This is a genomic window from Marichromatium purpuratum 984, assembly GCF_000224005.2.
Taxonomy (GTDB): Bacteria; Pseudomonadota; Gammaproteobacteria; order Chromatiales; family Chromatiaceae; genus Marichromatium; species Marichromatium purpuratum.
This window is the reverse complement of the sequence record NZ_CP007031.1, coordinates 1,148,637-1,206,307: the sequence shown is the minus strand read 5'-3', so window position 1 is coordinate 1,206,307 and position 57,671 is coordinate 1,148,637. Positions and strand designations below refer to the sequence as shown.

The window sequence follows — 57,671 nt, the reverse complement described above, 5'->3', positions numbered from 1 at the left end:
GGGGCGGAAACGCAGCTCCAGATCGCGCTCGAAGAAGTTGCGTAGGAAATCGTAGAGCACGCCCTTGAGGTCGGCGAAGCTCATCTGCTCGTCGACCACCAGACCCTCGACCTGATGGAACATCGGGGTGTGGGTCAGGTCCGAGTCGCAGCGATAGACGCGCCCCGGGGCGATGAGCTTGAGCGGCGGCGCCTGCTCCTCCATCACCCGCACCTGCACCGGCGAGGTGTGGGTGCGCAGCAGCAGCTCGGCGTTGAAATAGAAGGTGTCGTGCATCGCCCGGGCGGGGTGGTGCGCGGGGATGTTGAGCGCCTCGAAGTTGTGATAGGCGTCCTCGACCTCGGGGCCCTGCTCGACGGCGAAGCCGGCGTCGGCAAACAGCCGCTCGATGCGGCGCAGCGCGCGGGTGACCGGGTGCAGACCGCCGGCGGGGGTGCCGCGTCCGGGGAGGGTGACGTCGATGCGCTCGGCGGCGAGGCGGGCCTCGAGCGCGGCCTGTTCCAGCGTCTCGCGACGTGCGTCGAGCGCGCTCTGGACCTGGCCCTTGGCCTGGTTGATGCGCTGCCCGGCGACGGGACGCTCGGCCGGCGGCAGGGTGCCGAGCCGTTTCAGCAACGCGGTCAGCTCGCCGCTCTTGCCAAGATAGCGCACCCGCGCCTGATCGAGCGTGGCGAGATCGGGGGCGGCGGCGATGGCCGCGAGCGCCGTCTCGCAGAGGGTGTCGATATCGAGTCCGATTTCTTCTGCCATACCTGGATCTTCCGACAGGGGTGTCTGTTGAACGGCCTGCCAGCCCCATGACGCAAAAAGAGGGAAAGACCGGGGCCTTTCCCTCTTCCGTTCGGCGGCTACGCAGGCGGGATGGCGGCGAGCGCGGGGCGGGTCGCGATCTCGGCGACGCACCCCTGGCGTTGTCGAGCGACCCGATCCCTGGGAAGGTGTTGCAGGCAGACGCTCGTCACGCGCCCATACCGACCGCCGTCACCGGCGTGGTCAGCCGAGGCGGACCACGCCGCGCGCCTCAAGCCAGCGCTTCCTTCGCCTGAGCGGCGAGCGCGGCGAAGGCGACGCTGTCGTGGTAGGCGATGTCGGCCAGCACCTTGCGGTCGACCTCGACGCCGGCCATCTTCAGACCGGCGATCAGGCGGCTGTAGGACAGACCGTTGGCACGCGCAGCGGCGTTGATACGGGCGATCCACAGGGCGCGGAACTGACGCTTCTTCTGGCGACGGTCGCGATAGGCGTACTGGCCGGCCTTGATGACGGCCTGCTTGGCGACGCGATAGACCTTGCGGCGGGCACCGTAATAACCCTTGGCCTCGTTCAGAACCTTCTTGTGGCGGGCGCGAGCGGTAACACCGCGTTTCACTCGTGGCATGTGGAGTCTCCGGTTGGAATCAGCGGGTTAGCAGTAAGGGATCATGCGCAGCGCTGCACGCACATCCGACTTGTGGATGCGCTGCGGCGCACGCAGCTGACGCTTACGCTTGGTGCTCTTCTTGGTCAGGATGTGACGCCGGTGGGAGGCGTTGCACTTGACCGAACCGGATGCGGTGCGCTTGAAGCGCTTCGCGGCTCCGCGGTTGGATTTCAGCTTGGGCATTCGATACTCCGCTATTTGCTGATCTTTTGTTTTTACAGCGACGGCAACGAACCGACGACGCCACATCGCCCGACCGTCGTGTCGACGACGATCGGGCGGCGGCCACGCCGGGGCGTGCTCTTCGGGGAAGAGGATCGACGATCCGTTCGGTGTCGCTATTTCTTCTTGGGGCCCAGCACCATCACCATCTGCCGCCCTTCCATCTGCGGCTGCTGCTCGACGGTGCTGATCTCGGCCAGGTCGCTCTCCACGCGCCGCAGCAGCTCGAGCCCGAGTTCACGGTGAGCATGCTCGCGACCACGAAAACGCATGGTGACCTTGGCCTTGTCCCCTTCCTGCAGGAAACGCGTCAGGTTGCGTAGTTTGACCTGATAGTCTCCCTGATCCGTTCCAGGACGGAACTTGACTTCCTTGACCTGAACCTGCTTTTGCTTCTTCTTGGCTTCGTTCTTCTTTTTCTTCTGATCGAAGAGAAAACGACCGAAGTCCATGAGCCGACACACCGGCGGATCGGCATTAGGAACGATCTCGACCAGATCGAGCGACGCTTCCTGGGCGAGGGTGAGAGCCTCTCGCGTACTGATGACGCCGACCTGGTTACCGTCCGCGCCGATCAGACGTACCTCCTGTACGTTGATTTCCTTGTTGACGCGGTTTCTCTTTGGTGCAGCGATAGCAGGTTCCTCCAAAAGCACAGATCACGATCGATCGGGCATCAGGCAACGTCGATCGTCGTCCGCGCAGCCCGACCGGGTTAGGCGATTCGGTTTGTCATCTCCTCGCCTACACGCTCGACAAAGGCGTCGAGCTCGAGCGTTCCGAGATCTTGGCCCTTGCGATCACGCACGGCGACGGAGCGGGTTTCTACCTCGCGGTCACCGATGACGAGCAGATAGGGCACCCTCTGCAGGGTGTGCTCGCGGATTTTAAAGCCGATCTTCTCGTTTCTCAAGTCGGTCTCGACGCGCAAGCCCTTTGCACGCAAGGTCTTAGCGATCTCGCCGACATAATCGGCCTGGCGATCGGTGATATTGAGCACCACGACCTGCACCGGCGCCAGCCACAACGGCAGCAGACCGGCGTAGTGCTCGATCAGGATACCGATGAAACGCTCGACCGAGCCGAGCACCGCGCGGTGGATCATCACCGGGGTCTGCTTGCTGTTGTCCTCGGCGATGTAGTGCGCGCCGAGCCGGCCCGGCATCGAGAAGTCGACCTGGATGGTACCGCACTGCCAGGCGCGACCGATGCTGTCGTGCAGGGTGAACTCGATCTTGGGACCGTAGAAGGCGCCCTCGCCCGGCTGCACGCGATACTCGAGCCCCTTGGCGTCGAGCGAGTGGGCGAGCGCCGCCTCGGCCTTGTCCCAGAGTTCGTCGCTGCCGACCCGCTTCTCGGGGCGCAGCGAGAGCGCCAGCTCGATGTTGTCGAAGCCGAAGTCGCGATAGGTCTCGAAGACCATGTCGATGAGCGTGGCGACCTCGGGCTGGAGCTGCTCCTCGGTGCAGAAGACGTGGGCGTCGTCCTGGGTGAAGCGACGCGCGCGCATCAGCCCGTGGAGGGTACCGGAGGGCTCGTTGCGATGGACCACGCCGAACTCAGCCATGCGCAGCGGCAGGTCGCGGTAGCTCTTCAGCCCCTGGTTGTAGAGCTGGATGTGGCCGGGGCAGTTCATCGGCTTGATCGCGAAGTCGCGATCGTCGAGCTGGGTGGTGAACATGCTCTCGGCGAACTTCTCCCAGTGCCCGGAGCGCTCCCACAGCGAGCGGTCGAGCACCTGCGGGGTCTCGACCTCCTGGTAGCCGTACTCTTCCAGCTTCTCGCGCATGTACTGCTCGGCGAGGCGGTAGACCACCCGGCCCTTGGCGTGCCAGAAGGCCATGCCCGGGGCCTCGTCCTGGAAGTGGAAGAGATCGAGCTGCTTGCCGAGCTTGCGGTGATCGCGCTTCTCGGCCTCTTCCAGACGACGCAGATAGGCCTTGAGTTCCTTCTTGTCGCGCCAGGCGGTGCCATAGATGCGCTGCAGCATGGCGTTGGCCGCGTCACCGCGCCAGTAGGCACCGGCGAGCTTGGTCAGCTTGAAGCCGTTGCCGAGCTTGCCGGTGCTCGGCAGGTGCGGCCCGCGACAGACGTCGAACCACTCACCCTGGCGATAAAGGGTGATGGTCTCGCCTTCGGGGATGGCGTCGATGATCTCGACCTTGTAGTGCTCGCCCAGCTCGGCAAACACGCGCTTGGCCTCCTCGCGCGGCAGCTCCTCGCGCACGATCGGCAGGTTGCGCTTGACGATCTCGTGCATCCGCGCCTCGATCCGCTCGAGGTCGTCGGGGGTGAAGGGCTCGTCGCGGGCGAAGTCGTAGTAGAAGCCGTTCTCGATCGCCGGGCCGATGGTGACCTGGGTGCCGGGGTAGAGTTCCTGGACGGCCTGGGCCATCACGTGCGCGGCGTCGTGACGGATCAGCTCGAGGGCGGTCTCCTCGTCCTTGCTGGTGACGATGGCGAGTTCGACATCGCGATCGATGCGATAGGAAGTATCGACCAGCTCGCCATCGACGCGACCGGCGAGCGCCGCCTTGGCGAGACCGGGACCGATGGATGCGGCGACGTCGTGAACACTGACCGGCGCGTCGAACTGACGCGTCGAGCCGTCGGGAAGGGTAATCTGAGGCATGCGCGGACCTTGGGTGTTCAGTGGTGATCGATACGAGGGATCACATGAAAAAAAGCCGCCAGTCTCCTTGGTCGTCGCCACCGTAGTGGGGCATACTGACGTTTGGAGACTGACGGCCCGGTGTTTGGTAGGCGCAATTGGACTCGAACCAACGACCCCCACCATGTCAAGGTGGTGCTCTAACCAACTGAGCTATGCGCCTGTCGTCGTGAGCCATGTATACTACAGACCCTCCCCTGATCGCGCAACCCCTTTTTTGAAAAAAATGACGATCGAGCGTTTCTGACCCCTCGTCCATGTAATGAACGCGCGTGCGTGCGCGAGGCGGGAGGTCAAACCCGATTGATATACTGGCGCGAACAGACCGGCCGCCGGCGATGGCGACCACTGCAACACAGGGCGCGCCATCAATGACGGCGAGCCCCTCCCCCACAGCCAAACAGCCACGAGAGACGATGACCACCATTCGCGAGTCTGACTTCGTCGAGAGCATCGCCGATGCCCTTCAGTTCATCTCCTACTACCATCCGCAGGACTACATCCGCGCCCTGACCGCAGCCTACGAGGCCGAGGAATCGCCGGCGGCCAAGGACGCCATGGCGCAGATCCTCGTCAACTCGCGGATGTGCGCCGAGGGCCAGCGCCCGATCTGCCAGGACACCGGCATGGTGGTGGTCTTCCTCAAGGTCGGCATGGAGGTGCGCTGGGAGAGCGACAAGAGCGTGCAGGCGATGGTCGACGAGGGCGTGCGCCGCGCCTACACCCACCCCGACAACCCGCTGCGCGCCTCGATGGTCACGCCGCCGATCGGGGCACGCAAGAACACCCGCGACAACACCCCGGCGATCGTGCACATGGAGCTGGTGCCGGGCGACAGCCTCGAGGTGAAGATCGCCGCCAAGGGCGGCGGTTCGGAGAACAAGTCCAAGTTCGCCATCCTCAACCCCAGCGACAGCCTGGTCGACTGGGTGCTGAAGACGGTGCCGACCATGGGCGCCGGCTGGTGCCCGCCGGGAATGCTCGGCATCGGTGTCGGCGGCTCGGCCGAGCAGGCGATGCTGATGGCCAAGGAGGCGCTGATGGAGCCGATCGACATCCACGAGCTGCAGCAGCGCGGCGCCGAGGACGAGATCGAGGCGCTGCGTCTGGAGCTGATGGAGAAGGTCAACGCGCTCGGCATCGGCGCCCAGGGGCTCGGCGGGCTGGCGACCGTGCTCGACGTCAAGATCCACACCTACCCCACCCACGCAGCCTCGCTGCCGGTGGCGATGATCCCCAACTGCGCGGCCACCCGTCACGTCGAGTTCACCCTCGACGGCAGCGGGCCGGCGAAGCTCGAGCCGCCGCGCCTGGAGGACTGGCCGGCGCTGGAGTGGGACGGCGCCGCCGGCTCACGTCGGGTCGATCTCGACACCCTCACCCGCGAGCAGATCGCCGAGTGGCAGCCGGGCGAGCGCCTGCTGCTCTCGGGCAAGCTGCTGACCGGACGCGATGCCGCGCACAAGCGCATCACCGAGATGCTCGCGCGCGGCGAGTCGCTGCCCGAGGGGGTCGACCTCACCAACCGCTTCATCTACTACGTCGGCCCGGTCGACCCGGTCGGTGACGAGGTGGTCGGCCCGGCCGGTCCCACCACCTCCACGCGCATGGACAAGTTCACCGAGCAGATGCTCGCCGAGACCGGCCTGATCGGCATGGTCGGCAAGGCCGAGCGCGGCCCGGCGGCGGTGGCGTCGATCGCGCGACACGGCGCGGTCTATCTGATGGCCGTCGGTGGCGCGGCCTATCTGGTGGCCAAGGCGATCAAGTCCTCGCGCCTGGTCGCCTTCGAGGACCTGGGCATGGAGGCGATCCGCGAGTTCGAGGTCGAGGACATGCCGGTCACGGTCGCGGTCGACAGCCGCGGCGAAGCGGTGCACCAGAGCGGCCCGGCCGAGTGGCGCGCGCGCATCGGCAAGATCCCGGTCGAGATCGAGTAAGACGGGCCGGGCGACGCCACAAGGCGTCGCCCGGGTGCCGCGCAGGCGGCACCCGCCCTGCCCTCACCCCGCGGCGCGCTGCGCTGGGGTCAGGGTGCGGATCGAGATGGCGTGCAAGGCACCGCTGGCGATCTCCGCCTTGACCGTCTCCATCACCAACCGCTGCTTGGCCAGCGGCGTCAGCCCCTCAAACCGCTCGCTGACCACCACCGCGTCGAAGTGCTCACCATCGCCAGTGACCTCCACCTCGGCCTCGGGCATCCCCCGACGAATCAGATCGGCAACCGCTGTCGTCTCCACGTCTCGACTCCTGCGCAGGCTTGAGAATGAACGCGCGCCGGCTCGGCGCACCCGCCAGAGATTGGTGCGGCGCGGCCCTGGCTCAAGCCAGCGGTCAGCGGTCAGCGGTCAGCGGTCAGCGGTCAGCGGTCAGCGGTCAGCGGTCAGCGGTCAGCGGTCAGCGGTCAGCGGTCACGAGGATTGAACCGCAAAGCCGCCAAGGGCGCGAAGAAGGGAAAGAGCAAGCAACAAGACGCTCACCCAAAGTCCCCCTTTAACAAAGGTGGATTTAGGGGGATTCATCGCCAAAGGGGGAACTCGGCTGGGTATTTCGACCGACGACTCTCGACATCTGCAGCTTCCAGTAGCCAGCTGACAGCCGCCAGCAAGAGGAGCGCGCTCAATGATCGCTGCGGGTCAACGCGTCTCGACATTCTTTGTGCGCTTGGCGACTTGGCGGTTCGAATCAGCTACCAGCTACCAGCTACCAGCTACCAGCTACCAGCTACCAAGGGGATTGAACCGCAAAGCCGCGAAGAACGCGAAGGACGCGAAGGACGCGCAGAGAAGAAAGGCTTGCAGTCACCAGTCACCAGCTGCCACCCACCGTGGGAAGCCGGCACCACCGCCGAGACCTCGATTCCATCAAGTCTTCTTCACGCCCTTCGCGGCTTTGCGGTTCGAATCAGCATCCAGCCTCCGGTCGGCGAAGCTGGTGTGCTTGATCGGCGATTGACGGGCAAGACGGTATCTTGGCGGTTCAACCATTTCCCCGCCCGATCCGTCCACCCGGCGGATGAACGCAACCGGGCCGCGGGGATATAATTGGCGGTTTTCCCCAGTCCGCAGCCAGCAACGCCAGACACCCCCTATGAGCGAGCTTCAAGCGCAACTCGACAAACGTCGTACCTTCGCCATCATCTCCCACCCCGACGCCGGTAAGACCACCCTCACCGAGAAGCTCCTGCTGTTCGGGGGCGCGATCCAGCTCGCGGGCACGGTCAAGGGGCGCAAGGCCGCCCGTCACGCCACCTCAGACTGGATGGAGCTGGAGAAGCAACGCGGCATCTCGGTGACCTCCTCGGTGATGCAGTTCCCCTACGGCGAGGCCACCGTCAACCTGCTCGACACCCCCGGCCACGAGGACTTCTCCGAGGATACCTACCGCACCCTCACCGCAGTCGACTCGGCGCTGATGGTGATCGACGTGGCCAAGGGCGTCGAGGCCCGCACCATCAAGCTGATGGACGTCTGCCGGCTGCGCGACACCCCGATCCTCACTTTCGTCAACAAGCTCGATCGCGAAGGCCGCGATGCCATCGAGATCCTCGACGAGATCGAGCAGGTGCTGAAGATCCGCTGCGCGCCGCTGACCTGGCCGATCGGCATGGGCAAGCGCTTCCGTGGCGTCTACGACCTGCGCGACGGGCGCACCCACCTGTTCTCCGCCCAGCACGGCGGGCGCATCGTCGAGGGCGAGGTGATCGACGGGCTCGACAACCCGCGCATGGACGAGCTGCTCGGCGACCAGGCCGCAGAGCTGCGCGAGGAGCTGGAGCTGGTCGAGGGCGCGAGCGATCCGTTCGACCTCGAGGCCTACCGCGCGGGACGTCAGACCCCGGTGTTCTTCGGCTCGGCGATCAACAACTTCGGCGTGCGCGAGCTGCTCGACGCCTTCGTCGACTATGCGCCCGCCCCGCACCCGCGCAACACCCTGCAGCGCCCGGTCGAGCCCGCCGAGGAAGGTTTCACCGGCTTCGTGTTCAAGATCCAGGCGAACATGGACCCCGCCCACCGCGACCGCGTGGCCTTCATGCGGGTGTGCTCGGGCTGCTACCGCAAGGGCATGAAGATGCGCCACGTGCGTATCGGTCGCACCATTCAGATCGCCAACGCCATCACCTTCCAGGCCGACGAGCGCCGTCACGTCGAGGAGGCCTGGCCGGGCGACATCATCGGTCTGCACAACCACGGCACCATCCAGATCGGTGACACCTTCACCGAGGGCGAGGAACTCAAGTACGAAGGCGTGCCCTACTTCGCCCCCGAGCTGTTCCGCCGCGTGGTGCTCAAGGACCCGCTGCGGATGAAGGCGCTGCAGAAGGGCGTGGTGCAGCTCGCCGAGGAGGGCGCGACCCAGGTCTTCCGCCCGCTCAAGAACAACGACATGATCCTCGGCGCGGTCGGCGTGCTGCAGTTCGACGTCGCCGCCTACCGCCTCAAGGACGAGTACGGCGTCGACGCCATCGTCGAGCCGGTGAGCGTGCAGACCGCGCGCTGGGTGAGCTGCGACGACGCCAAGCTGTTCGAGCGTTTCAAGGACAAGAACCACGAATATCTCGCCCTCGACGGCGACGACCAGCTCGTCTATCTCGCCCCCACCCGCGTCAACCTCAGCCTCGCCGAGGAGCGCTGGCCCGAGGTCCGCTTCTCCGCCACGCGCGAGTTGTAAGTCCCCAACCGCAAAGACGCGAAGCACGCAAAGCAATCCTCGTCACTCGCAGTCAGTCGCCTCCAGCGACTGACTGTGGCGCCATCGTCGTCGAAGCACCTCCCTCCCCTGCAACGCCTTCGCGCGCTTTGTGTCTTTGCGGTTCAATCCCCGGCCAATGCGCCATGCATCCCACCGAGTTCCCGCGCCAGCACCAGGGCGTCCTCGCGGCCGTTGGCGGCGGGGTAGTAGCCGCGGCGTCGGCCGATCTCGCAGAAGCCCTCGGCCTCATAAAGCGCGCGTGCGGCGGTGTTGGAGGCGCGCACCTCGAGAAAGGCGGTCTGCGCCCCCTTGGCGCGGGCGCGCTCGACCAGCGCGCGCAGCAGGGCGCGACCGAAGCCGCGCCGCTGGCAGTCGGGGTGCACGGTGATGTTGAGCACGTGACACTCGCCAACCGCCACCGAGACCACCGCATGGGCCACCGGCCTGCCGTCGAATTCGCCCACCCGGCAGTCATAGCCGGCGCGCAGACAGTCGCGCATCACCCCCTCGCTCCAGGGGTGGGGATAGGCCGCCCGCTCCACCATCATCACCGTCGCGAGGTCGGCCTCGCGCATCTCGCGCAGGGCCAACCCCGCCTGTTCGATCGCTGCATTCATCAGGGTTCCTGACATCATCCCCGTCGGTCGATCGCCGCTTGCCCGGCGATCAAAAGCATTCACGGATAGCGACTATAGTTGATCCGGGCGACGCGCCGGACGCCGGATGGCAGACCAGCTCGCGCCCCAGCGGTCGGGACAGCCTCCGGACCAGGGGTCACGAGCAATCGCCGCGCCCCCGCTCCAGCCACCTCGCAACCCGGGACAGATCGATGTCGCACACAGAAATGGTCTCACTCGACGGCAACGAAGCCGCGGCCTACATCGCCCACATGACCAACGAGGTCATCGCCATCTACCCGATCACACCAGCCTCGCCGATGGGTGAGTGGTCGGACGAGTGGTCCTCGCTGGGGGTCGCCAATCTGTGGGGCACGGTCCCCGACGTGGTCGAGATGCAGAGCGAGGCCGGCGCCGCCGGCGCGGTCCACGGGGCGCTGCAGGCGGGGTCGCTTTCGACCACCTTCACCGCTTCGCAGGGGTTGCTGCTGATGATCCCCAACATGTACAAGATCGCCGGCGAGCTGACCCCGACGGTGATCCATGTCTCGGCACGCTCGCTGGCCGCCCAGGCGCTGTCGATCTTCGGCGATCACGGTGACGTCATGGCCTGCCGCGGCACCGGCTTCGCGATGCTGTGCGCGGCCTCGGTGCAGGAGGTGATGGACTTTGCGCTGATCGCCCAGGCCGCGACCCTGGAGAGCCGGGTGCCCTTCCTGCACGTCTTCGACGGCTTCCGCACCTCGCACGAGGTCAACAAGATCGCGCGCATCCCACAGGAGACGGTCCGCGCGATGATCAACGAGGAGCAGGTGCGGGCCTGCCGCACGCGCGCCCTCAACCCCGACCGACCGGTGATCCGCGGCACCTCGCAGAACCCCGACGTCTATTTCCAGGGGCGCGAGTCGGTCAATCCCTACTATGAGGCCACCGCAGAGATCGTCGCTCGGGTGATGACCCGCTTCGCCGGACACACCGGCCGTCACTACCAGCCCTTCGACTATGTCGGCGCACCCGACGCCGAACGCGTGTTGGTACTGATGGGCTCGGGAATCGGGGCGGCCGAGGAGGCCATCGAGCACCTGGTCGCGCGCGGCGAGCGGGTCGGGCTGGTCAAGGTGCGGCTGTTCCGTCCCTTCGCGCCCAAGGCGCTGCTCGCCGCCCTGCCCGCCAGCGTCGCACGGATCGCGGTGCTCGATCGCACCAAGGAGCCAGGCGCCGACGGCGAGCCGCTCTACAAGGACGTGGTCACCGCCCTCGCCCAGGCCCATGCCAGCGGCGCGCGCGCGACGATGCCACGGGTGATCGGCGGGCGCTTCGGGCTGTCCTCCAAGGAGTTCACCCCGGCGATGGCCAAGGCGGTGCTCGACGAGCTCGCCGCCGAACAGCCGCGCTGCCCCTTCACCGTCGGCATCATCGACGACGTCGGCCACACCAGCCTCGACTGGGATCCCGCCTTCCGCCCCGACGCCAGTGCCGGCGTGACCGCCTGCGTCTTCTACGGACTCGGCTCGGACGGCACCGTCTCGGCCAACAAGAACTCGATCAAGATCATCAGCGAGGAGACGCCCAACCACGGCCAGGGCTATTTCCAATACGATTCCAAGAAGGCCGGGGCGGTCACCATCAGCCATCTGCGCTTCGGCCCGCGACCGATCTCCAGCACCTATCTGATCGGTAACGACGAGGCGCAGTTCGTCGCCTGTCACCAACCAACCTTCCTCGAGCGCTACGACATGCTCGCGCTCGCCGCCCCCGGGGCGACCTTCCTGCTCAACAGCGCCGCCTCGCCCGATCAAGCGTGGGACAGCCTGCCACGGTCGATGCAGCAACAGATGATCGACAAGGGGCTCGCCTTCTATGTCGTCGACGCCTACGGGATCGCCGCCGCGACCGGCATGGGACGGCGCATCAACACCATCATGCAGACCTGCTTCTTCGCCATCTCCGGGGTGCTGCCCCGCGACGAGGCCATCACCCACATCAAGGAGGCGGTGCGCAAGACCTACGGACGCAAGGGCCAGCGCCTGCTCGATCGCAACTATCGCGCGATCGACGCCGCGCTCGCCGGGCTGCACCAGGTCAGTGTGCCGGCAGCGCCGAGCAGCGACTTCGAGCGCCAGCCGGTGGTCCCGGCCGATGCCCCCGAGTTCGTCCGCCAGGTCACCGCACCGCTGATCGCCGGACTCGGCGACCGGCTGCCGGTGAGCCTGATCCCCGCCGACGGCACCTGGCCGACCGGCACCACCCGCTTCGAGAAGCGCAACATCGCGCTGCAACTGCCGCTGTGGGAGCCCGAGCTGTGCACCCAGTGCGGCAAGTGCCCGCTGGTCTGCCCGCACGCGGCGATCCGCGCCAAGGTCTATCCCGAGGAGACGCTGGCGAGCGCGCCCGCGGGCTTTCTCAGCGCCTCGGTCAAGGGGCGCGACTTCCCCGCCGGACACCGCATCAGCTACCAGATCGCCCCCGACGACTGCACCGGCTGCGGGCTCTGTGTCGAGGTCTGCCCGATCCGCGACCGCAAGGACCCGAGCCGCAAGGCGCTCAACCTGGTCGAGGCCGGCGAGATCCATGCCGCCGAGCAGACACACTGGGACTTCTTCCTCGATCTCCCCGAGTACGACCGCACCCAGCTCGAACCGACCAAGATCAAGCACGCGATGCTGATGCAGCCGCTGTTCGAGTTCTCCGGGGCCTGCGTCGGCTGCGGCGAGACGCCCTACGTCAAGCTCGCCACCCAGCTCTTCGGCGACCGCATGCTGATCGCCAACGCTACCGGCTGCTCCTCGATCTACGGCGGCAACCTGCCGACCACGCCCTACACCACCGACCCCGAGGGCCGCGGGCCGACCTGGAACAACTCGCTGTTCGAGGACAACGCCGAGTTCGGCCTGGGCATGCGCCTGGCGATCGACAAGCAGCGCGATCAGGCGCGCGAGCAGCTCGGTCGGCTCGCCGACAGCATCGGCGTGGGTCTGGCACGCGAGATCCTCGAGGCCGAGCAGTCCGACGAGACTGGCATCCACGCCCAGCGCGCACGCATCGAGCGGCTGCGCCTGGCGCTCAGCGGCATCGACGCGCCCGAGGCGCGACTGCTCGAGGGGCTGTGCGATCAGCTGGTCAAGCGCAGCGTGTGGATCGTCGGCGGCGACGGCTGGGCCTACGACATCGGCTACGGCGGTGTCGATCACGTGCTTGCCAGCGGGCGCGACGTCAATCTGCTGATCCTCGACACCGAGGTCTATTCCAACACCGGCGGTCAGACCTCCAAGGCCACCCCGCTCGGCGCCGTGGCCAAGTTCTCCGCCGGCGGCAAACCGACCTTCAAGAAGGACCTGGCGCTGATGGCGATGGCCTACGAGAACGTCTATGTCGCCCAGGTCGCCTTCGGCGCCAAGGACGTGCAGACGGTGCGCGCCTTCCTCGAGGCCGAGTCCTACCCCGGCCCCTCGGTGATCATCTGCTACGCGCCCTGCATCGCCCACGGCGTCGATCTCTCCAACAACCTGCGCCAGCAGGACATGGCGGTCAACTCGGGACACTGGTCGCTGCTGCGCTACGACCCGCGCCGCGCCGCCGCCGGCGAACACCCGCTGCACATCGACAGCAAGCCGCCGAGCCTGCCCTATCGCGACTTCATCGCCACCGAGACCCGCTTCAGCGTGCTCGAGCGCATCCACCCCGAGGCCGCCGAGCAGTACCTGCAGCAGGCGCAGCGTCATGTGCAGACACGCTTCAGCCTCTACGAGCAGCTCGCGCAGATCGCGCTGCAGAAGGCGCCACCGGCCGATGCCGACGAGCACAACCACTGAACACACCGTCCCGGACCGAACACGGAGCCGATCATGGATCTAGCGACCACGTATCTGGGGCTCGACCTCAGCAACCCCTTCGTCCCCTCCGCCTCGCCGCTCTCACGCAGTCTCGACCAGGCGCGCGCGCTCGAGGACCACGGCGCCTCGGCGATCATCCTCTGGTCGCTGTTCGAGGAGGCGGTCAGCGCCGAGTCCGAGGCCATGGTGCGCTTCCTCCACCACCAGGAGATCGGCTTCGCCGAGGCCGATGACGGCTTCCTGCCCGACTATCACGACTTCGACAGCCCGCTCGAGCAGTACTTGGCGCACATCGGCCGACTCAAGGCGGCGCTCGACATCCCCGTCATCGCCAGCCTCAACGGCGTCACCCCCGGCGGCTGGATCGCCCACGCCGGCGAGATCGAGCGTGCCGGGGCCGATGCCCTGGAACTCAACGTCTACTACGTCGCCGGCGACCTGGGTCAGGACGGCGCCACGGTCGAGGCGCGCTATCTCGATCTGCTGCGCAACCTGCGCGCCCATGTCGCCATCCCCATCAACATGAAGCTCTCACCGAGCTTCAGCTCGCTCGGCCATCTGATCGTCCAGCTCGCCGCCGCCGGCGCCAACGGTGTGGCGCTGTTCAACCGCTTCTATCAGCCCGACATCAATATCGACACCCTGCGCCTGCAGCCGAGCCTGCACCCCTCGACCTCCGCCGAGGCGTTGCTGGCGATGCGCTGGATCGCCCTGCTCCACGGTCGCATCGAGGGGCTGTCGCTGGGCGCCACCGGCGGCGTGCATACCGCCGCGGACGCGATCAAGCTGCTGCTCGCCGGTGCCGACGTGGTACACCTGTGCAGCGCGCTGCTCGCCCACGGCCCGGCCTATCTCGGCGAGGTGATCGGCGGGGTCGAGCAGTGGATGGAGGAGCAGGGGTTCGAGTCGGTGGAGGACTTCCGTGGCCGGGTCAGCGCCCTGGCCGTGCCCAATCCGGCGGAGTTCGAGCGCGCCAACTACGTCAACGTGCTCGACAGCTACAGCGCCTCGCCCGGGGTCAGGCTGTGAGCCTCAGCCGGCGAGCGAATGGCGGCGCGGGGCGTCGTCGACCCCCGGAGTGAAGAAACGATAGCGCCCCTTGCCGGCAAGCTTGGCCTGATACATCGCCTGATCGGCGCGGCGCAGCAACAGGTCCGAGGTGGTGGTATCGCCTTGATCGAAGCAGCTGACGCCGAGACTGGCCGAGACCTGGGCCAGATGGCCGGCGATCGGCATGGGTCGCGAGAGCGCCTCGAGCAGACGATCGAGCAGCGGTGCGAGTTCGGCGACCCCGCCCGGATCGAGTAACACGGCGACGAACTCGTCGCCACCGAGCCGGGCAATGGTATCGCCCTCGCGCAACACTCCGCGCATCCGCGTGGCAAGCCCGGCGAGCAGGTGGTCTCCGGCCTCGTGTCCGAGACCGTCGTTGACCGCCTTGAAACCGTCGAGATCGAAATAGACCACCGCCAGGGCTCCACCGCGTCGCTGCACCTGGCTCATCGCCTGTTCGAGTCGATCGAACAGCAGCACCCGATTGGGCAACCCGGTGAGTCCGTCGTAGTGCGCCGCCTGCTCGAGCCGACGCTGTTGCAGCTTGAGCGCGGTGATATCGTGATAGAGCACGACATAGTGCTGAACCTTGCCGTCATCGTCACGCATCGTGGTGACGGTGACCATGGCCACATAGGTCTCGCCGCCACCTCGCCGCTGTCCACTGAGTTCGCCCTCCCAGTGCCCCTGCTCGTCCAGGGCGGTCCAGACATCACCTTCGGTGGTGGAGAATATCTGGTCTGTCCCCGTGGCACGGCTCAATACTGCCGCCCGGCTGCCGAGCAGCGTCTCACGCGACTGCCCGGTGATCTCGAGAAAGGCGGCATTGAGGTCGACGATGTCGCCCCGCGGATCGGTGATGACGATACCCTCACGGGCATGGGTAAAGACGTTGGCGGCAAGCTGTCGGGCCTCCTCGGCCCGGCGTCGCTCGGTGATATCGCGCACGCTGACCAGCACACCGTCGATCTCCACACCCTGATCGCGATAAGGGGCATAGAGCACGTCGAGATAACAGCGCCCTGTGCCGGGGAGATCGAACCAGGCCTGATAGTTGACCGTCTCACCGGCCAGACAGCGCGTCAGCCGAGGCGCCACCACGCGCTCGAAGGCCTCGTCGCCGAGCAGCTCGCGGGCCGAATGGCCGACGATCTCGTCATAGCGCCGCTCGAAGATGCGCAGATAGGACTCGTTGACCAGCAGATAGACGGCATTGCGGTCGATCAGCGAGATCGAGTCCTGGGTCGCCGAGACCACCTGGCGATAGCGCCGCAACGCCTGCTCGGCGGCACGCCGCTGCACGACCTCGCGACGCAGTCGCCGATTCCAGATCAAGAAGGTCACCACCAGCAGCAACAACGGTCCGATCAGCCACGCCGGCTCGATCAACCCCGCCACCGGCTCGGCGCTGGCCGCACCGCTCCAACCCACGGCCATCACCGCACCCGCCACGCGCCACACCACGACGCGCCCTCCACCATCAAGCACTAAGCGTCTCCAGCATAATCGGCGATACCCGGGTTGTCCGCGACACCCTCGAGACGCGGGGTCTCGAGCCGGGCGATGTCGATCCGCTCGCGATCGCGCAGATAGGTCGCCACCGTCTCCCAGATCGGCTCACCCTCAGCCGGGGCGCCGACGCTCGCCCAACCGGCCACTACATAGCGCCTGTCGGCCTCGACGGGGGTGCCGTCGGCGAGGCGCAGCGACCGGATCCGCGAGCCGATCGCCGCGCCCGGCTCGCAGACATAGTCGAGCCCGCCACTACGCACCATGTCACCGCCTTGCTGGACATAGGGATCGGGGTTGAAGAGGTTGTCGCAGACGTCCTCGAGAATGGCCTTGAGCTCGGCGCCGGTCATCTCGCGCCGGTAGGTCTCGGGGTAGGTGATGCAGGTCTGATCGAGCACGTGTTCCATGGTGATGGTCTGCCCCGGCAGCAGCGTCGTGCCCCAGCGGAACCCGGGCGAGAGGGCGATCTCGGCGTCCTTGACCGTGCGCAGCGCGTCGCAGATGAGCTGGTCGAAGGTGCCGTTGAAGTTACCCCGACGATACAGCGTCTGTCCGGCCACCGCCAGCGGCTCCTCGAGGCGCTGGCGATAGGGCGCGCGCACCCCAGCGATATAGTCGGTCATCTCGGGATCCGGCGCGATCAGGTCAGAGAACACCGGCAGCAGCCGATAGCGGAAGTCGCGCAGTCCCCCGGGGCCGACGTCGAGGTCCATCACCCCGAGGAACTTGCCGTTGGAGCCGGCGTTGGTCACCAGGGTGCGCCCGCCCGGGTTGTCGACCACCTGCGGCGCCGGCACGCCGTCGTGGGTGTGACCGCCGAGGATCAGATCGATGCCACGCACCCGCGAGGCGAGCTTGAGATCGACGTCCATGCCGTTGTGCGAGAGCAGCACCACCAGCGCCGGGCGCTCGCGCTCACGCACCCGATCGACGATCTCCTGCAGCCGCCCCTCCTGGATGCCGAAGGTCCAGTCGGGGATGAAACGGCTCGGGTTGGCGATCGGGGTATAGGGGAAGGCCTGGCCGATCACCGCCACCCGCACCCCGCCGGCCTCGCGGATCACATAGGGGTCGAAGGCCAGCCCGAGGTCCTCGTCGAAGCCGGCGAAGTCCTCGAAGCGATAGTCGAACAGCGCCTCCTCGCGCACCTTGACGTTCTGCGCGACGAAGTCGCCGGCGAAGGCGGCGATGTTGTCGATCACCTCGGCATCGCGATAAGTGAACTCCCAGTGCCCGGTCATCACGTCGACGCCGAGCAGGTTGCAGGCCCCGACCATGTCGCGCCCACGGGTCCAGTAAGCCGTCCCCGAGCCCTGCCAGGTGTCGCCGCCGTCGAGCAGCAGGGTGGCCTCGCGCCCGCGCTCGGCGCGCAGCCGCTCGACCAGGGTACGCAGCTGGGCAAAGCCGCCGACCCGGCCGAGACGCTCGGCCTGCTCGGCATAGTCGAGATAGGTCAGCGCATGGGCCTCGAGCCCCCCCGGTGCGATCCCGAAGTGATCGAGCAGCGCCTGCCCGACCAGGTGCGGCGCTCGCCCACGCGCCGCACCCAGCCCGAGGTTGACGTTGGGCTCGCGGTAGTAGACCGGGTTGAGCTGGGCATGGGTATCGGTGATGTGAAGCAGACGGAGATTGCCGAAGACCGGCAGGTCGTAGGGATCGGCGGGGATGCGCCGCGCGGCGCGGGCACTGAGCGGGAGCATGCCGGCGGCGCCGGCGAGGGCGAGCAAGCGCACGAAGTCACGTCGCGACAGGGTCATCGAGGCTGTCCTCCTGCTGGGTTCTCTCGGGCCCGGTGCTGGCCCGCACGGGTCACCAGCCTCAAGACATCGGCGCTCCGACCACGATTGCAAGAGATCTTCACGACGACATCGAAGGTGTCACGACGAGATTGAAAACACCAATCGTCACCTTCACTTTCGGCGCACGGGGCGGCGCACACAATAACCACAGAAGACATCCGGTACCGTTCGACCCGACGCACACCGTTACCACGGTGTGCGTGCGACATCACCGACACACGACCGGATCGCCGACGAACACGCCCCTGGCCGCCCCAGACCACCACCGTCACCAACGGAGATCCAGGAGGCACCGCATGACCTCGTCCCCGCACCCCAGGCTGGTGCTGACCGCTCTTTCGCTCGTCCTGACGCTCGCCACCGGTCCGACATACGCCGAGATGCCCTCTGACCTCGCGCTCGAGGGCGACATCGAGGCCGGGCGCATCGTCGCCACCACACGCGCCAAGGGCAACTGTGTCGCCTGCCACGTGATCGCCGGCGCCGAGAGTCCGGGCGCCATCGGCCCGATACTGATCGCCATGCAGACCCGCTACCCGAGCAAACGCGCGCTCGCCGAACAGATCTGGGACCCCACCACCCAGACCCCTGGCGTGGTGATGCCCCCTTTTGGCAAGCACGAGATTCTCACCGAGCAGGAATTCGCCGATGTGGTCGAGTTCATTTGGTCGCTCTAGAGGACCAGCGCCCGCAGCCCAACACCGGAGGCCAGACCACATGACAGCCAAGCTCAGCCCTCGCGCCCTCGCGCTGCTCGTCGGCGCACTGCTCACCGGACCGGTCGCGGCCGGCCCCGAAGAAGACCGCGCCGTCTTCCAGCAGTATTTCGAGACCCGCTTCCCCACCGTCGACACCGAGGACTTCATCAACGGCGCCTACGCACTCGACCCGATCGGACGCGAGAACTGGGAGGCGATCGAGGAGTTCCCCCCCTACGAAACCGCCCTCAGCAAGGGCGAGGAGATGTGGAACACCCCCTTCGCCAATGGCCAGGGCTATGCCGACTGCTTCCCTGATGGGCCGGCGATCGCCGGGCGCTATCCCCACTGGGACCGAGAGCGCGGCATGGTGATCACCCTGCCGTTGGCGCTCAACGACTGTCGCGCGGCCAACGACGAGGCCCCGCTGAAGTACAAGAAGGGCCCGATCGTCGACCTGGTCGCCTATATCGCCTTCGCCTCGCGCGGTCAGGTCACCGCGGTCGAGATCCCCGAGGACGACCCCCGCGCGCTGGCCGCCTACGAGCAGGGCAGACAGTTCTATTTCGCCCGCCGTGGTCAACTCAACTTCGCCTGCAGCCACTGTCACATGGGCAATTCGGGCACCACGCTGCGCACCGAGATCCTCAGTCCTGCCTACGGCCATACCACCCACTTCCCGGTCTATCGCTCCAAATGGGGTGAGATGGGCACCCTGCACCGTCGCTTCACCGGCTGCAACAAACAGGTCCGCGCCAAACCCTTCCCCGCCCAGGGCGAGGAATACCGCAACCTGGAGTTCTTCATGACCTACATGAACAACGGCCTCCCGCTCAACGGCCCGGGCGCGCGCAAATGAGCCCGGCCCCTGCACCAGAGGAGATGACGGCATGACGCCATTCCGCACCCGCGCCCGGTTGGTCTTGGTCCTGGCGCTCACCACACTGATAATCACGCCCGCCTGGGCCACCCACCGCAGCGAGGCCGAGGCGGCGATCGCCGCAGCGCGCGCCGCCCACGAACGGGCTATCGACGCCGGGGTCGAGGTCGCCGAGACCGCGACCTTGATCGAGCGCGCGGCGGAACTGCTGCCCTCGCGCCAGTACACCAAGGCGGTGGAGTTCGCAGAACGGGCGATCGCCCAGGACACCCATGCCTACGAACAGGCGCAACGCGACGAGCCCGAGCCCGGCGCCGCCGCGGCCGAGGCGGCGATTGCCGCGGCCGAGGCCGCACGGGCGCGCGCCGACGCAGTCGGCGGCGAGTGGCGCGACACCGCCAAGATGATCGCCGAGGCGCAAGGACTCGCTCGCACCGGTGACTTCGAGGCCGCCATCGCGCTCGCCGAACGCGCCCGCCGCCAAGGCGAACTCGGTCACGCGCAGGCGCTGCGCGAGCGCGACGCCGACTTCCCCGACTATATCCGCCAACCTTGAGCCCAGGAGGCATCCATGCACCTGAACACGACCCTGAGTGCAACCCTGTTGACGGTCACGCTCGCCGCCATCACCCCGGCGCACGGCGCCGAAAACCGGATCTCGCCAGAGATCGAGTCGGTCACCATCAGCCACCAGGGCGAGCCCGTCATCATCGCCCGCGGCCACGATCGCGACGCGACCCTGCCCGAGGAATTCCAGAAGACAGATCGCGGCTGTCCGCCCTTCTGCGTCCAGCCCATGGTCGCCGTCCCCGGCGTCGAGACCATCGGCGAACTGGAGTTGCTCGACTATCTCAAGCGTATCGAGCAAGGCGATGACAGCATCCTGGTGGTCGACTCGCGCACCCCGGACTGGGTGTTGCGCGGCACCATCCCGGGGTCGGTCAACATTCCCTGGAACACTATCAGTCGCGACAGCGCCGGCACCTTCGAGACCCCCGCCGAGGCCGATACCTTCCGCCATGTGCTCGCCGACGAGTTCGCCGCCGAACCACTGGCCGGAGGCGGCTGGGACTTCGGCGAAGCCAGGACACTGGTGCTGTTCTGCAACGGTATCTGGTGCCCGCAATCGACGGCCAACATCAAGAATTTGGTCGGGATCGGCTATCCGCTGCACAAGCTCAAGTGGTATCGCGGCGGCGTGCAGGACTGGGTGAGTGTCGGCCTGACCACGATCACTCCCTGAGGGCTCGGGACACGCCAGGGGCGGGCATTTAACCTTACGCAGAATCGGTATAGAATAGGTGGACTGCGCGGGTGGCGAAATTGGTAGACGCGCTGGATTTAGGTTCCAGTGGAGCAATCCGTGGGGGTTCAAGTCCCCCCCTGCGCACCACCCTCATCCTTCTCCCCGCATCCCTCGGCACTGACCGATCGGGACCCTTCTCAGCCCTCGCCATCGATCACCCGACGGTGGAATGCGGCGAACATGAACAGGCTCCAGATCGCCGGACTGAACTCGCGCATCCCCGACTGATGCTGGTCGACGATCCAGGCAAGCTGCTTGCTGTCGAACAATCCGGTGTCGGCGAGCCGGTCGCCGAGCAGGGTCTCGCGCACCTGCTCGCGCAGCGGCCCCCGGAACCAGGCCGAGAGCGGCACCGCAAAGCCCATCTTCGGACGATAGAGGATCTCCGGGTCGAGATGGCGCTCGAGCGCGCGCTTGAACACATACTTGCCCTCGCGCCCGGAGAGCTTGAGGCCGGGGGCGAGCCCGGCGCTCCACTCGAGCAGCTGGTGGTCGAGGATCGGCACCCGCACCTCCAGCCCGTGGGCCATGCTGGCGCGATCGACCTTGGTGAGGATGTCACCGGGGAGATAGGTCTTGAGGTCGAGATACTGCACCCGCGAGAGCGGGTGGTCGGGGGCGCGCTCGGCGTGACGACGCAGCACCTCGACGGCACGATAACCCTGTAGCTCGCGCCTGAAATCGGCCGAGAACAACGACTGACGCAGCCCGTCACCGAGGATCGAGACGCTCTCGAAATAGCCCTCGAGCGAGTCGCGCGCCAGCGCCTGGAAGGTCGACTTGGCGCGCAGCACCTTAGGCGCCCAGTCGGCCTTGGGATAGACCCGCCCGAGCAGCCCGAACAGCGGCCCGCGCATCCCCTGCGGCAACAACCGGCGCAGCCGTTCCTCGTAGAGATGCCAGCGATAGCGGCGATAGCCGGCGAGGCTCTCGTCGCCACCGTCGCCGGAGAGACAGACGGTCACGCGCTTGCGCGCCAGCTCGCAGACGCGATAGGTCGGCAGCGCCGAGCTGTCGGCATAGGGCTCGTCGTAGAGCGCCGAGAGCCGTTCGAGCAGGGCGAAATCGTCGGGATCGACCGATTCGACCAGATGTCGGGTGGCGAAGCGCCCGGCCACCTGCTCGGCATAGCGCGACTCGTTGTAGCGCGGATCGCCGAAGGAGATCGAACAGGTGTTGACCGGTTGCTCGGAGAGCCCGGCCATCATCGCCACCACCGCGCTGGAGTCGACCCCGCCGGAGAGGAAGGCACCAAGCGGCACCTCGGAGATCAGACGGATGCGTACCGCCTCGCGCAGCCGCTCGATGAGTTCCCCCCCCGCGCTGTCGAGATCGCGCACGCCGTTGTCGGCGAAGTCCAGGTCCCAGTAGCGGCGCGGCTGCGGCGGCGCCGTGCGGCCCCGGCGCAGGGTCAGGGTATGGCCGGGCTCGAGCTTGCGCACCGCGCCGAAGATGGTGCGGGGATCGGGGATATAGCCGAAGCCGAAGTACTCCTCGATCGCCTGGGGGTCGAGCGCGCGCGGCAGCGTCGGATCGACCAGCAGCGACTTCAGCTCGGAGCCGAACAGCAGCCGGCCGTCGTCGAGCAGTGCGTAGTGCAGCGGCTTGATGCCGAGCCGGTCACGGGCGAGGAACAGGGTCTCGCGCCCGCGATCCCAGATGGCGAAGGCGAACATGCCGCGAAAGCGCTCGACACAGGCCTCGCCCCAGGCCTCCCAGGCGTGGACGATCACCTCGGTATCGCTGTGGGTGCGGAAGCGGTGCCCGGCGGCGCGCAGCTCGGCGGCCAGCTCCTGGAAGTTGTAGATCTCGCCGTTGAACACCACGGCGACGGTCTCGTCCTCGTTGAACAGCGGCTGGTGCCCGCCGGAGAGGTCGATGATCGACAGACGTCGGTGCGCCAGCCCCACCCCGGGCTCGATGTGGACCCCGCCGTCATCCGGGCCGCGATGATGCTGCGCCTCGTTCATCCGTCCGAGCAGCTCGGGGTCGATCGGCCCCGGACCACGGGTGTCGAAGATGCCTGCGATTCCGCACATGATGGACTGCCTTACTCCCCCGGCCCCGCGAGGAGCCCGTCATAGACCTCGAGATAACGCGCGACCATGGTGCCGAGTCCGAACTCGGCCTCGATCCGTGAGCGCGCCGCCGCGCCCTGGGTACGCGCCAGCGCCGAGTCGGCGAGATAGCCCCGCAGCGCGGCGGCAAGAGCCTGGGTGTCGTCGCGCGGCACCAGGGCGCCGGTCTCCCCGGCTACCACCAGCTCGCCGTTGCCACCGACCTCGGTCGCCACCACCGCCAGCCCCGAGGCCATCGCCTCGAGGATGGTGTTGGAGATGCCCTCGCCGAGCGAGGGCAGCACGAACAAATCGAGCGCGCGCAGACAGGCCGGCACATCGTCGCGACTGCCGGCAAACCACACCTGGGCGCCGAGCCCGGCGGCATCGACCAGGGCGCCGAGCCGGGTGCGCTGCGAGCCGTCGCCGATCAGCACCAATCGCAACCGCGCGCCGCGCGCCGGATCCTCACGCACCAGGGCGATGAAGGCGCGCACCAGGGTGGCCTGATCCTTCACCAGCTCGAGCCGCCCGACGGTACCGATGACGAGGTCATCCGGTCCGGCGAAGCCCGCGGGCAGGACCCCGCGCGCCTCCTCGTCGGGCCGCGCGGGGCGGAAACGCTGCTCGTCGACCCCGTTGCGGATGGTGTGGATGCGTTCGGGCGCGACCCCGATATCCACGCGCAGATAGTCGGCCAGCTCGCGCGAGAGCGGGATGTAGGCGTCGACCAGCGGACGGAAGGCACGGCGCAGCCAGCGATACCGGCGGCGGGTGTTGTCGAGGTCGTGGACATCACGCCCGTGCTCGCCGTGGACGCGGTGCGCCACCCCGGCCAATCGCGCCGGAAGCTGCATCTCCAGGGTGGCGAGGTTACGGGTATGGACGATCGCCGGGCGCAGCCGCCGCAGCGCGCGCCACATCCGCAGATAGAGCCCGAGGTCCTGCCCCGGGCGCTTGGCGAGGTCGTGGACCTCGACCGGTCGCTCGATGCGCGCGCGGAAGTCAGGATCCACGCCCTCAAGGGCGAGGATCGCATGACGATAGCGCCCCTCCGGGGTGCGGTTGATCAGGTTGACCAGTCCGTTCTCCAACCCGCCGACGGCGAGCCGGTGGATGACATGGACGATCAGCGGCGGATTATTCTCGGCCATCATGGACTCCGGCGGCAGGACGACTGGGGGCATCGAGCAGGGCGTCGAGCGCGGGGCGCAACGACTCGGCCAGGGCACGCAACCGCGCGCGCGCGGCCTGCGGATCGAGCCCGAGCGGGGTGTAGATCACCACCCCGGCCTCGTGACGCCCGCGCCCCTGGAGCAACGCCAGCGCCTCATGAAGCTTGGCCAGGTAGTCGTTGGCGAGATGCGCGCCGTCGATCCAGTACCAGTGCCACACCAGCAGGGTCTGCTCGGGGGTCCGTACCCGCGACTCGATCAGCCCCAGCGAGCCACCGGCCAGGTCCTCGCGACGCGGCGCCTGCTGCGGCATCTTCCACCTCGGGTGCTTCTGCGCGACCAGCACGTTCTGCGAGTTGACCAGCTCGCCGCCCTCGCCGACATAAGCGGCGAGATAGAACCCGACGGGCTCGGCATCGCGGACGAAGACCTGCTCCAGGGTGGTGCTCGCGCCGAGATAGGTCGGGCGCCACTCGGTGAAGGCCGCGCCCGTCGTCCAGCCGGCGGGGGCCGCGAGCGGCGCGAGCGCGAGCGGCTGGGTCTCGCGCGGGCGCTCCAGGTCGGCGGCGAGCGCCGGCCAAGCGAGCAGCAGCGCCAGCCCGAGCGCGGGCAGCGCATGTCCGCCACGCCGCCGCGCGGACCGTCGACCGGCGGCGGAGGACACCGTCGGCATCTCCGGCTCGGCGCGCGGCGGCTCGCGCCACAGCCCGCCGATGAGGAAGAGCACGAACATCACCAGCCCGAAGAACACCCAGCCGTAGATCAGGTGATCGACGCCGACGGCCAGGCGCATGTCGCTGAGGTGGGCGATGATCACGATCAGATAGGCGCGCAGCCCGTTGGCGAGCAGCGGCACCACTGCCGCCAGGACGATGAAGGCGAGCCGGCGCCAGGGCGAGCGATAGCTGAGATAGGCGTAGATCACCCCGAGGAAGAGCGAGGCGATCAGATAACGCACCCCGCTGCAGCCCTCAACCACCGACCAGTCACCACTGGGGATGCTGAAGAAGGTGCCGTCCCAGAACACCGGGATGCCAGTCAGGCGCAGCAGATTGACGGTGAAGGCGGCGGTGAACTCCATCAGCGGGTAGATCAGCCCCTCGCCCATGGGCACCGCAAACAGCAGGAAGGCGAGCGGAAAGGCCAGACGCCACAGCATCGCCCGGCCGAGCATCAGCCCGACCAGCGCCCAGCTCAGCCCGACCAGCGCCAGCTGCTCGATCACCGCCACCTCAGTGAGCCGCGCCAGCAGCCACACCAGCCCCCCGGCGGCGATCGCCAGCAGCGCCAGCGGCTCCCCGCGCAGCACCACCCCGCGCAACCCGGCGCGCTCGCGCCAGATCATGAACAACACCGCCGGCAGCACCAGGAAGCCGTGGGTGAAGGTCTCCGAACGCGTCCAGATCTCGACCATCCCGGCAACCGTCGGCCAGAAGGCGGCGAGCAGCACGAGCAGCAGCAGCGCGAGCCAGATCAGCCGCGCCCGCGGCGAGAGCGGTCGGGACAACCCGTCGACTCGACTCATGATCCACCCTCCAACAGCTCGACCAGCCTGGGCAGGGTCGCCTCCCAGGCGAAATGACGCTCGACCAGCGCCCGCCCCTGCGCGCCCATCGGGTCATCGGGCGTCGCCAGCACGGCGAGACACGCAGCGGCGAAGGGCTCGACTGCCTCGGCCACCCGGGCCTCGCGCCCCGGGGCCGCCGGGATCCCCTCCAGCGCCTGCGGGGTGGCGATGACCGGACGCGCCATCGCCATCGCCTCGAGCACCTTGTTCTGGATACCGCGGGCGATGTGCAGTGGCACCACCGCCGCGGCGGCATGTTGCAGATAGGGTCGCACGTCGGGCACCGCGCCGGTGACCACCACGCCGGACAGCCGCCCGAGCTGGCGCACCGCACGGGTCGGATTCATCCCCACCACCCAGAACTCGGCATCGGCCCGACGTGCGCGGATCCGCGGCAGCACCTGCTCGGCGAACCAGGCCGCGCCCTGGGCATTGGCCCAGTAGTCCATGGCGCCGGTGAAGACCAGCCTGGGGGCTGCGTCCGGATAGGGCGATGGCGTCCCGGGAGCCACGGCGAAGTGCGCGGTGTCGACACCATTGCCGACCACCTCGACCCGCGCCGAGGCGTCATCGAGCCGTTCACGGAAGAGCGCGGCCTCGGCCTCGGAGACCAGCGTCGAGGCGTCGCAGGCGGTAGCCAAGCGACGCTCGAACGCGCCCAGTCGCCGCGCCTCGCGGGCATAGACCCAGCGCATCGGCGGCGGACTCTCGGCGGCGTACTGGCGCCATTTCTCCGAGTCGACATCGACCAGATCGATCACTCGGCGCAGATCGGCGCAGGCCGGATCGAACAGGTACTGCCCCATCGACGAGGAGAAGGCGAGCACGCGACCGATGGCATGGCGCGCGCGGGTCTCGCGCAGCCAGCGCCGCAGCGCGCGATCGCGGTAATAGGTGAGGGTCAGCGGCTCGCCGCCGAGCAGCCCGCGCAGGCTCAGGAGCTTGTCGCGGCGCGGATCGAGGGTGCCGAACCAGCTGCTCGCGCAATACTCGGCGACACGCGCGCGATGGACGCGGTCCTCGGGCTGGTCGATGAAGGTCGCCAGATGAACCCGATAGCGCTCGCTGAGGAAGCGCAGCAGGTGGTAGGAACGGATCTTGTCGCCCTTGTTCGGCGGATAGGGGATACGGTGGACCAGAAACAGCAGATCATCCATGTCCGGGCGCGGTCCTCAGCCGAGATTCCTGGCCAGCAACGGGCCGATGAGCTGGCTCAGCGGCAGCGGCAACCGCTTCCAGGCCGCGATGAAGAGCCGGTACTTGGGGTTGAGCGGGTTGACGTCTGGAAGCTCATTGGCGCGTACCAGCCGATAGGCATAGTGCAGCGGCTCGGGCTCGAAGCCCCAGTTGCGCTTGAAGTCGAAGGCGCCGGTGCCACGCTTGCTGCGCCCAAAGTCGAAGGTACGCACGCCCTCGACGCAGGCCCGGCGCATCACCTCCCAGTACATGAAGTCGTTGGCCTTGAGCGCGCGCGCCGCCTGGGTGCCGCCGCCATAGTAGGGCAGCACCTCGTCGCGGAAACGAAAGCTCATCACCCCGGAGACCAGCGCGCCCTGATGCTCGACCAACAGCACCTCGCAGTCATCACCGAAGACCTGCTTGAGCACACGGAAGTAACGACGCGGGAACACCGGGGTGCCGAGGTTGCGCACGCTCTCGCTGTAGACCCGATAGAGGGCGTCGACGCCGTCGTCGAAGCGGCTCGACAGCCCTGCCTTGATCCCCTTGCGCACCATCGCCCGCTGCTTGCGCGGGATCTGCTGCAGGTTGCGCTCGGGGTCGGGATCGATCGCTCGACGGAAGGTGGCATAGAGCGCCTTGCCCGGCCAGTCCGGGTGATGCGGCTCGCGCTCGCGCAGCTCCAGGTGCCCCACCCCGGCGGTCTCGGCAAGCCGACAGGCCTCGGTCTCGAGCAGCCCACGGACCTCCGGGTCGTCGGCGACCGCGCCGCCGTAGACACAGAAGGGGGTGGAGATCAGCGCGCGCCCGAACAGCAGGCTGCGGATCTCGCCGAGCGGCAGGATGCCGCACAGCTCGCCGTCACGCTCGGCGTACAGGAAGGGGGCGCGATGACCGAGGCCCTGCTCGAGCACCTGCTTCCAGCCGGCGCGGTGGAAGAAGGTCGCCTCAGGGTGACGGTCGACGAAGGCGTCCCAGCGGGCGAGATCGGCGTCCGTCTCGAGTCGGGCGAGACGGATTGCGGCGGTTGACGCGTCCGGCTCGGCGGGGGCGGTCGATGGCGAGTCCATCATCGGCGAACAGACACTCCTTGCGGTTCGAGAAAGACCTGGTCCATGCGTCCCCAGTGAAAATCCTGGAACAGGCGCTCGAGCCGCGCCTCGGTGCGTGCCAGGTTGAGATAGTGACGCACCCGGGTACGCGGCGGGATACCGTCGACACGGGGCTGATCGGGATCGATCTCCCAGGGATGGAAGTAGAAGATTGCGGCAGTACCCTCGCGACGGTTGATCCGCCGGATTGCCTGGCGCGAGAGCGCGTAGGGGTAGAGCCTGAAGAAACCGCCACCGCCACTGGGCAGGCGGCGCCCGAAGAGCGTGCTGGTGGTGATCGGGATCTCGACGAAGTCCTCGACCCCGGCGAGCGGCCGGTAGGCGAAGCGCGGCGCCTCGGGGATGCCGTAGAGGTCGTGACGCACCGGGTAGACGCTGGAGCTGTAGCGGTAACCGCAGTCGTACAGCGTCTCGTGCGCCCAGCGCTGGTTGTCGCGATCGATCGAGTAGCTCGCCGCGCGATAGCCACGGACCTCGACCCCGCCGATGTCCTCGAGCAGCGCCTTGCTGCGACGCACATCCTCGCGGAAGGACGCCGGTGTCTGCTGGGTGACGCGTACATGGGCCAACCCATGACAGGCCAGCTCGTGCCCGGCGGCGACCAGCTCATGCACTACCCGGGGATGGCGCTCGGCGATCCAACCGAGGGTGAAGAAGGTCGCGCGGATGGCGTGACGTTCGAGCAGTTCGAGGATTCGATCCATGTTGCGCTCGATCCGGCAGGGGATCCGGTCCCAGTCGTCGCGGGCGATGTGGCGCTCGAAAGCGGAGACCTGGAAGTAGTCCTCCACGTCGATGGTCATGGCGTTCAGCATGGGTGACGGACTCGCGGCGGAGCACGGCCCCGGACGCCGCTCCGGCGCCGGACGCATGCGAAGGGATGGGGACGGGACGGCATCCAGCACGTTCAGTCCGACCAGCTGGTGACCAGGCCCAAGGTCACGCGGTTCTCGGTCACGTCATCGGAGCTGCTCAGCCGATATTGCAATGCAACCCGGGTATTGGTGCCGACGCGCCGGCTCAGCCCGGCATCGAGGGTGTATTCGTCGCGCTCGTCACTGCCATCGGTCACGCTGGTCTGGTCGAGTTCGCTCCGGCTCCAGCCGAGGGTGAGGTTGGAGCGGGTCAGACCAGAGAGCTGTCGACTCCAGAACAGCCGGGCGCGCATCGTCGACTGATCCTCCGCGGTAGCCTCGTACTCACGCAGCACATAGCCGAGCGACGCTCCGAGGGTACTGCGTCGGGTCTGCAGGGTATAGCTGCTTTCGAAAGTGTTGCTGACATAGGTCCCGGTAGTCGGCGCCGCGGTATCGTCGCCGACCTCGAAAGGCGCAGTCACCTCGGGAACGGTTGGATCGCCGAAGGCGTCCTCGAACGCGAAGACCTGCGAGCCGATACGATCACCCCGGGCACTGGAGACATCGCGGACATAGCTTGCGCGCCACACCGAGCGCTTGCTGCGATGGGAGAAGTCGAGTACCGGCGTCATACCGAAATAACGATGGCCGATACCAACCCGAAGCGAGGTCCGCGGCGTCGGCGTCCAGGTGGTCGACAGCTCCCAGCCAGCCCCACTGGTACCATCACGCGAGGTGTAATCGTTGTCCTCGTAGAGCAGGGTGCCGTCGAGACGCCAGCGCCGCGAGAGCTGATTGCCGAGCAGAAAACTGGCGTCGGAATAGGTGTCCGAGGGGACTTCGTCGTCCTGGTAATCGACATGCTCGGAGGAGACCAGCAGAGCCCAGTTGGTGGTGCCGAAGGCCGGACCACTGCGCAGCTCGATCGAGCCATCGTAGCCGATGCTGTCGCTACCCTCGTCGGAGTAGAAGACTCCGTTGTTGGAGACACGCGCGGTCAGCTCCGCGCGACGACCAAAACGTTCGTAATAAGTGGGCGAGATCTCGTAGGTATAACTGGTCTGGAGGTTGCCGGAGAGGTTGGTGGCATCGCCACTGGTCGGACCAAGGGGGTCAATCAGCTCCTGGCGTGCGGTTGTCTTGGCATCGACGAACAGCCGCTCCCTGAACAGTTCGACCCGACCATTGCCCTGCAGGCGATGGTTGGCCTGATCACCATTGTCCGAACTGAGATAGTTGAGGTATTGCAACGAATAGGCGAGATCGAACTCGGCACGGCCCCCCTTGCCGGAGACCACGAACCCCGGGGTCAGCTCGACATAGAAGTCGCTACCCTGATCTTCTTCGGAAAGCGAGAGGTTATCGGTATAGACCCCGTTGACGCTGAGCTGACGCGACAGTCGCCAATCGGCGCTCCATCCGGTCCCCCAGATCAGGGGCGCGGTCGCACACAGACACAACGACACCAGATGACGATGTCGCGCGAACTTCAGCATGACTTCTCCCCCCGACAGCACAGCCCCGGATCAAACGCCGGGTTGGGCAGCCGATTCGTCCGCCGTTGGTGCTTGTCCATAGCCGTATCCGTAACCATAACGGTAACCGCTGCCGTAACGATTGCCGAGCCCGGGGCGGTACTTGTTGAGCAACAATCCGATGATCTTGTCCTCGCCGAGTCGCGCCAACCCCTCGTTGACCGCATGCTGACCAGTCTGCTCGGCGGCCACCACCATGATCACCTGCCCCATCATCTCGGCCAGTACCGCACTCTCGCTGGCCAGCAGCAGTGGCGGTGAGTCGAAGATCACCACGCGATCACTGTAACGGGTCGAGAGTTCGGCCATGACCATGCTCATCCGTTCACTGGCCAACAGTTCGGTAGCACGCTCATGACGACGTCCAGCCGGCAGGATGCGCATGTTGGCCACATCGGTGTGCACGAGCACGTCGGCTACGGAATCGCAACTGCCATCGAGCAGGTCAGTCAGTCCCAGCTCGGCCTCGATCCCCAGGCGTTTGGCCGCAGTCGGCTTGGCCACGTCACCATCGACCAGCAGCACCGTGCGATCGCGCTCCATGGCGATGCTCATCGCCAGGTTGATCGCCGAGAAGGTCTTGCCCTCGCCCGGCAGGGCGCTGGTGACCATGATCATATTGGCGTTGTCGACGATGTCGGCGCCCTTCTTGTCGACATTCATCAACAGCGGACGCTTGATCAGCCGGTACTCCTCGGCCAGCTGCGAGCGCTTGGCATCCGGGGTCAGCAAGCCCTGGGCACGCAGACGCTCGAGCGCCAGGTGCTGAACCCGCCCCGGGTCGGTGATGGATCCCTCCGATGCATGCCCATGCCTCCCTGCTGACGGTGCCCAACCAGCGGGCGAATCGACAGCGCCAGACTCCGCTGCGCCCTGGCGACCGATCTTGGCAATGGCCTTTTCGATGGTACTCACAAGGATACCCCCTGCATGTCCGTGCGTCGGACTAGATGAGAGACTGCAACAGCGGCAGACCGGAGACAACGAAGATGAAGGCGACCGCCAGGCCTGCCGTCATCGCGAAGAACGGGATCAGCATGATTCGCTCACGTCTGCGTTCGGTAGGCGAGCGCACCAGGGCCACGGTACCGAGCACCGGCAGGCCGGTGGCACGATAGAGCAGCCGCCGATCGTCGAACACGGGACGAACCAGATCCATTGCCAGGGCAGCGAGCAGCCCGCCACCGAGGGCGACCAGTAGCACGCCGCTGGCGAGCAGCAGCCGGTTCGGCGCCGAGGGCTTGAGCGGTGCCACTGGTGGATCGATGACGCGGAACTTGACCCCCTCGGCGGTCTTCTCGACCTCGCTCGAGAGCCGCGCCGATTCACGCCGCTCGAGCAGTTCGGCGTGCTGGGCGACGATCGTCTTGTAGTTACGCGTGAGCTGGGTCAGCTCGGCTTCAATCTCTGGAATGGTGTCGATCTTCTGATCGAGATCACGCACCCGCTGGCCATGATCATCGACCCGCGCCTGTAGCGCAGCGACCTGGGCGTCGGCCTGACTGAGCGCCACCCGCAGACTGCCATAGAGACTGTCAGCCTGCACCGTGGTGGCCATCAGCGCGCTGCCGGCGACCTCGGTACGCTGCTGCTGACGCGAACGGATCTCGCGGATCAGCCGGCGCAGCTCGATGACGTCGGGGTGACGCTCGGTGTAGCGCAGCAGCAATTCGTCGAGCTTGGTCTGCAGTGCGGCAATGCGCGGATCATCGGGCAGTTGCGGAACCAGCTCCTCGGCGCTCTCGAGTGCCTGCTCCTGGGTCTCGATCTGCTGCTGGAGCTGATCACGCCGCCGCTTGGCCTCCTGCAGGGTCAGTTCGGCATCCTTGAGTTCCTTCTGCGCCGACTGGAGATTGGAGTAATAGCCGCCGATATCTCCCGACAGCAACCCGGCATAGCGACGCTTGAAGTCGGCGAGACGATGTTCGGAATCACGCAGCCGCGCCTCGTACTCCTCGATCTCCTGATCGAGGAAGTCCTGAGCGGTAGAGGTGGCGCGCTGATCGCTCACCAGCGCCTCCTCGATGAAGATCGACACCAGCGACTGCACCACCAGCTTGGCGCTCTGGGGATCGCGATCCTCGAAGGAGATGGTATAGAGCGAGGGGTTGGAGCGATCGCCACGAATCTTGATCTTGTTGCCGAGATCGCTGATCAACCGCTCGCGCTCGGCCTCGGTGCGCAGCTTCAGGTCGAGATCGCTCATACGGATGATCTTTTCCAGATTCGGCCGACTCAGCAGCATCCGGCTCATCAGCGCCACACGCTGCACCAGATCCGGCTGGATGGTCAGGCCGCGCAGCAGTGGCCGCAGCACGCTGTTGGTGTCGACGAATACCCGCGCCGAGGAGCGGTACTCATCGGGGATACGCGAGACGATGGTCCATCCGGCAATCGCGATCGCCCAGGCGACGACGAGCGCGAGCCAGCGGTAACGCCACATGCCGCGCGCATAGCCGAACAGTTGGGCCAGGAGTTCGTGCATCGCCGTCCTCTTATCAGTCTAAGTCTGCATCATGCCGAGCAGCTGCGCGGCTTCAGAACCAAGCTTCGGGGATAATCAGGATATCGCCCGGGAGCAAGCTCACGTTCTCAGCGATTTCACCATCGCGAATGAGGTCATCCAGCCGTACCGAGTACTCCTGTCGCTCGCCACCGTAGTAGCGCACCAGCACCGACTTGTTGCCAGCGGCAAAATCAGTCAGCCCGCCGACGGCGATCATCAGGTCGAGCAGGGTCATGTGCTTGCGAAACGGCACCGCTGCTGGCGTCACCGCCTCACCGATGACTCGCACCTGCTGTGAGGGCAAGCCGATGAAGCCCTTGACGATCACGGTGACGATCGGCGAGCGGACATAGACCGCATACTCCTTCTCGAGATCGCGGGCGAGCTGCGACGGGGTCTTGCCGCTCGCCGGCATGTCCTCGATCAGCGGTGTGGTGAGCATGCCGTCGGGGCGCACGGGAACCGTTCCCGAGAGGTCGTTGAGACCCCAGACGAAGATGCTGACCGAATCGCCCGGGGCGATCTCGTAGAAGTATCCCTGCTGTACCGCCAGCTCGCGCTGCTCCGGCGGGACCGGCGGCAGGTCCTTGCCGGAACCAGAACAACCGGCCAGCAGGACCAGCACCGCGCCCAGGCACAGCCGCGACCAGACGCCGTCGATCGATCCAAGATTCGCGCTCAACAGTGTTCCCCCTGTAACCAAACTCCAGGGACTGGCCCTGGTCCGATACCGCGCTCGGCGAGGCCGATCGCAGCTAGTGCATTATCTTTGCTGACCGTACCCCACCATGCGTTGCATAGATGCGGCGCAAACCACGAGGACAAAGCGACAAACACTTATCGTGTAAAATCGATCACACTATCCAGGTCATCACGGTCTCATTCCTTGAGTCCGTATTTATCGAGCAGGCCGTACAGGGTCGGCCGGGTCACGCCCAGCAACCGCGCGGCCTGGGTGATATTGCCGTCGACCCGGGCAAGCGCCTGGCGGATCGCCCGGGTCTCGGCCTGTTCACGGACCTGCTGCAGGCTCAGCGGCAGGGCCGGCTCGACGCCGACTGGTGCCAGCTCGAGATCGGCGGGCGTCAGCTGTTGCCCATCGGCCATAATCACCGCTCGCCTGACCCGACTCTCGAGTTCGCGCACATTACCGGACCAGTTGTAGGTCTCCATCGCCGCGAGCGCATCCTTGGTGAAACCGCGAACCGTCTTGGCATACTCACGGTTATAGCGCTCAAGAAAGGCGCGGGCGAGCACCAGCAGATCACCCTCGCGATCGCGCAACGGCGGCAGGGTGATGGTCACCTCGCTGACCCGATAAAAGAGATCCTCGCGAAAACTCCCTTCGGCGATCTGTGCCCGCAGATCGCGGTGGGTCGCGCAGATCACCCGCAGGTCGACCGGAATCTCCTGACGACCACCGACACGCTCGATCACCCGCTCTTGCAAGAAACGCAGCAGTTTTGCCTGAAGCGGCTGCGACAGGTCGCCGATTTCGTCGAGAAACAGGGTGCCACCGTCGGCGTATTCGATCTTGCCCCGGGTCTGCTTGACCGCGCCGGTGAAGGCTCCCTTCTCGTAGCCGAACAGCTCACTCTCGAGCAGGTTCTCGGGGATGGCGGCACAGTTGATCGCCACCAGCCGGCCCGAGGCGCGCGGCCCCATCTCGTGCAGGGCGCGGGCAAACAGCTCCTTGCCGGTCCCGCTCTCGCCGAGGATCAGGGTGGTGACATCGGTCGGCGCAACCTTCTCGACCGCGCGACAGACCTCGAGCATCGGCGTACTACTGGCGATGATGCCACGCAGCGGTGAGTCCATCTGACTGTGCTGCAGACGAAGGTTCTCGGTCTCGAGCGCATGCAGCCGATGACCGCGCTCGACCACCAGATTGAGGGTCTCGGCATCGATTGGCTTGAGATAGAAATCGTAGGCCCCGAGGCTGATCGCCTTGAGCGCGTGGCTGCGATCATCGTTGCCGGTGACCACTACGACCTTGGTCTGAGGGGCCAGGGCGACGATCTCCTCGAGCAGCGCGAGGCCCTCGCTCACGCCACCAGGGTCGGGAGGCAGGCCAAGGTCCAGGGTGACCACACTGGGGCGGTAACGACGCAACTGAGCCAGCGCCTCGCGCCGATCACCGGCGAGCACCACCTCGAAACCGTCGAAACACCAGCGCAGCTGGCTCTGCAACCCGGGGTCGTCCTCGACGACCAACAGACACTTGTCCGAGCCTTTCATGAGGCCACTCCATGATGCCCGGCGTGCACGGTCCCCTCCCCCTCTTTTTGCAACTCGCCGTCCAGCGGCAAGCATACACGAAACAGCGTACCTTCCCCCGGCTGGCTGCGCACCAAAAGATCACCGCCGAGCAGCCGGACGAACTCCCGACTCTCGAATGCACCGATCCCCATTCCGGTCAAACCCTTGGTGGAATCGAAGGGCTTGAACAGCCGCTCTCGAACGAATTCCTGCGACATGCCGATGCCATCGTCCTCGATCTCGACGATTGCGAATCGGCCCTCGGCGAACAGGCGCACCACCACGCATCCTTCCGGCGTGGTCGCCTCCTGCGCATTTTGCACCAAATGACCGAACACAGTCAGCAAACGCTCGCGATCGGCGCTCACATACAGCGACGATAACGGTGCCTCGAACACCGGCACCGGCGCATACCCGCCACGCCCGCGCACTAACTCCTCCAGCAAGGGCGCGAGACTCAGTCGCTGCGGCGCCTCGCCGCGCACACCATCGCGCAACTGTTCCATCAATCGAGTCATGCGCTCGACCGAGCTGCGCACGGTACGGATGACATCATCGAAAAAGGCAGGATTATCGCGATGGCGCTCGGCATTGGAGACCAGCAGCGACTGCTGGGCGAGCAGGTTCTTGAGGTCATGGGCGACATAGGCCGAGAGCTGGCTGAATGCCTCGAACTGACGCGCCCTGATCAGGGCTTGGTCGGCCAGGTGCTGAGCGACATGGGTGGCCGCCTGACGACCCGCGGTACGCAACAGTGAGCGGTCCTCCCAGTTCAGCGCCCCGGCGCCTCCCGGACGGGCCAGCACCACGAAACCGCACAGCGACTCACGGTGCAGCAATGGGATGACCAGCCAGGCATCGGCCAGCGACTCGAGCCAGGGCGGTGTCGAGAACCCCTGGTAGCGCTCCGGATGGTTGCGATACTCCTCGAGATCGACCACCCAGCCACTGTTCGCCAAGAAGATGATCATCGGTGCGTCGGCAGCGAGGATCTGCGCCTGCGGCTCGCCCAGATGGCTCTGGGCACAGAACTCGAACGCGTCGTGCTCACCTTTCACCCAGAGCATCCCCCCTGGGCTGTTGACGATCCCGCCGAGCGCCGAGATCACCGCCTCCGGCAACGCCACGCCGGGACGCGACAGTGCCGTGGTGAAGCCCAGCCATTCCTCGCGATAGTCGTACTTGAAGCTGAAGAAGTGCTTGCTGAGCAGGACCCGCAGGCGCGCGCGCAGCTGCCCCGAGAACAGCACCGCCAGCAGGAACAGCAGGGCCGCGAACAGGAAAGTGATCTGCAGCACCGCCCCCCAGGCGCCGCCGAAATAGCGGATGTAGTAACCCGCCGCAGCCATCGCCAACAGATAGAGCCCGGCGGCGGTCAGCGTGGCGGAGTGGAACACCGCATGCCGCGAGACGTGCACCTCCAGCGACCAGCTCGGATTACGCGCCGCCGAGACCGCGATCAACGGCACCACCAAGGCATGCACCAGGCCACGTGCCTGCCACAGCACGGGATCGATCCGATGCAGCAACAAGGCATCGGAGAAGAAATACAGGTCGAAGGCGAACACCGCCCCGACCCCGAGACACAGGTGCTTGATACCCCAGCGCTGCTCGGGACGGCGGTTGCGGAAGATCTGCTCGAGCAACACCAGGCCGAAGATCGACCACAGCACCCAGCCGAGTAGCATCGCATTGATCACCTGGGCACCGTCGAGGCCGAGCGGGACCTCGAGCAACGGCACCCCCAAGGTGAGCAGCGCGCCACCGCAGATCACCCACCACGGTGCTCGCGCCCAGAAACGCAGCTGACTCGGGTCGTACTCAACGACCAACACCCGCGACAGGAAGATGAACCAAGCCGCACTCCGGACCAGCTCGGCCACCGCCGACCAATGCCCTGCGGGCAGCAGACCATGCACCATCGCCAGCACGATCGCCGCCCAGCAGACGCCTGCCATGCTCGCCACCAGCGCAAACAGCCCCAGCAGGCGTCCGCGCCACGCGGTGACCAGCAACAGGGTCAGTACCAGATAGGCGATCAGTGCGGCCGCATAGCTGATGGTGGCCACGCTCATCCGTTCTCCTCATCCATCTCCACACCCTCTGGCGCATAGGGAGCGACCTCGACCATGCGACCGCGCGACCCGGCCGCCTCGGCCGACTGCCCCTCCAAGGCCTCCGGCTCGACCGGACCTCGGCCCTCGATCCGCAACCGCTCAGGATCGAGACCGCCAGCAACCAGATAGTCGGCAACCGCCTGCGCACGGCGACGCGACAAGTCGAGATTGTAGGCAGGGTCACCGAGACTATCGGAGTAACCGACGACCTCGACCCCAAGATCGTCACGCGATCGATACGCCTCGATCAGCACATCGAGTCGCCCTGCAAAACGCCCCTCGACCTCGGTGCTGTTCCAGCCAAAGACCACCTGGAGCGACGCCGGCCAGGGCGCGCGCGCCACCTCACGCTCCACCGTGGATCTGTCGGCAACCGGTGCAACGGCGGCCAACGGAGACGGCACGACCGAGCGGAGATCAGCGACCCTGAGCACCGGAGGCTGCTCGGCGATCTCGGTCGAGGTGGCCACGACCACTGGCACACCATCCTCGACCGGTTGCTTCTCGGACACTATCTGGTCAGCGGCGCGCGCACTCGACGCCCCCACGTCAGCCACCGCAATCGCTGGACGAGAGGGGGCGAGCGCGCGAGGCTCGGCGGACTCGGGAGTGGTCTCGGCCACGATCAGCGCCGGGTGCGGCGCCGCACGCGGCTCCTCGATCAGCGGCGTGATCGTCGCCGTTCCGTCCGTCGTGGCCGCAGACGACGAGACCTCGGGCACGACCGGTGACGGCTCATCTGTCGACGAGATCCGAACGATTCGATCGTCCGGCGGCGGCACCACCCCAGCCACCAACTCGGGCAGCGATCGAGCCACCCACGCGATTGTCGCTCGTCCCAACTCGACAGCCTGCTGCGGCTGGAGCAGATAGAAGCCAGCGAGCAGACAGCCGGCGGCCAGAGCACCGCCACCCACGACCCAGCGCGCGGGCGAGCGACGCCGACCAGGAGCGACCTCTGGTTCAGTGACGAGGTCATCGAGTTCATCGGGCAGCAACACCGCCTCGCGCAACAGGAACTCGTCATCAGGTGGCGCCACCTCGCCATCCACGACCTCCTCGAGTACAGGCGCGGACTCAGCGGCAAGGCTTGCGGGCGGAGCACGATCGACTAGTGGTGGCGGAGACACCTGCGCCAGCGGAGGCTCTTCGGGGAGCGGCGCCTCGGCGATTACCGGAGCAGGCTCGGGGGGCGCGTACAGCCCTTGGTCGAGCGCATCCCAATCGACATCGATCTCCGGTGACGCACCGCTCAGCGACTCCTGCTGCAACTCATCGAGCACCCCTTCGGCCTCCTCGGCGCTGATCAGGTGACGCTCCTCGATGAAGCCGTGCAGCAGCAACCGGCTGCAGATCAGGTTGATCCGACGCGGCACCCCGCCGCTGAACTCGAAGACGGTACGCAACACGCCGGGTGCGAACTCCGGATCACCATGCCAACCGCCCTTCTCCAGACGGTGGCGGACATAGGCCAGGGTCTCGACCGGTCCCAGCGGCTCGAGATGCCAGGCCGCGACCAGCCGCTGGTGGACCTGCTCCATATCCGGCCCCTGCACCAGCTCGCGCAGCCGCTCCTGGCCAACCAGTACGATCTGCAGCAGCGGGCGTCCCTGGCGCTGCAGGTTGGTCAGCAGCCGCAGCTCCTCGAGCGCCGAGGCGGCCAGATCCTGCGCCTCGTCGATGATCAGCAGGGCGCGCCGCCCGGCCTGGTGCTGGCGCTCGAGGAATGCCATCAGTCCCTGTAACACATCGGCCTTGCGCGGAGCGCCCGCACTCAGCCCGAAGCCGTGAGCGGTCATCCGCAGCAGATCCTCGGCGGCCAGCTGGGTGCTGACCAGCATGGAGACGGACACCTCCTGTGTCGGCAGACGATCGAGCAGGTCATTGATCAGCGTGGTCTTGCCTGTTCCCGGCCGACCGGTGATCATGACGAACCCCTCGCCACGGTGCAGCGCATAATCGATATAGGAGCGCGCACGGGCGTAGTTCCTGTGGGTGAAACAGAAACGATGATCCGGGCTCAGGCGAAACGGATCAGCCCCGAGGGCATAGAAATGCTCGTACATGATGACTCAAGACCTCTGATCGACCTGGCGGCGCGACGCTTTTCGTGGTAAAGATCGCGAGGAGTAGTCGCTGCGGCACCGACGCGCTGCGGCGCGCTGTCCGAAATGCCGGCATCACCCCTGCACGCATGCAGTCGGCATTGCAATACAAGGACCAGATCGCAATTACGCATATCGGAAAATAAGACGCACCTGGCACACGCATCCCGCAGTGGCGTGTGAGCAGCCACGCCCACTGCAACACCGAAGCTGACCGCGACCGCGTGTCAGCCCCCCTCAAGGACGAACACAGCAAGACGAGGGACAGCACTGGCAACAGGCCGTCAGATTCTGACACTCGGGTCGGACGGCAGCAATGTGAATACGGTGGACGATCCATTGCACCACGACCAGTTCGCACACAACCGTTCTCACGCCGCGTATGACAACACCACTGAGGCTCCGACAAGGCCCTCGCAGCCAGGCAGATACGGATGTCGCTCATGAAGACCAGAAAGGCACGTACTTTGCTGCCTAGAGCGGGCCGCTCACCCGGCACGGAACGGCAATGCCCGTCCCAGCGCTCAAACCCACTTCACGCACGACAAGCAGGCCGAATCATGCAAAAGCACCAGAACGATAACGACGTTGCAATCGATGAAATGAATCTCGACGCACGTATCGACCACTACCGGCGCGAGATCGCCGACCTGACCCCGCCGGCCACCTTCAGAGAGGAGGTCCTGGTCAATGTCTATCGCTGTCTGCTGCAACGCTATGACAAGGAGCACCACGCCAGCCACCAGGCGCTGACCTGACACGCACGGACACGACCTGTCGGCCGTGACCGACAGGTCGTGTCCGATGGCGGATGTGCGACCTCTCCCCGGACGGGGCGAGAGCGAGGAATTCAGCGACCGAGACGAGCGAGCAACGACTCGGCCGCGGCGCGCTCAGGAAAATCCTCGACGTCGACAAGGGTCGACTCGAGCAACCGTCTGGCTTCGTCGTCGAGCCCCTGAGCGACCAGGATCTGCGCTTTGTGGAAGCGTACCGTCGCACTCCTCGGCGCGAGCGCCTGGGCCTCGTCGATGACCCGCCTCGCCTCGTCGAGGGCCTTCTCCTCGAACAACACCACCGCCAAGGTGTCGGCCACGTCCGCCGACTCTGGTGCCACGGCATAGGCGCGACGCGCATAGTCCAGCGCGCGCGCACGGTCCCGATCACGAATCAACCAAGCCAGGTTGTTGAGCGCAATGGCATGCTCCGGTGCGATCTCGATGGTCTGCTCGAAGGCGGCAATGGCCTCCGACAACTGCCCGACCTCCATGTGCATCTGCGCCAGGTTGAACTGAATCGGAACATCCTCGGGATGCTCCACGAGCCAATCCTCCAAGGTTGCAACAGCCGCCGCGGGGTCATCGGTCTGGCGCTGCGCACGCGCCAGCCGCAGCAGATTGACCGAGTTCGGCATCATCTCGAACAGGCGTCGATAGCTCGCCAGCGCAGCCACGTCATCCCCCGTCTGATCAGCGACCAGCCCCTCGAGTAACAACACCTCAGGGTGCTCCTCACCGACCACCGCACGCAGCGCCTCGAGCCGCTCACCGGCCAGCACCACGTCCTCTGCGGTCAACGCCAGCCGGACCAGCCCAGCATGCGCGGCAGCCGAATCGGGCGCCTGCTCCAGGGCCCGTTGCAGCGCCTCCTCGGCCAACGCCATGCGTCCCAGTCGCGCCTCGGCGGTCGCCAGGGCGGTCAATACCCCGGGCGCGCTTGGCTGCAAACGAGCCAACGCCACCAGACTCTGACGGGCAGCCTCGTTGTCCCCCAGCGCAAGCTGGGCCTCGGCGCGCAGGCCGAGCAGATCGGGGGCGTCGGCATGGGCGGCGGCCACGGCGTCAAGTACGTCGAGGGCCTCTTGTGGCTGGCCACGCTGCAGCTGGTAGGCCGCCAGATAGAGCCGCGGACGCAGCTGCTCGGGGTTGGCCAGCAGTGCCGCCTCGAGGGCCTGCTGCGCGCCTTGCGGATCCTCGCGCAGCAGCGCCAGCCGCGCCTGACCGATCAACAGCTCTGCATCTCCGGGCGCCGCCTCCAGCGCGCGGCGATAACGCCCCGCGGCGGTGTCGAGATCATCGCTCTCGAGGTCGAGCGAGACCAGTCCGTCGACTGCCATCGCCATGCCGGGGTCGCGATCGAGCGCCTCGGCGAAGGCCGTTGCCGCCGCCTCGCGCTGATCGGCGCGCAGATAGATCATCCCGAGCAGCGCACGCGGTCGCGCGGCATCGGGTTCACGCGCACAGAGTGCGCGCGCGGCATCGATCGCGGCGGCCAGGTCACCGCGTCGCACCTGACCGAGCACCAACTGCTCGGCGGCGTCGAGACGCTGCGGGTCGAGGCCGAGCGCGGGATCGTCACTCGCGCCCTCGAGCAGCTCGGTAAAGGCATCGGCGACGCTCGACAGGTCACCGCGCTGCTGCGCCAGCTGCCCCTGGATCAGCAACACATCGGCATCGAGCGCGCCCCGGACCTGACGCAGCTTTTCCAACTGCGCCTCGGCCTGGTCGAACTCGCCCCCGGCGAGCGCCAGACGCGACGACCAGGAAAGCGCCGGCGCGAACTCGGGATCGAGTTCCAGGGCACGATCGAGCTGATCGCGCGCGGCGGCGAACTCCTCCAACCCCACCAGGCTGGTCGCCAGGGCGACCCGCACCCGAGGATCGGCAGGCGCCAGCTCGACCAGACGCATCAAGGTATCGCGAGCAGCACCGTGACGCGCGAGCGCGAGCTGCGCATCCGCGATCAGACCGAGAAGCACCGGGGTCTCGCCAAAGCGTAAGCGCGCCGCGTCGAGCGTCTCGAGCGCCAGCGCAGTCTCATCCTGACGCAACTGATAGGCGGCCAGATAGAGTCTGGGGGCCAGTGTATCGGGGTTGCGCGTCACCGCCCGCTCGAGCAGCGCCAGCGCCTGTCCGGTCTCACCCTCGGTCAGTGCAATCCGGGCCAGGGCGACCAGCACCCGTGGATCGTCGGGGCGCGCCTCCAGGCTCCGGTCGAACAGCCGCCGCGCCTCGGCAAGCTCCTGACGCGCGAGCGCCAGGGTCGCCAGTCCGGTGGTCGCGGTGAGATCCGAGGCATCCAGTACCAGCGCCCGCTCGAATGCCGCGCGCGCAGCCTGCGGCGCCGCGCGACGCAACTCGACCACCCCGAGCAGGGTGTGGGCGCGCGCCGAGTCGGGGTGACGATCACGGTAGTCACGCGCCGCAGCCAGTGCCTGGTCGAGTTCGCCACGCGCCAGTCGGCCGATCACCAGCTGTTCGGCCGCGCCCTGAAAACCGGGATCCTGCGCCAGCGCAGCCTGCAACTCCAGCATGCCCTCGTCGGATCCGGGGTCGGCGAGCAGCGCCGCACCGAGCCGCGCGCTGGCCACCGGGGAGTCTGGCAGTCCCGCCTTGACCCGACGCAGATAGGGTAGGCTCTCCTCGCGCCGGCCCTGCCGCAGCAGGGCGCTTGCCAGCAGATCCATGGTGGCGAGATCCTCGGGTTGACGCTCGAGCACCACGCGCGCCAGCCGCTCGGCCTTGACCGCCTCGCCCTGCTGCAACAGGGTCATGGCCAACAACCGCTGGGTCGATACATCATCCGGACGCAGCGAGCGGGCGCGCTCGAGATGGATGCGCGCGAGTTCGGGCTCACCCAGCGCCAGTCGCGTCGCCCCCGCCAGCGACTGCGCCGGCGCGAAATCGGGCAGCGCACCGAGCGCGGCATCCAGCTGCTCGATCGCGGCGGCATAGTCCTCACGGCTGTAGAACAGCAAGCCCTGCGCATACTTGATCAGCGGATTGTCGGGCGCGGCGCGGCGCAATTGATCGAGATCGGCCTGAGCCGCATCGAAGCGACCGTCTTGGATCCGCACATAAGCCCGGTTGAGTCGTGCCTGGGCCTGCTCCAGCGGGTCGTCCAAGGCCTGCGAAAAGGCCGCCTCGGCCGCGTCCATGTCACCAGCCTGGCGCGCCAGCTCCCCGCTCAACGACCAGGCCCGGGTTGTCTCCGGGGCGTTTTCGAGCAGGGTCGCGAGCCGTGCGCGTGCCTCGCCGAGCGCGCCCTCGGCAACCTCGACGCGGGCCAGGGCGAGCTGTACCGCGGGCGCACCGGGCAGCAGCGCGGCGGCATGCTCGAGTGTCGCCCGCGCCGTACTCGACTCGCCGTCGGCCAGCTCGGCCTCGGCACGCAGCGCGAGCAGCTCGACGCGATGTGCGGGCGACAACTCCGGCGTCAGCTCGAGCACGCGCAACTGCTCGAACTCGCCACGGCGCAGCCAGGTGCGGGCGAGCCAGGGCTGGAGCAGCACGGCATCGGCGCCGAGTCGCTGCGCACGCTCGAACTCCTGGGCCGCGGCATTGACATCCCCCTGCGCGAGCAGAGCACGGCCGAGCAGAGCCCTCGCCTGGGCATTGCGGGGATCGACCTGCAGGGCATTTTTCAGCTCGATGACCGCCACCCGCGGCTCACCATCGGCGAGAGCGGCGGCGCCGCGCTGCAGGGGGTCGGCGGAGGTGGCCAGGGCAGCCCCGCTCAACAGCGTCAGTGCCGTGGAGACAGCGGCCAGTTCGATCATTTTCGTTGCACGCGACATCAATCATCCTCTTGCGAAATGGCCTCGAGGCAGGGCGTCCGAGGCCAGCACGACACGCCGTCACGTTCGCTGCACGAGTGTGGCGTCGGCGCGATCACTGACACACACCAGGACCCGGGGCAGTTGCCCGCTCAGCGCCCCGGCAATCCGATGAGATAGGTCACCCCCACCGGCAAGGGTCCCAGCCGTGCCACGCCACGCTCCCAGCGATAACCCTCGCGATCAAGCCCACGGGTGAGCACATCGAGTTCGGCGACGCTGTAGGTGCGCAGACAGGAGACGATACCGTCGAACATTACCGCCAGCGGAATCGCCGGGATCAGATAGGTCCAGAACAGTCGGCTCCAGCGAAAGGGACGGATAAAGGGCGTGACGAGCAGCACCAACAGCGGGGTGAAGAGCATATAGAGCAGCAACAGCGGATGACGCTGAGTCGACTCGAACACCGCGATCCCGCGCCCCTGCTCGACGGCATCGGCAAGGATCGCCCGAGCCTCGGAGGGGCGGAAATGATGAAAGGCGGAGAACAGGGTGCGGAATCCATCGAACTCGACCGGCACCGCCATCGCGCTCACCGAACGTTCGACCACCTCCACCCGTGACCCGGCCCGTTCACGCAACCGCGCCAGGGCCGTGCGATTGGGATAGAGGTCACTCACCAGCACGCGGACTTCGCCGGCACGAACCGGGCCGAGCTGGTCGAGCATCCGCGCCCAGGGACCACCACCGCCGGCGCAGAGATCGAGGATGGTCGGCGCACCGGCCTCCTTCAGCGCACGCTCGAGACGCGGCGCCACCGGGCGATAGAGATCGGGAACCCGCACCGCGAACTCGAGGAAGTCGGTGATACCGTCGCGGATCGCTGCGGGTAGCTGGCGCAGATCCTCGAGTTCGAAGAGATGGATACGCTGCATCATCGTCGGGCAAGCTCCTGATCGGTGAAGAGGTCCGTCCAGAGGCGCGACATCATCCCCCCTCATAACGACCGGGCGCGATCACCCCGTCGGGATCGAGTGCTTGGCGCAATCGCTGCCTGAAGTCCCGGGAGTGATCGAGCAGGCTATCGAGTTCGCCCATGCCATCGATCCCCACGCGATAGGGGAAACAACCGATCTCGCGCCCGGCCTCCACCAGCGCGCGATGACACGCGCGCGCAGCGCGCTGACCGGCGTCGCTCTCGTCACGGGCGAAGATCAGCGGTACCGTGCTGTCGAAGACCCGATCGTTGAGACTGGTGAGGGTGATCAGGGGCTCGATGCCGTGCTCCAACCCGATGCGCTCGACCATATCGACGTATTCGCGCACCTGACGCGGACGCATCGGGACCAGCGGCGAGTACCAGCGCAGACCACAACCGTCACGCGCCGGATCGAGCACCCCCTCGCCCATCGCCGTCGGGTTGCGCCAGTAGCACAGCGGCAGCGCCGTCTGATTGGGACGCCCGGCCACCAGCTCGAGCGAACTGGCGAGGGTCATGGCGGTACTGGCCAGGCTACGACCGGTACGACCGGGCAGCCAACGCGCGATCCGGGCGAGCTGCCCGGCACGATCCGGGCTGAGGAAGATCAGCCGCACGCCGACCCCCGAGAGCGCGCGACGGACCTCGCGGCGCGCCGCGGCCATCATCGCAGCCGAGCCGTAGAGGGTACCGAAACCGGTCCAGGGCAGCACCTGATACTGGGCGCCGAGTTCCTCGATCACCGCCTGGGGAATCAGTCCGTGCCGATCGAGACGCGACTGCGGATAGGGCGCGGCCATGGCAAGCACGCGCCGCCGATTCATCAGATTGACCCCGCCGACCACCCCGGGCAGACGCTGCAGGATGTCACGCACGCGGATGATGGCCGACTCGAGCGCCGCCTCGTTCCTGAGGCTGAAGAGAAAGACGCCGACCCGCTCGGGGCGGCGTGCCAGCGCGATGCTCGCGCGGGTGACGATGCCGAATCCGCTCTGGGTGAAGAGTCCGTTGGTATAGGGACCGATACCCCAGCGAAACAGCCGGGCTAGCTCCTCGCCCCCGGCCTCGCTGAGCATCGAGCGATAGACCGAACCATCGGCGAGCACCGCCTCGAGATCGGTCAATGCGCCGAAATGATCGATATGCGGGGTGATGCCGTAGCCGCGCTCCAGCGCATTGCCGATCAGGCTGCAGTGTGGACCGGCGCCGGTCACCGGCACCAGGAAGGGGTGAGCGCCTTGGTCGAGGAACTCGGCGAGCATCGCCTGAGTCACCCCGGGCTCCAGGGTGACCACGCCGAGTTCGGGGTCGAAGTCGAGAATCCGCCGCAGTTCGCCGAGATCGACGATCACACAGTCGTCGCGAACCGGCAGGGCACTGCCATAGCCCCAGTTCCTGCCCGTACTGATGGGGTACAGGGAGACCCCGTGGCGGGCGGCCACACTCACCAGGGGAGCGATCTGGTTCGAGTCCTCGACCAACAGCGCGGCGGCGATCCGACGCCGTGTTCCGGTGGTGTCGCCTCCGTACCTGCGTTCAGCCGCTTCGCCGACCAGAACACGCTGCATTCCGAGCTGCTCTCTCCAGAGCCCCAGCGCCGTGTTCAGATCGGTAGCATCGCTCATGCACATCCTCCGTGCCTCCATTGCGCGTAACCCTCCCACCGATGCAACCGCTCGTGTGAAAAGAATGTGACCCAGTCCACGAATCCGTTAGCATGGCTCAACCATGGACCGCAGCGGACGCGACCAGCTCAAAAAGCACAGCCTGATCATCGACGATGACGATTAAGATACTGACCGCTAGGACGCCAGATCAAATCGAGGACGCCTTCTGGCTCAGACACCAAGTGTACATCGTCGAGGAAGGGCGCTACGGCGGAGTCCCATTGCCCACGGCGAAACTCACCGATCGCTTCGATCGGCTCGGTGGGGTACGGCACATCCTCGCCTATGACCGCGAGCAACCGGTGGCGGCCATCCGCGTCAACCTCGAGACCGGCCACGGCCTGCCCCCCGAGACCCACTTCGACTTCCGCGGCGCCATCGCCGCGCTGCGTGACCAGCAACCGGGCGGCCGCTATCTTGCCGCATCGGGCAGCATGCTGGTGATCCGCGGCCCCTGGCGCCGGCGTTACAACATCCTGCGCGCCCTGTTCCGGGCCGCGACCCACTGCTTCCAGCATTGGGGCGCGACCCATGTCATCCTCAACTCGACCCCGAGGCTCACGCCACTGTATCGACGCATCGGTTTCAGGCCGATCCACGAACCGCTGTGGATCCCCGAGATCGGCGATCATGTAGTACCGATGATCGGGCGGGTGGAGGACTGCGGCCGACACGCCTTCGCACAGGGTCGCTATATCCCGCAGCTCGACTACACCCCTGCGTTCGGCCGCGCTGGCCGCAAGGCGCTGTGAACATGCAGCGCACCTCACAGCGCCACATCGAGATCCTCGGCGATGGCATCGAGCAGCGCCCGCAGCGGCGGCGTGAGATGCTCGAACAGCATCTCGCGCGAGATGTAGAAGGGAGCGCGCGCGCCGCGAAACTCGATCGCCTCGCCGACCTGCTCGAAATAGATGCCGCCGAAGTGCAGATGACGCGCCAGCCGTGGCTCCATCATCGCGTAGACACCCTCCATGCCCTCGGACAGACCGATGGTCGCCGCAGCCAGATACAGCCCCAGCGCCATGTGGGGAAATCGACGACGGTCGTCCTGGGTCCACTGGAACAGCTCGGTACCGTGCCCCTCGGGCGTCGACTGCTCCCCCGGGCGACGTCTGAACTGCTCATGCAGGGCCAGCCTGGAGATCTCACCGAAGCAGCCCTTGGGCATGGTCAGCGGATTGTGCTCGGCGCGGAACAGGCTGCGATCATAGTGCTCGATCAGCGGCAGTCTGGGCTCGGGATCCTCGGGGCGGGAGCGAACCAGGCGAACGGTGCCGGCATCACGGCCCGAGCGACGATGGAACAGCAGACAGTGCACGGCATCATCATCGAAGGTGTCGGTTTCACGCTGGTCCGGAAAGGCTGCGGCCTCTTCCCAGCCGAGTTCCTTGCAGTACACCTCGTAGCGCAGCGCGAACACCCGGTCGCGCAACTCGTCCGTTGTCGCCGCGATGATCTTGAAGTATTCCTTGTACGGGGTAACGAGATCGACCTTCGGCATGGAAAGGGGTCTCCCTGGCAGAAACGGGTTTGCGTCCTTAGTCGTCGACCCCCGCAATCGCCCAGGCTGCCACATGGTGCCAGCGAGCCACGTCTCGACGATGACGGGGTCATGCTTATCATGACCGATTGTAGGACCCAGATCACTCCGAGGAACACGCAACGAAGACCGCGACGCCTGGCGGCGGCGCTGACACCAACCTCTCCTCCCCACCATATGGGACCGAACAGGAACTCCAAGCATGCACGCCCTCCCCTGCGCGCGACCGGCGCTCATCCTCCTGCCCGTCGCGCTCCTGCTGCTGGCTGGCATCCTGCCCACCCGCACCGTCGTGGGCGCCACCCTGGTCAATTGCTACGACACACAGCGCGAGATGGTGGTCCGTACCCGCCCGGAAGACTGTCAAGGCCGTGCGGTGAGCGATGCCGAGGCCGCGGCCATCCGTGAGCGGCGGCGCAGCTATGTACGCGACTCGCTCGAGGTCAACAGCAGCCCACGGGTACTCGGCAGGCGTCTCGAGCGTATCGGCGCCGGCTTTTTCGTCGATGCCGCCGGGCACCTGCTGACCAACGCCCACGTGGTCAACAACTGCACCACCGTCACCGTCTCACGCGATCGCGGCGAAATGGCGCCGGCCCGCCCCATCGCAGTCGACAGCCGCGCCGACCTGGCGCTGCTCGCCACCGACTACCGCCCGGAACGCGCCGCCCCCTTCATGCCGATCGACGCCCCACTGCCAGAGACAGTGGCAATCGTCGGCTATCCCAACCAGGGACTGCCGCCACTGCGCCCGCTGCTGACCACCGGCACCATCGCCCCCACGCGGCTGATCACCACTCCACCGCGCACCCTCACCCTCAACGCCGACATCCGTCCCGGCAACAGCGGCGGCCCGGTCCTCGACGACGACGGGCGCGTGGTCGGCGTGGTCTTCGCCGCAGTCGATACCCCGGCGGTCTATGAACACACCGGACGCGTGGTGCGCAACATCGGGGTCTCCATCCCCAACACCGTCACCCTGCCGTTTCTCGAGCGACACGGCATCGGCATCGAGGAGACGGCGCCACCGACACCGCCCGACGACATGCTCGAGTACACCCACGCCTTCATCGCCCGAGTCGAATGCTGGCGATGATCCCGATACGGATCCGGCAACTGCCAGATCTGGCAGACAGCGAGCGACACCCTCTGCCCATAACCGCCATGACCATGCGCTTGACCTCGAGCGGCCCAGGCCACAGCATCCGCAACAGCGGGTCGATGCGATGGCATGGGCCATCTTCAAGAGACCCGCGCGAGCACCGCGACACGGCCTCGGTCTGCGCCCACGCTGGCGAACCACGACACCCGAGCAGCCGCGCGCCGGGGCCGCGTCATTCAAGACGCCCACCCCATGCTCGAAGGACACCGGTCGGCCCGGACGCCCGTGCGTCCCGGGGCGGCTCAATACCACAATGGCCACTCCCACGATCACGCGTACGACGGACCCCCGACGACGCCAGGAGTGGAGGACGTCAGGACACAGCCTAAGCTCCCCATGTCGCGGACACCGTACTTCTCGAGCCTGCTGCTCGCCCAGAGAAACCCCTTCGTGGTCATCGATGCCGACGCACGCATCCGCAGTGTCAATGCATCGCTCGAAACCACCCTGGGATACGACACCAGCGAGCTGATCGGCAGTCCCTGCTGTCGACTGGATGCGAGCGCCGCCGAGGACGACTGTCGGCATCGCCGCTTCTTCCGTGACCTGGAACCCTATGTCGAGACCCGTGCGATGGCCGATGCCCGGGGCGAGATCTACTTTGCCCAGATTCAGGGGTTTCCCATCGTCGACGGCCAGGGACAGGTCTTTCTCGGCGAATCCCTGCACCTGTTCCAGGGCCAACGTCAGCCCGGACGGATGATCGGTCGTTCGGAGCAGATGCGCGGCCTCGCCCAGGAACTCAAGCGCGCCGCCGCCACCGATGTCTCCGTGCTGCTCCAGGGCGAGACCGGCTCGGGCAAGGAGCTGGCCGCCGAGTTCCTCCACCAGCACTCCACCCGCGCCAGCGGCCCCTTCGTGGTAGTCGATTGCACCGTGCTCAGCGAGGACTTGTTCGAGAGCGAGCTGTTCGGCCACGTCAAGGGGGCCTTCACCGGCGCCGTCGGCAACAAGACCGGACTGCTCGAGCTGGCCGACACCGGCACCCTGTTCCTCGACGAGATCGGCGAGCTGCCGCTCTCACAACAACCCAAGCTGTTGCGCGCGCTCGAGAGCGGCATGTTCAGACAGGTCGGCTCGACCAAGATCCGTCAGGCCAACGTGCGCGTGGTCAGCGCCACCCATCGCGACCTCCTCGCCATGGTCCAGCAGGGACGTTTCCGTCAGGATCTCTACTACCGCCTTGCCGTCCTGCCGCTGGCGATCCCGCCGCTGCGCGGACGGCGCGCCGACATCCCCGAACTCACCGAGCACCTGCTACAGGAGATCTCGGCGCAGTCGGGCCACCCCTACCGGATCACCAAGGATGCACTGCGCAAGCTCCTGCTCTACCAGTTCCCGGGCAACATCCGCGAGCTGCGCAACCTACTGCACCTGGCCACCGTGCTCAGCCCGGATGGCGTGATCAACGCCGAGGCCATCCGCCTGCCGGTCACGGCCGAGCAACCGGCATCGCCATCAATCGTCACCAGCGAGGCGGCAGAGCTCTTGCATGAACACCCCAGCATGACCACGCTCTCGCCGGTCGAGGCCGTCGAGGCCAAATACATCCTGCAGCTGCTGCAGCGTCACCGCGGCAGTCGCAAGGAGGTCGCGGCCAGCATGTCGATCAGCGAGCGCACGCTCTATCGCAAACTCAAGCGCTACCGGCTCAATACAACCGATGAACGAACACACAGTGGCAGTTGAGCGTTCCAGGCCCGCCGACGAGGTCCAGACCCTGCGCTGGAACCTGGAGTCGGCCAGCGGCGCCGGGCAGACCCTGGCTGCGCCGGGCGACATCCGCGACCGCATTCGTTCGAGCGAGGCGCTCCCGCCCCTGCCCGAGATCACCCGCCGGCTGCTCGAGTTGCGCGCCGACCCCGACGCCAATGCATTGATGTTGGCCGAGGCGGTGGGGCTCGACCCGATGCTCTCGGCGCAACTGCTGCGCTGGGCCAACTCCCCCTACTATGCCCCGCGCAACCCGGTCAGCACCGTGCGTGACGCCATCGTGCGCGCGCTCGGCTTCAACCTCTCGTTCAGCCTCGCGCTCGGGTTGGCCGCACTCAGCCCGCTCAAAACCCCCAACACCGGGCCCCTCGGTCGCGACCGCATCTGGCGCCACGGCATGCAGTGCGCCACCCTGATGCAGGCGCTCGCGCGCGAGCAACCCGCCGAGATGCGCCCGGCCAGCGGCCTGATCGAACTCGCCGGGGTCACCCAGAACATCGGTTATCTGCTGCTCGGACACCTGCTCCCCGAGCACTTCCAGCTGCTCGGACGCTTCATCCAATCCAACCCCGGGCTGGCGCTGCCGACCCTCGAGCGCTTCGCCATCGGTGTCGAACACACCCAGCTCGGCGGCTGGCTGTTCGAGGCCTGGGAGATGCCCGAGGCACTACAGACGGTGCAGCGCCAGCACCACAACCCTGCCTACAGCGGCGAGCACCAATCGCTGGTGCTGCTCACCTGCCTGGCCGATCAATTGCTGGAAGGACGCGGCGACGGACTCGGCGCCCGTCCCAGCGAGCCCGATACCCGGACCGGCCTGCTCGAACGCCTCGGGCTCGGCGAGCACGCCTGCGAACATGCCCTGGCCGCGCTCGCCGACTGCGAGGAAGAGGACAACGACGACTGACGGCGGCCCTGGGGCGGTGCCCGCGGCGGCTCGCTGCTAGACGGCCCCCTTGCCGAACACCACCACTTCGACCGTCTCGATCAGGATCAACAGGTCGAGAAAGATACTGTAGTTCTTGACGTAATAGAGGTCGTACTCGAGCTTGCGCAGCGCATCCTCCTCGGAGCTGCCGTAGGGGTAGCAGAGCTGAGCCCAGCCGGTCAGCCCCGGCTTGACGCGATGACGCGCGGCGTAATAGTCGTACTTGCTCGCCAGGGTGGCGACGAACTCGGGGCGCTCGGGACGCGGCCCGACGAAGCTCATCTCGCCCTTGAGGACATTGAAGATCTGCGGCAACTCGTCGATCCGGGTCTTGCGGATGAAGCGCCCGACACGGGTGATGCGCGAATCGTTCTTGGTTGCCCAGCGCGCTCGGCCGTCGGCCTCGGCGTCGACTCGCATGCTGCGGAACTTGACCACGTCGAAGGGCATGCCGTTCTCGCCGATCCGGGTCTGACGATAGAACACCGGGTGGCGGAAACGGCTCTCGACGGCAATCGCCAGCGCGGTGATCAGCATCACCGGCCACAGCAGCACCAGGAAGACCACCGAGACCAGCACGTCGAACAACCGCTTGAGCAGCATCGTCATCGCCCCGTGCTGGAAGCCATCCGAGAGCATCAGCCAGCTCGGCGTCAGCAGATCGAGCTTGACCACCCCCATCTCGCGCTCGAAGAAGCCCTGCGGTTCGAGCACCTGGATCCCCGCCATGCGACAGTCGAGCAGCTCCTCGATCGGCAGCTTGCCACGCCGGTCCTTGACCGCCACCACCAGCTCATCGGCCTGAGTCTCGGTGACGATGCGCAACAACGGACGGTCATAGGGAATCCGTTCCGGCAGGTCGCGTTCGTGTTCGTCGGTCTGCAGGGGCACCAGCCCGACGATATCGAGCCCGCGCGGATTGGCAACCATCACCGCCTCGGCCAGCGGTCCGCCACCGAGCACCAGCACCCGTCGCTTGAAGATACCCGGCTTGATGACATAAGAGAGCAATCGCAGAGCGGTCACGGCGATGATCGAGAGCACCACGGTCAGCGCCAGGATGCTGCGCCACAGCTCGATGTGCGGAAAGCTGAAGGAAATCGCCGCCAGCGCCACGGCACCGAGCAGCAACGCCAGCACGATGCGCAGCAACGAGCCCCACCAGCCCTCGCGGAGGCTGGCCTCGTAGAGACCCATGGCGCCCATCGAAAGCACGAAGATGACCGCCAACACCACCGAGTAGACCACCACCTCGGAACTCGAGGCCGGTACCTCGGCGCCGATCGACCACCAACGCAGATGGAAGCTGGCATGGAAACAGGCGACGAACATCAGCCCCTCAACCCCGGCCAGGATCAGCAGGGGGAGACGCATGTAGTGACGAAAGATACGAACCGAACGCATGGGCTGGATTCCTGGCTGGCATCGCGCGGCGCGACAAACAAAGGGTCCCGCAGCGGGCGAAAAGACATGTCCGGACACTCTACGATCGCAAGCGGCCATACCGGCACGTCCATCGCGACTCGTACCGGCAACCGGCACTCGCGACCGGCGATGCGCGGGCGCGTGTCATCAAGATCTAAACGTGGACACCAACCACAACGGGCCAGCGCTGAACCAGGTGACTAACAAAGCGTCAGACACCCCACGAAAAAGCTCAAAAAAATCTTACATAAAAAGCATTTCAATAGATCAACCATGCCAGAAGAATCGATCCCTCTCGATTGACAAAGGGAGCGATCCAGCATGATTCTGCAAGGTCAGAACAATCGATCCGTGTATGCTACACCAATCCCACAGACGCCCCAATCAGCGGCGCGCCGCCTCCCCGCGACCTGCCAGCAACCACCCGCGCAGACGCAGCCAGCCCTTGTAGCCGAGATGGCGCAGCAGCAACCCGGAAGGCATCCGCAGCCAGTGCGCGCGGGCATAGAGCGCCAGTCGCGCCAACCTCACCCGGAGCGGTGCTCGCCCGGCATGATCGGGAAAGAGCGCCAGCGACACCAGACGATCCATGAGCCATCGCACCGGCGCCACCGGCCCCCATCCGGCGAGCCTGGCGCGACACCGCGCCGGCGGCTCGAGCGCGAACAGCACTTGTGCCTGACGTAGCGCATGGAACAGCGGACGCCGCAGCCCGTGCAGCTCAGCGCGATCGAGCAACGCGTCCCAGAACCCCGCGTGAGCCTCGAAGTGACGGATCAGGTCCCAGACATCGACCAGATCGCGCAGCCTCAGGCCCTCGTGCGCATCCCCCTCCAGAAACAGGTGTACCACCGCGTGCAACACCATGTCGGGCGCGTCCAGCACCCGCAGCGCCCCGTGCCCCTCGAGAGCCCGACTGGCGATGAACAGTGGCGCCGGATCGAAATGGAAGCGGCTGGTCCGGGGCAGCAGCCGATGGTGGATATCGATCTCGTTGTCACGCTCGGCATGGCGCAACGGCGGGATCTCGTGCATCCAGTCGCGATAGTAGTGCTCGTCATACGCCGAGTGACCGAGCGACAGCCAGCCGCGTGCGCGCAAGCGCTGCTCGACCGGCTCGAGCGCCGCCATCGGGATCAACAGATCGACATCGGCAAACGGTCGACCTCGCGCCGCCGGCACCCCGGCGAGGACATAGGCCACGCCCTTGAGCGCCACGACCTGGACATCGAGGCCCTCGAGCGCGCGCAGCACACGGTCGACCTCCCAGGTCAACAGTCGCTGCCGATAGGCAACCTGCTGACGCGCCGACTCCAGATGATGACAGATCCGCTCGGGCACGCGCGCATGGAGACCAAGCGTGCCGAGATCGGCATCGAGCCGACCGAGCAGGCGTGCGTGTCGGGCGATGCGCAGCAACAGGTCCCAGTCCTCGTCGGCCAGCGTCGGCAACCGCTCCGGTGCCCTCAGCGCCGCCACCAGCAATGTCGCGGCACGGCGTGATTCGGCCATGCGCCGACTCATGCCGCACCCTCCGCCAGCGCACCGAGCCGGGCGATCGCCTCGTCGAGATTGGAGTAACTCAGGGTGTGGCAACCGCAGTGCTCGACCAGACGCGCCGCGGTGATGAAACCGGTCTCGCCAAGGAGTTCGTAGTTGAAGGCATTGCTCGCCACCAACAGAAAGGCATCGCTCCTGCTCAACGGCTCGAGCCGGGTCTCGGCCCCGGCCCGCCAGCGCGGGAACACCAGCCAACCGGGAACCGCCGGCTCGTCCATGCGCGCAACCGCCACGCTGGGGGGGCGCACATGCGCCACGGTACCCTTGCGCGTGCCGATGAACGCAGGCCCGATCTCGGCCTCCGGCGCGAAATCGCGGATCACCCCGATCGAAGCGTTCTTCAGCGGGATCGGACGCGGCAGCGGCAACAGGCGCCCGTATTGCGGACACACCAGCGCGAACTCGTCAGAGAGCAGCCGCCAGCCACGATGGGCGAGCGCGGTGCACAGCGTCGACTTCCCCGCACCCGGCGCTCCGGGCAGGATCAGCGCATGCCCAGCGCGCTCGAGCACTGCGGCATGGAGCATCAGCAGATGGTGAGCGCGGCGGGCCACGCACCAGTTCAGGCCCCACTCGAGCATCGGGAAATGGTGGGCGGCCGCGAGCGGCTGGAAGGGAGAGCGGCCATCGACGGCAAAACGCGCCTGCGGGCGCCACCAGCGCCGCAACCAGCCGTTGTGATCGAGGCTGACGTGGAAGTCGCGTATCCCGGCCGACGGCTCCAGGGGGTAGTCGTGCCACATTCGTTGCAGCAGCGGCAACGGCTCGCGCAGACCGAGCCGCAGGTTCACCAGGAAGGGGCCGATGCGCACGTCGAGTCCGGGGCGAGAACGCACTTGGCGAGCAAGCTCGCCGCCGCTGAGATCACCGACCCTCACGCCGCCGTCGTCCCGATTACGATCCCCAGTTCGTCGAGACGCGTGAGCAGCGCATCGAGCTGGTCACGCAACACGTCGGGCGCGACCCCCAATGACTCGGGGTCGAGCGCCGCGAGCAGTTCGTCGAGATCGGCATCGCCCTCGCGTAACCGCTCGACCACCAGCGCGCCGGTAGCATTGAGAAAGTGGGTCTCGCCCGAGGCACCATGATAGAGCAGCCGCTCACCGTCCCACTCGACTTCGAGTAAGGGTGCGCTGCTCAAGCGCCAGCGCCGTTGCACGGATGTCGACGACAGCACGGTCATCGCTCACCGCCGCCGGGCAAGGCTCGGCGAGCACGGGAGCGGCGCTACTCGCAAAGCGGCGCGTCCGGCCCCAACGAGGTCGCCGAAGAGGCGGTGACGATGTTGCCATTGCACTGGGTGGTGGTCACGCCGTTGTCGGTCTCGTTGGTCAGAAAGCCGTCGCAGGCCTCGCCGGGATTGAGTTCGCGCTTGACATTGCGCTCGATGACATCGAGACAACCACTGGTCTGGGCGAGCGCCGCGCCACTGCGCAGGGTCAGGATCGCAGGCGCGGCGATAGCGGCCTGCTTGAGCAATCGCCGTCGCGATGCCTGAGGATTCGGGCCATGTTCGGCGGCGGACGAATTCGGGGTAGTCATGATGATGTCTCAGCGTGTTGGCCAGATTTCGAGACGGGCGCAAGCCCCTTCGACGTTGTTGAAGCACCGGCCCCAGCGCACCAAGCCCACCGCGGGACCGTGCGGCAGGACCCACTGCCATGGACTCAACGACATACGTCTCTCGTACATTTAAACGGCGAACGGTTACAGCATCCTTTCTTGGCGACGGGCGGCGCCAGGTACAAGAGGCAATTTTCTCGCCATCTACTGACGCATCCGACGCAACACCGCATCTGAATTCGGATGGCTCAAATCATCATACCGTATCGCCGTCTTTCCGCACACGCATCGCCACACAAACCGTAAAGAAAACCGACACTCGAATCCGGGTAAATACCCAGCACCGGACAACATCCAATCGAGCGGTGCCGCCCGACTTGACGCGAGCCCCACACATTCCGTAGTTTTCCGCCCATCCAGCCCGCCACAGGAGCATGCCGTTGTCCAGCCCAGCTCACGGGACCGACGCCTCGCATGCGCGCCACCTGCCGGATTGAACCGCCAACGATGCGTATCCTCCACGTCCTCGACCACTCGCTGCCGCTCCACTCCGGCTACACCTTCAGGACCGCCAACATCCTGCGCGAGCAGCGTCGGCTCGGCTGGGAGACCATCCACCTCACCGGCCCGCGGCACGGCAATCAACAGGCCGGCAGCGAGCACAGCGACGGGCTCGAGTTCCACCGCACCGCCCCACCCCGAGGGGCGCTCGCCCGTCACCCCGCCCTCGGCCCCTGGCTGGAGATGCGCGCCACCGAGCAGCGGCTGCTCGATCTCGCGCAACGCCTCGAACCCGACCTGCTGCACGCCCACTCACCGGTGCTCGACGCCCTGCCCGCGCTCCGCGTCGGGCGCCGACTCGACATCCCGGTGGTCTACGAGGTGCGTGCCTTCTGGGAGGATGCCGCGGTCGATCACGGCACCACCAGCGCCGGCAGCCTGCGCTATCGCGCCACCCGTGCCCTCGAGACCCGCGCGCTGCGCCGCGCCGCGCACGTCTTCACCATCTGCGAGGGGCTGCGTGACGACATCATCGCCCGCGGCATCCCGGCGCAACGGGTCACCGTGATCCCCAACGCCGTCGACATCGAGCACTTCCGCCCGAGCGCCGCGCCGGATCCAGCGCTGGCGCAAAGGCTCGGGCTCGCGGACGCCACCGAGGTGCTCGGTTTCGTCGGCTCCTTCTATGCCTACGAGGGGCTCGACCTGCTGCTCGAGGCGCTGCCACAACTGTTGCGACAGCGCCCCGGGCTGCGTCTGCTGCTGGTCGGCGGCGGCCCCCAGGAGGCGGCGCTGCGCGCGCGCGCCGAGCGCCTCGGTCTCACCGCGGCGGTCCGTTTCACCGGACGGGTGCCGCACCAGGAGGTACAGCGCTACTACGACCTGATCGACCTGCTGGTCTAC

General features: G+C 66.8%; 45 protein-coding genes and 2 tRNA genes (2 of these 47 cut by a window edge). 15 read left to right on the top strand and 32 right to left on the bottom strand.

All coding sequences use genetic code 11. From position 1 onward, the window contains the following. The 6 genes from pheS to MARPU_RS05455 form a co-directional block, all read right to left on the bottom strand. On the bottom strand, positions 1-750 hold the 5' portion of the coding sequence (pheS, locus tag MARPU_RS05480) for a phenylalanine--tRNA ligase subunit alpha (RefSeq protein ID WP_005220604.1). The gene continues 282 nt to the left of window position 1, outside the view; only the first 750 of its 1,032 coding nucleotides appear in the window; its start codon is at positions 748-750; the stop codon falls past the left edge of the window. Between the two features lie 271 nt (positions 751-1,021). Further along, positions 1,022-1,378: a 50S ribosomal protein L20 gene (gene rplT, locus MARPU_RS05475; RefSeq protein WP_005220602.1), complete on the bottom strand. Its 357-nt coding sequence runs from the start codon at positions 1,376-1,378 to the stop codon at positions 1,022-1,024. A 27-nt stretch (positions 1,379-1,405) separates the two neighbouring features. Beyond that, a complete protein-coding gene (rpmI, locus tag MARPU_RS05470; RefSeq protein ID WP_005220599.1) occupies positions 1,406-1,603 on the bottom strand; it encodes a 50S ribosomal protein L35 in 198 nt (65 codons plus the stop codon). A 155-nt stretch (positions 1,604-1,758) separates the two neighbouring features. Continuing rightward, complete coding sequence (infC, locus tag MARPU_RS05465) at positions 1,759-2,292, bottom strand: translation initiation factor IF-3 (protein WP_025275132.1); 534 nt, start codon at positions 2,290-2,292, stop codon at positions 1,759-1,761. 65 nt (positions 2,293-2,357) lie between these two features. Next, complete coding sequence (gene thrS / locus MARPU_RS05460) at positions 2,358-4,274, bottom strand: threonine--tRNA ligase (RefSeq protein WP_005220596.1); 1,917 nt, start codon at positions 4,272-4,274, stop codon at positions 2,358-2,360. A 125-nt stretch (positions 4,275-4,399) separates the two neighbouring features. Continuing rightward, a tRNA-Val gene (locus tag MARPU_RS05455) sits at positions 4,400-4,476 on the bottom strand. 253 nt (positions 4,477-4,729) lie between these two features. Between MARPU_RS05455 and MARPU_RS05450 the strand changes: the two genes are divergently transcribed. Continuing rightward, on the top strand, positions 4,730-6,253 hold the full coding sequence (locus MARPU_RS05450) for a fumarate hydratase (RefSeq protein ID WP_005220595.1): 1,524 nt from the start codon (positions 4,730-4,732) through the stop codon (positions 6,251-6,253). Positions 6,254-6,316: 63 nt separating this feature from the next. Here MARPU_RS05450 and MARPU_RS05445 read toward each other — a convergent pair whose 3' ends face one another. Further along, positions 6,317-6,553 carry a BolA family protein gene (locus MARPU_RS05445; RefSeq protein WP_005220592.1) on the bottom strand — a complete coding sequence of 79 codons (237 nt, stop codon included), beginning with the start codon at positions 6,551-6,553 and terminating at the stop codon, positions 6,317-6,319. A gap of 850 nt (positions 6,554-7,403) precedes the next feature. Here MARPU_RS05445 and MARPU_RS05440 point away from each other — a divergent pair. Beyond that, positions 7,404-8,984: a peptide chain release factor 3 gene (locus tag MARPU_RS05440; RefSeq protein WP_005220590.1), complete on the top strand. Its 1,581-nt coding sequence runs from the start codon at positions 7,404-7,406 to the stop codon at positions 8,982-8,984. Between the two features lie 143 nt (positions 8,985-9,127). Here MARPU_RS05440 and rimI read toward each other — a convergent pair whose 3' ends face one another. Beyond that, on the bottom strand, positions 9,128-9,622 hold the full coding sequence (rimI, locus tag MARPU_RS05435; protein ID WP_005220589.1) for a ribosomal protein S18-alanine N-acetyltransferase: 495 nt from the start codon (positions 9,620-9,622) through the stop codon (positions 9,128-9,130). A gap of 212 nt (positions 9,623-9,834) precedes the next feature. Between rimI and nifJ the strand changes: the two genes are divergently transcribed. Further along, positions 9,835-13,434 carry a pyruvate:ferredoxin (flavodoxin) oxidoreductase gene (gene nifJ / locus MARPU_RS05430; RefSeq protein ID WP_005220587.1) on the top strand — a complete coding sequence of 1,200 codons (3,600 nt, stop codon included), beginning with the start codon at positions 9,835-9,837 and terminating at the stop codon, positions 13,432-13,434. Between the two features lie 33 nt (positions 13,435-13,467). After that, complete coding sequence (locus MARPU_RS05425) at positions 13,468-14,484, top strand: dihydroorotate dehydrogenase-like protein (protein WP_005220586.1); 1,017 nt, start codon at positions 13,468-13,470, stop codon at positions 14,482-14,484. Between the two features lie 3 nt (positions 14,485-14,487). Here MARPU_RS05425 and MARPU_RS16535 read toward each other — a convergent pair whose 3' ends face one another. Next, entirely contained in the window at positions 14,488-15,996 is a 1,509-nt protein-coding gene (locus tag MARPU_RS16535) for a diguanylate cyclase domain-containing protein (protein WP_156929232.1), read from the bottom strand. Further along, positions 15,996-17,777, bottom strand: coding sequence for a thiosulfohydrolase SoxB (gene soxB / locus MARPU_RS05415; RefSeq protein WP_005220582.1), 1,782 nt, complete (start codon positions 17,775-17,777; stop codon positions 15,996-15,998). Before soxB ends, MARPU_RS16535 begins: the two co-directional genes overlap by 1 nt. A 338-nt stretch (positions 17,778-18,115) precedes the next feature. Between soxB and soxX the strand changes: the two genes are divergently transcribed. The 5 genes from soxX (at position 18,116) to MARPU_RS05390 (ending at position 20,790) form a co-directional block, all read left to right on the top strand. After that, positions 18,116-18,496 (top strand): sulfur oxidation c-type cytochrome SoxX, encoded by a 381-nt coding sequence (gene soxX, locus MARPU_RS05410; RefSeq protein ID WP_005220580.1) that lies wholly within the window; start codon positions 18,116-18,118, stop codon positions 18,494-18,496. Positions 18,497-18,536: 40 nt separating this feature from the next. Beyond that, on the top strand, positions 18,537-19,376 hold the full coding sequence (soxA, locus tag MARPU_RS05405) for a sulfur oxidation c-type cytochrome SoxA (protein ID WP_005220578.1): 840 nt from the start codon (positions 18,537-18,539) through the stop codon (positions 19,374-19,376). A 31-nt stretch (positions 19,377-19,407) separates the two neighbouring features. Continuing rightward, positions 19,408-19,953: a hypothetical protein gene (locus MARPU_RS05400; protein WP_005220576.1), complete on the top strand. Its 546-nt coding sequence runs from the start codon at positions 19,408-19,410 to the stop codon at positions 19,951-19,953. A 15-nt stretch (positions 19,954-19,968) separates the two neighbouring features. Beyond that, entirely contained in the window at positions 19,969-20,640 is a 672-nt protein-coding gene (locus MARPU_RS05395) for a rhodanese-like domain-containing protein (protein ID WP_005220574.1), read from the top strand. A gap of 65 nt (positions 20,641-20,705) precedes the next feature. Next, positions 20,706-20,790 (top strand) — tRNA-Leu (locus tag MARPU_RS05390). 50 nt (positions 20,791-20,840) lie between these two features. On the opposite strand, the gene MARPU_RS05385 is transcribed toward MARPU_RS05390, so the two are convergent. The 13 genes from MARPU_RS05385 to MARPU_RS16530 all read right to left on the bottom strand — a co-directional run bounded on the left by MARPU_RS05385 (position 20,841) and on the right by MARPU_RS16530 (position 39,133). Beyond that, positions 20,841-22,742, bottom strand: a complete 1,902-nt coding sequence (locus MARPU_RS05385) for an XrtA/PEP-CTERM system amidotransferase (protein ID WP_005220572.1) — start codon at positions 22,740-22,742, stop codon at positions 20,841-20,843. 11 nt (positions 22,743-22,753) lie between these two features. Beyond that, positions 22,754-23,914, bottom strand: coding sequence for a TIGR03088 family PEP-CTERM/XrtA system glycosyltransferase (locus MARPU_RS05380; RefSeq protein ID WP_005220570.1), 1,161 nt, complete (start codon positions 23,912-23,914; stop codon positions 22,754-22,756). Further along, positions 23,901-25,460, bottom strand: a complete 1,560-nt coding sequence (gene xrtA, locus MARPU_RS05375) for an exosortase A (protein WP_005220569.1) — start codon at positions 25,458-25,460, stop codon at positions 23,901-23,903. Before xrtA ends, MARPU_RS05380 begins: the two co-directional genes overlap by 14 nt. After that, a complete protein-coding gene (locus MARPU_RS05370) occupies positions 25,457-26,659 on the bottom strand; it encodes a TIGR03087 family PEP-CTERM/XrtA system glycosyltransferase (RefSeq protein ID WP_005220568.1) in 1,203 nt (400 codons plus the stop codon). The genes xrtA and MARPU_RS05370 overlap by 4 nt, the downstream gene beginning before the upstream one ends. Positions 26,660-26,674: 15 nt before the next feature. Then, positions 26,675-27,754, bottom strand: coding sequence for a FemAB family XrtA/PEP-CTERM system-associated protein (locus MARPU_RS05365; RefSeq protein ID WP_005220566.1), 1,080 nt, complete (start codon positions 27,752-27,754; stop codon positions 26,675-26,677). After that, complete coding sequence (locus tag MARPU_RS05360) at positions 27,751-28,608, bottom strand: XrtA system polysaccharide deacetylase (RefSeq protein WP_005220564.1); 858 nt, start codon at positions 28,606-28,608, stop codon at positions 27,751-27,753. The genes MARPU_RS05365 and MARPU_RS05360 overlap by 4 nt, the downstream gene beginning before the upstream one ends. A 92-nt stretch (positions 28,609-28,700) precedes the next feature. Beyond that, positions 28,701-30,146: a TIGR03016 family PEP-CTERM system-associated outer membrane protein gene (locus MARPU_RS05355; protein ID WP_005220563.1), complete on the bottom strand. Its 1,446-nt coding sequence runs from the start codon at positions 30,144-30,146 to the stop codon at positions 28,701-28,703. Positions 30,147-30,176: 30 nt separating this feature from the next. Beyond that, entirely contained in the window at positions 30,177-30,917 is a 741-nt protein-coding gene (locus MARPU_RS05350; protein WP_232229502.1) for an XrtA-associated tyrosine autokinase, read from the bottom strand. Positions 30,918-31,131: 214 nt separating this feature from the next. Next, positions 31,132-32,670, bottom strand: a complete 1,539-nt coding sequence (locus MARPU_RS05345; RefSeq protein ID WP_005220559.1) for an XrtA system polysaccharide chain length determinant — start codon at positions 32,668-32,670, stop codon at positions 31,132-31,134. Between the two features lie 52 nt (positions 32,671-32,722). Further along, on the bottom strand, positions 32,723-33,373 hold the full coding sequence (locus MARPU_RS05340) for an XrtA/PEP-CTERM system exopolysaccharide export protein (protein WP_005220557.1): 651 nt from the start codon (positions 33,371-33,373) through the stop codon (positions 32,723-32,725). 197 nt (positions 33,374-33,570) lie between these two features. Beyond that, positions 33,571-34,929, bottom strand: a complete 1,359-nt coding sequence (gene prsR, locus MARPU_RS05335) for a PEP-CTERM-box response regulator transcription factor (RefSeq protein WP_005220555.1) — start codon at positions 34,927-34,929, stop codon at positions 33,571-33,573. Next, complete coding sequence (gene prsK / locus MARPU_RS05330) at positions 34,926-37,025, bottom strand: XrtA/PEP-CTERM system histidine kinase PrsK (RefSeq protein ID WP_005220553.1); 2,100 nt, start codon at positions 37,023-37,025, stop codon at positions 34,926-34,928. Before prsK ends, prsR begins: the two co-directional genes overlap by 4 nt. Continuing rightward, the gene (locus MARPU_RS16530) at positions 37,022-39,133 is read right to left on the bottom strand and encodes an AAA family ATPase (protein WP_005220551.1); all 2,112 of its coding nucleotides are present in this window, start codon (positions 39,131-39,133) and stop codon (positions 37,022-37,024) included. Before MARPU_RS16530 ends, prsK begins: the two co-directional genes overlap by 4 nt. A 599-nt stretch (positions 39,134-39,732) precedes the next feature. On the opposite strand from MARPU_RS16530, the gene MARPU_RS17490 reads away from it, so the two are divergent. Continuing rightward, entirely contained in the window at positions 39,733-39,930 is a 198-nt protein-coding gene (locus tag MARPU_RS17490) for a hypothetical protein (RefSeq protein ID WP_005220549.1), read from the top strand. A 92-nt stretch (positions 39,931-40,022) separates the two neighbouring features. Here MARPU_RS17490 and prsT read toward each other — a convergent pair whose 3' ends face one another. From prsT to MARPU_RS05310, 3 genes are all read right to left on the bottom strand, one after another. Further along, the gene (gene prsT / locus MARPU_RS05320; RefSeq protein ID WP_005220547.1) at positions 40,023-43,748 is read right to left on the bottom strand and encodes an XrtA/PEP-CTERM system TPR-repeat protein PrsT; all 3,726 of its coding nucleotides are present in this window, start codon (positions 43,746-43,748) and stop codon (positions 40,023-40,025) included. A gap of 131 nt (positions 43,749-43,879) precedes the next feature. Then, positions 43,880-44,665: a class I SAM-dependent methyltransferase gene (locus tag MARPU_RS05315; protein ID WP_005220544.1), complete on the bottom strand. Its 786-nt coding sequence runs from the start codon at positions 44,663-44,665 to the stop codon at positions 43,880-43,882. Positions 44,666-44,714: 49 nt separating this feature from the next. Next, positions 44,715-46,331 (bottom strand): FAD-binding oxidoreductase, encoded by a 1,617-nt coding sequence (locus tag MARPU_RS05310; protein ID WP_005220532.1) that lies wholly within the window; start codon positions 46,329-46,331, stop codon positions 44,715-44,717. 155 nt (positions 46,332-46,486) lie between these two features. On the opposite strand from MARPU_RS05310, the gene MARPU_RS05305 reads away from it, so the two are divergent. Further along, the gene (locus MARPU_RS05305) at positions 46,487-47,125 is read left to right on the top strand and encodes an N-acyl amino acid synthase FeeM domain-containing protein (protein WP_005220530.1); all 639 of its coding nucleotides are present in this window, start codon (positions 46,487-46,489) and stop codon (positions 47,123-47,125) included. A gap of 14 nt (positions 47,126-47,139) precedes the next feature. Here the strand turns inward: MARPU_RS05305 and MARPU_RS05300 are convergent, their stop codons facing one another. Next, positions 47,140-47,877, bottom strand: a complete 738-nt coding sequence (locus MARPU_RS05300; protein WP_005220528.1) for a PEP-CTERM/exosortase system-associated acyltransferase — start codon at positions 47,875-47,877, stop codon at positions 47,140-47,142. A 241-nt stretch (positions 47,878-48,118) separates the two neighbouring features. Between MARPU_RS05300 and MARPU_RS05295 the strand changes: the two genes are divergently transcribed. From MARPU_RS05295 to MARPU_RS05285, 3 genes are all read left to right on the top strand, one after another. After that, entirely contained in the window at positions 48,119-49,012 is an 894-nt protein-coding gene (locus tag MARPU_RS05295; RefSeq protein ID WP_005220526.1) for a S1 family peptidase, read from the top strand. Between the two features lie 402 nt (positions 49,013-49,414). After that, positions 49,415-50,767, top strand: a complete 1,353-nt coding sequence (locus MARPU_RS05290) for a sigma-54 interaction domain-containing protein (protein ID WP_005220524.1) — start codon at positions 49,415-49,417, stop codon at positions 50,765-50,767. Continuing rightward, on the top strand, positions 50,742-51,698 hold the full coding sequence (locus MARPU_RS05285) for an HDOD domain-containing protein (protein ID WP_005220512.1): 957 nt from the start codon (positions 50,742-50,744) through the stop codon (positions 51,696-51,698). The genes MARPU_RS05290 and MARPU_RS05285 overlap by 26 nt, the downstream gene beginning before the upstream one ends. Before the next feature lie 36 nt (positions 51,699-51,734). Here MARPU_RS05285 and MARPU_RS05280 read toward each other — a convergent pair whose 3' ends face one another. The 5 genes from MARPU_RS05280 to MARPU_RS05260 form a co-directional block, all read right to left on the bottom strand. Next, positions 51,735-53,123, bottom strand: a complete 1,389-nt coding sequence (locus MARPU_RS05280; protein WP_005220510.1) for a TIGR03013 family XrtA/PEP-CTERM system glycosyltransferase — start codon at positions 53,121-53,123, stop codon at positions 51,735-51,737. Between the two features lie 405 nt (positions 53,124-53,528). Beyond that, on the bottom strand, positions 53,529-54,656 hold the full coding sequence (locus MARPU_RS05275; RefSeq protein WP_043762494.1) for a nucleotidyltransferase domain-containing protein: 1,128 nt from the start codon (positions 54,654-54,656) through the stop codon (positions 53,529-53,531). Between the two features lie 8 nt (positions 54,657-54,664). Continuing rightward, on the bottom strand, positions 54,665-55,582 hold the full coding sequence (locus tag MARPU_RS05270) for an HprK-related kinase A (protein ID WP_025275124.1): 918 nt from the start codon (positions 55,580-55,582) through the stop codon (positions 54,665-54,667). After that, complete coding sequence (locus tag MARPU_RS05265; protein WP_198015492.1) at positions 55,579-55,845, bottom strand: HPr-rel-A system PqqD family peptide chaperone; 267 nt, start codon at positions 55,843-55,845, stop codon at positions 55,579-55,581. Before MARPU_RS05265 ends, MARPU_RS05270 begins: the two co-directional genes overlap by 4 nt. 86 nt (positions 55,846-55,931) lie before the next feature. Beyond that, complete coding sequence (locus MARPU_RS05260) at positions 55,932-56,246, bottom strand: hypothetical protein (protein ID WP_005220505.1); 315 nt, start codon at positions 56,244-56,246, stop codon at positions 55,932-55,934. Between the two features lie 528 nt (positions 56,247-56,774). Here MARPU_RS05260 and MARPU_RS05255 point away from each other — a divergent pair. After that, a protein-coding gene (locus MARPU_RS05255; RefSeq protein ID WP_025275122.1) for a TIGR04063 family PEP-CTERM/XrtA system glycosyltransferase crosses the window boundary here: on the top strand, positions 56,775-57,671 show its 5' portion. It continues 318 nt past the right edge of the window; 897 of the gene's 1,215 nt are visible here — the first part of the coding sequence; the start codon lies at positions 56,775-56,777; its stop codon lies off the right edge, out of view.

Excerpts from the sequence above, each read along its gene's own strand:
- rplT (WP_005220602.1), bottom strand. The coding sequence starts at position 1,378 with ATGCCACGAGTGAAACGCGGTGTTACCGCTCGCGCCCGCCACAAGAAG.
- rpmI (WP_005220599.1), bottom strand. The coding sequence starts at position 1,603 with ATGCCCAAGCTGAAATCCAACCGCGGAGCCGCGAAGCGCTTCAAGCGC.
- thrS (WP_005220596.1), bottom strand. The coding sequence starts at position 4,274 with ATGCCTCAGATTACCCTTCCCGACGGCTCGACGCGTCAGTTCGACGCG.
- MARPU_RS05450 (WP_005220595.1), top strand. The coding sequence starts at position 4,730 with ATGACCACCATTCGCGAGTCTGACTTCGTCGAGAGCATCGCCGATGCC.
- MARPU_RS05440 (WP_005220590.1), top strand. The coding sequence starts at position 7,404 with ATGAGCGAGCTTCAAGCGCAACTCGACAAACGTCGTACCTTCGCCATC.
- rimI (WP_005220589.1), bottom strand. The coding sequence starts at position 9,622 with ATGAATGCAGCGATCGAACAGGCGGGGTTGGCCCTGCGCGAGATGCGC.
- nifJ (WP_005220587.1), top strand. The coding sequence starts at position 9,835 with ATGTCGCACACAGAAATGGTCTCACTCGACGGCAACGAAGCCGCGGCC.
- MARPU_RS05425 (WP_005220586.1), top strand. The coding sequence starts at position 13,468 with ATGGATCTAGCGACCACGTATCTGGGGCTCGACCTCAGCAACCCCTTC.
- soxB (WP_005220582.1), bottom strand. The coding sequence starts at position 17,777 with ATGACCCTGTCGCGACGTGACTTCGTGCGCTTGCTCGCCCTCGCCGGC.
- soxX (WP_005220580.1), top strand. The coding sequence starts at position 18,116 with ATGACCTCGTCCCCGCACCCCAGGCTGGTGCTGACCGCTCTTTCGCTC.
- soxA (WP_005220578.1), top strand. The coding sequence starts at position 18,537 with ATGACAGCCAAGCTCAGCCCTCGCGCCCTCGCGCTGCTCGTCGGCGCA.
- MARPU_RS05400 (WP_005220576.1), top strand. The coding sequence starts at position 19,408 with ATGACGCCATTCCGCACCCGCGCCCGGTTGGTCTTGGTCCTGGCGCTC.
- MARPU_RS05395 (WP_005220574.1), top strand. The coding sequence starts at position 19,969 with ATGCACCTGAACACGACCCTGAGTGCAACCCTGTTGACGGTCACGCTC.
- MARPU_RS05385 (WP_005220572.1), bottom strand. The coding sequence starts at position 22,742 with ATGTGCGGAATCGCAGGCATCTTCGACACCCGTGGTCCGGGGCCGATC.
- MARPU_RS05380 (WP_005220570.1), bottom strand. The coding sequence starts at position 23,914 with ATGGCCGAGAATAATCCGCCGCTGATCGTCCATGTCATCCACCGGCTC.
- xrtA (WP_005220569.1), bottom strand. The coding sequence starts at position 25,460 with ATGAGTCGAGTCGACGGGTTGTCCCGACCGCTCTCGCCGCGGGCGCGG.
- MARPU_RS05370 (WP_005220568.1), bottom strand. The coding sequence starts at position 26,659 with ATGGATGATCTGCTGTTTCTGGTCCACCGTATCCCCTATCCGCCGAAC.
- MARPU_RS05365 (WP_005220566.1), bottom strand. The coding sequence starts at position 27,754 with ATGATGGACTCGCCATCGACCGCCCCCGCCGAGCCGGACGCGTCAACC.
- MARPU_RS05360 (WP_005220564.1), bottom strand. The coding sequence starts at position 28,608 with ATGCTGAACGCCATGACCATCGACGTGGAGGACTACTTCCAGGTCTCC.
- MARPU_RS05355 (WP_005220563.1), bottom strand. The coding sequence starts at position 30,146 with ATGCTGAAGTTCGCGCGACATCGTCATCTGGTGTCGTTGTGTCTGTGT.
- MARPU_RS05345 (WP_005220559.1), bottom strand. The coding sequence starts at position 32,670 with ATGCACGAACTCCTGGCCCAACTGTTCGGCTATGCGCGCGGCATGTGG.
- prsR (WP_005220555.1), bottom strand. The coding sequence starts at position 34,929 with ATGAAAGGCTCGGACAAGTGTCTGTTGGTCGTCGAGGACGACCCCGGG.
- prsK (WP_005220553.1), bottom strand. The coding sequence starts at position 37,025 with ATGAGCGTGGCCACCATCAGCTATGCGGCCGCACTGATCGCCTATCTG.
- MARPU_RS16530 (WP_005220551.1), bottom strand. The coding sequence starts at position 39,133 with ATGTACGAGCATTTCTATGCCCTCGGGGCTGATCCGTTTCGCCTGAGC.
- MARPU_RS17490 (WP_005220549.1), top strand. The coding sequence starts at position 39,733 with ATGCAAAAGCACCAGAACGATAACGACGTTGCAATCGATGAAATGAAT.
- prsT (WP_005220547.1), bottom strand. The coding sequence starts at position 43,748 with ATGTCGCGTGCAACGAAAATGATCGAACTGGCCGCTGTCTCCACGGCA.
- MARPU_RS05315 (WP_005220544.1), bottom strand. The coding sequence starts at position 44,665 with ATGATGCAGCGTATCCATCTCTTCGAACTCGAGGATCTGCGCCAGCTA.
- MARPU_RS05310 (WP_005220532.1), bottom strand. The coding sequence starts at position 46,331 with ATGAGCGATGCTACCGATCTGAACACGGCGCTGGGGCTCTGGAGAGAG.
- MARPU_RS05305 (WP_005220530.1), top strand. The coding sequence starts at position 46,487 with ATGACGATTAAGATACTGACCGCTAGGACGCCAGATCAAATCGAGGAC.
- MARPU_RS05300 (WP_005220528.1), bottom strand. The coding sequence starts at position 47,877 with ATGCCGAAGGTCGATCTCGTTACCCCGTACAAGGAATACTTCAAGATC.
- MARPU_RS05295 (WP_005220526.1), top strand. The coding sequence starts at position 48,119 with ATGCACGCCCTCCCCTGCGCGCGACCGGCGCTCATCCTCCTGCCCGTC.
- MARPU_RS05290 (WP_005220524.1), top strand. The coding sequence starts at position 49,415 with ATGTCGCGGACACCGTACTTCTCGAGCCTGCTGCTCGCCCAGAGAAAC.
- MARPU_RS05285 (WP_005220512.1), top strand. The coding sequence starts at position 50,742 with ATGAACGAACACACAGTGGCAGTTGAGCGTTCCAGGCCCGCCGACGAG.
- MARPU_RS05280 (WP_005220510.1), bottom strand. The coding sequence starts at position 53,123 with ATGCGTTCGGTTCGTATCTTTCGTCACTACATGCGTCTCCCCCTGCTG.
- MARPU_RS05275 (WP_043762494.1), bottom strand. The coding sequence starts at position 54,656 with ATGGCCGAATCACGCCGTGCCGCGACATTGCTGGTGGCGGCGCTGAGG.
- MARPU_RS05260 (WP_005220505.1), bottom strand. The coding sequence starts at position 56,246 with ATGACTACCCCGAATTCGTCCGCCGCCGAACATGGCCCGAATCCTCAG.